Here is a 57,671-nt window from a genome sequence, read left to right as displayed (position 1 = left end):
ACGCCGACCCATTGATGGGCACCGACTCCGACTACCGCCTCTCCAACGGCAACGTCTACCCGGCCATCGCCCGCCCCTGGGGCATGAACTTCTGGACGCCGCAGACCGGCGAAATGGGCAATGGATGGGCCTACACCTACGACGCCAACCGGATCCGGGGCTTCAAGCAGACCCACCAGCCCTCCCCCTGGATGAACGACTACGGACAGTTCTCCCTCATGCCGGTGACCGGCGCCCTGCGCTTTCGGGAGGAGGACCGCCAGAGCTGGTTCTCCCACAAGGCCGAGACCGTCAAACCCCACTACTACTCGGTGTACCTGGCCGACCACGACGTGACCACCGAGCTCACCCCCACCGAACGGGCGGCCCTGTTCCGGTTCACCTTCCCGGAGACCGACAGCAGCTACGTGGTCATTGACGCCTTCGACCGCGGCTCCTACGTGAAGATCATCCCGGAAGAAAGGAAAGTCATTGGCTACACCACCCGCAACAGCGGCGGCGTGCCCGACAACTTCCGCAACTACTTCGTGGTGGTCTTCGACAAGGATTTTACCCAAACCCATACCTTCAGCGACACCACCCTGACCCCGGCCCTGGAGCAGACCGCTGACCACGCCGGCGCCGTCGTGGGCTTCCGGACCGCCAAGGGAGAAACGGTACACGCCCGGGTGGCCTCCTCCTTCATCAGTCACGAGCAGGCAGCGCGAAACCTGGAGGAACTGGGCAACGATGACTTCGAGACCGTACGCCAGGCCGGCCGCGAGCAGTGGAACGCCGAACTCGGCCGCATTCAAGTGGAGGGCGGCACCGTCGACCAGTTCCGCACCTTCTACAGCTGCCTGTACCGCTCGCTGCTGTTCCCCCGCAAGTTTTACGAGTACGACGCCGCCGGCAGGGTGGTGCACTACAGTCCCTACAACGGGGAGGTGCGGCCCGGATATATGTTTACCGACACCGGATTCTGGGACACCTTCCGCGCCCTCTTCCCCTTCCTGAACCTGATGTACCCCGAACTGAACGGCCACATCCAGGAGGGCCTCTCCAACGCCTACGACGAGAGCGGCTGGCTGCCGGAATGGGCCAGCCCCGGGCTGCGCAACGTGATGGTGGGCAATAACTCCGCCTCCGTAGTCGCCGAGGCCTACCTGAAGAGCGGGGATGCCTACGACTACGACATCGAGAACCTCTACGAGGCCCTCATCCACGGCGCAAACAATGCCGGCCCCCTCACTGCCGTAGGTCGGGCCGGCGCCGAGTACTACAATGAACTCGGTTACGTGCCCTACGACGTGGGCATCAACGAGAACGCCGCCCGCTCCCTGGAGTACGCCTACGACGACTTCGCCATCTACCGCCTGGCCCAGGCCCTCGGCAAACCCGCCGCGGAGGTGGAAAAGTACCGGCAGCGCAGCCTCAACTACCGCAAGCTTTACGACCCGGAAACCAGGTTGATGCGCGGCAAGAACAAGGACGGCAGCTTCATGCAGCCCTTCAATCCCTTCAAGTGGGGCGATGCCTTCACCGAGGGCAACAGCTGGCACTACAGCTGGTCGGTCTTTCACGACGTGCAGGGGCTGATCGATCTGATGGGGGGCGAGCAAGCCTTCGTGGACCAGCTCGACCGGGTATTCTCCCTGCCGCCGGTCTTCGACGACAGCTACTACGGACAGGTGATCCACGAAATCCGCGAGATGCAGATTGCCAACATGGGGCAATACGCCCACGGCAACCAGCCCATCCAGCACATGATCTACCTCTACAACTACGCCGGGCAGCCGTGGAAGGCCCAGTACTGGGTTCGGGAAACCCTGGACCGCATGTACAAGCCCACCCCCGACGGCTACATCGGCGATGAGGACAACGGGCAGACTTCAGCCTGGTACGTCTTTTCGGCCCTGGGCTTCTACCCCGTGGCACCGGCGGCCGGCGAATACGTGCTGGGTGCCCCCCTGTTCCGCAAGGCTACCCTCCACCTGGAAAACGGGAAGACCATCACCATCAATGCTCCCCAAAACGGTCCCGACCACCGCTACATCGATCGGCTTACCCTAAACGGTGAAGCCTACGACAAGAATTACCTGCCCCACGACACCCTGATGGAGGGAGCGACGCTCGACTTCAAGATGGGTGATACACCCAACAAACAGCGGGGCACGGGGGCGGCGTCCTATCCATACTCCCTGTCGAACGAGTAGGTCGCTTAGGTCGAGCCCCTGCGGGGCGAGCAAAGGTCGGGTGGAGCACCTCTAGGGCCAATTGTGAGTCGGGCCGGGAGGCCCTCTACCCGCTCAAACCACACAAGGTGACCCTGACGACCACGGAGGCACAGAGGTGTACGAATGTCCCCGCTTTGAACCTCTGCATCTCCGCGGTTTCAACCTGAATCGGGCTGGGAGGCATTCAGCCCCACGCGGCATAAAAAAGGCGCGGAGGATGCTAACTGCTTCCCCCGCGCCCTGGCGGTAATTCAAGGTATCGGCCTGGAGACCCTAACCTCCACTCGGCCTGAAAGGCCTCGGCCTTACTTTTTCAGTCCGATCTCCCGCAGCCGCTCGTCGAGGTATTCTCCGGCGGTGATGGGCTCGTAGGCCTGCGGGCGGTCGGCGGTGACCGTGCTGGGCAGTACGTCGAGCTTCATCTCGGGGCGGGGGTGGAGGAAGAAGGGGATCGACAGCCGGGGCTCGTGCCACTGCTCCCGGGGCGGGTTCACCACCCGGTGGGTGGTCGACTTCAGGTAGTTGTTCGTGTGGCGCTGGAGCATATCACCGACGTTGATCACGATCTCGTCGTTCTCGGGAACGATCTCCTGCCATTCGCCGGCCGTGTTCTGCAGTTGGAGGCCACCGGCGCTGGCGCCTACCAGCAGGGTGATCAGGTTGATGTCCTCGTGCTGCTCGGCGCGGATGGCGCTGGCGGGCTCCTGGGTGATGGGCGGGTAGTGAATGGCCCGCAGGATGCTCATGCCGTCGTTGATGTACTGGTCGAAGTACCCTTCCTCCAGTCCCAGGTAGAGGGCGATGGCCCGCAGCAGGCTGGCTCCGCTGGCCTCAAAGGCGCGGTAGAGCTGGGTACCGAGCTTCATGAACTCGGGCACTTCCGACACCTGGGGGTTGGCCTCGAAGGCGCTGTCGCTCTTGTCGGCAAGCTCCTGGCCGATCTGGAAGAACTCCTTCAGGTCGGCTACCTGCGACTGCTTGGCGTGCTCCTTGCCGAAGCTGGTGTAGCCCCGCTGACCGGCGGCGCCGGCTACTTCGTACTTACGCTTGACCTCAACGGGCAGGGCGAAGAACTGCTTGGCCGCGACGTAGAAGTCGTCGATCAGGTCCTTCGGGATGCCGTGGCCGGTAACGCCCACGAAGCCGATGTTGTGAAAAGCGCTGCCGAGCTGCTCGACGAAGGCCTTGCGTTGGGCCTCATCACCCTTGGTGAAGGTGGACAGGTCAACTAGGGGGATGGTGCGGGGGGCGGTGACGGCCATGGGTATGTCTTGTTTTAACTTGGTTACGGGTGGTAAACATCGCGAGTGTTACCGCGGTTTGTACCGGGCTCCACGGAGTATTTCCTGGCCGTCGGTCATTTCCATCAATTCCGTCAGGCTCACCTCCGGATGGGCGGCCATATAGGCGGCCACGATCTGGCGGCCGAGGTAGTTGACCGCCCCGCCGGGCGACTCCACCGGCATGCCCGGGGTGTAGGGCGCCGGGCGGGTGTACTTGTTGATGCGGTTGACGTCGGTGGAGTAGAGGATGTCCTCCCGCTGGAGGTAGGCGTAGATGGGCGTTTCGTTGTCCCTGAGCCAGTCCATCTGCTCCTCGGTCACTTCGTAGACCACGTGGTCGGGGGTGGCGGGCTGCAGCAGCTCGAGGAGGTAAAGCTTCTTGCCCTCGTAGATGAGGTAATCGATGAGGCGCCCCGAGCGGGGGGGCGGGAAGCGGTCCTCGACCAGTACCCGCAGCAGCTTACCGGTGAAGTGGGCTGGGGTGTAGCTCTGGGCCAGGTAATCGGAGAAGATGGGCTCCTCGGGATTGACCAGGGCGTAGTCGAAGTCGGGCCCCAGGAAAAACTCCAGTCCGACGGCAATCTGCCCCTCGCCGTAGAGGAAGGCGGCCAGTTCGAAGTGGGTGTTGAAGGTCACCAAGGTATCCGGCAGGGGAGCGTCGGGCAGGTAGTGGCGGAAGTACCGCAGGCCCTGGCGGAAATCTTCCACCATTTGCGGCACCTGCGCGCCGCCGCCCTCCGGAGAAAAATGCTCGGCCACGGTGGAATCCACCACCCGGGTGAGGGGGTACTCCAGGTAGGCCCGCAGGACGTTTTGGCCCTCTTCAGCACTGAAATCGCCCCGCCGCACCGGCACCAGATGGGTAAAGAAGGCGTCGGTGAAACTGCCGTAGGTATCGTCCAGACGTTCCAGTTCCGCCGGTAAGTCACTGGTATCCAGCTGCGTCAGGGCCTGGTCGAAGCGCAGCACCGTCAGGTCGACCTCGATGTCGCTGACGTCGGGCGGGGGCGGCTCCTCGGAACAGGAGGTGAAGGTCAGGAACAGGAGGGGGAGGAATAAGTAATTGCTAACTTTCATGGGGGAGGTAAACACCGCGGGAGGCCGGTCGTTTGACAACGACTATACCTCCCAATTATTACCAAATGAGCACCAAGCTACCCCTTTGCCTCGCCTTCCTGCTGACCTCCCTCACTGCCTTCGGTCAGTACAACCCCATCCAGTTTGGCCTCCAGCTCAGTCCGTCGTTCAGCTACCTGACCACCGACAACAACCTGATCGAGAGCGACGGCACCAACCTCGGCCTGAAACTGGGCCTGATCGCCGAATACTACTTCCAGGACAACTACAGCATCCATACCGGACTGAACGTCCACTTCGGTTCCGGCGGCGCACTGCGCTACGACGACCAGTTCACCTCGGTGGACATCTGGCGGGAATCGCTGGCCGAAACTCTCACCAACCCGCCCAGCCCTTCCCAGCTCAGCGGCAAGACCTTCGATTATAGCATCCAGTTCGTGGAGGTGCCCCTGGGCCTCACCCTGCGGACGCGGGAGTTCGGCTACATGCGCTACTTCGTACAGCCCGCCTTCACCCTGGGCATCGTCTCCGGCAGCCGGGGCAGCATCAAGAACGCCAGCTTCATCGACGCTGGTGAGAACTTCAAGATCAGCTCCGAGGTCAACGCCCTCAACCTCTCCTGGGGCCTCGGCGGTGGCATCGAGTACGCCATCTCCACCAGTTCTTCGCTCATCGCGGGACTGGCCTTTCAGTCGGGCCTCCTGGACCTGACCACCGACAAGGACACCCAGCTGATGCGCGACCAGCGCAGCCCCGCCGAGGACAACAGCAAGGGCAGGGTGAACTCCATCTCCATTCTTTTGGGCATAATGTTCTAACACCGACATATTCCGTTACCGCCCCGCTTACCTGGCGGGCGGGCGGCGCGCGGGTGCAATGAAACCCGACAAGCCGACGTTGGTAGGGAGTTCCTCCCGTCGGCCCCTCCCAGCGGCGGCCCTTCGTATGCTTATGAACTACACATTTATGCCTGACCGCCCCGGTATCCGTGCCCTTTTCCTCCTGCTTTTCGCAATCTTCGGGGTCACGGGCTTACGGGCGCAGCTGGCGCTGACGGTCACCAAGACCGACATCAGCTGCCTGGGCGAACGCGATGGCGTGATCACCGTATCGGCCCGCGGCGGCTCCCCGGACTACGACTTCAGCATCGTGCGTACCCGCCCGGCTACTCCGCCGGTAACGGGCTCCAACTCCACCAACAGCGATGGCGTGGCCATCAACTTCACCAACCTCAACAGCGGAGAATACACCGTAACGGTAACCGACGCCGCCGGCAACACCGCCACCGACCAGGTGGAGATCCTGGAGCCGAACATCACCACCGCCATTCAGGTGGTGCAGGAGATCCAGTGCTTCGACGACACCAACGGCATCCTGGAAGCGGTGGTCTTCGACGGCAGCAACCCTATTTCCGACTACAGCAATTACACCTTCCGCTGGAGCACCGGCGCCATCACCCGCCGGATCAGCGCGCTGGGCCCCGACCAGTACTCCGTCACGGTAACCAATACCACGACCGGCTGCGCCTCCAGCGACTCCGAGACCCTGCGCTCCCCCAGCCGCCTGGTGGCCAACAGCAGCCAGCTCCGCTCCGACGCGGCCACCTGTAGTGGGGTTAGCGACGGTACCGTCAACGTGCCCATCACCGGCGGCACCAAAAACACCAACGGCAATTACCGCATCAACTGGTCGGATGGTACCGAGACCCTCGACAACAAGATCGCCCGCAGCGACCTGGAACCGGGTAGTTATACGGTGACCGTGACCGATGCACGGAGTTGCGAGACTACCACCAGCTTCACGGTGGCCGCCGAAAAGACCCTGCTGCTCACCGCCGCCACTACCGACATCAGCTGCTTCGGCGACGCCAACGGCAGCATTTCCGTCACCGCCGGTTTCGAGGGCGCTACCCCCGACTACCCCTTCGAGACCCGCCTGCTGGCCGAGGACGGCACCGAGCTGGTGGGCTACCAGACCGTGGCCAACCAGGGCCGCACCCCGCGGGTATTCGATAACCTCGGCCCCGGCAACTACCTGGTGGTGCTGCGCGACCAGGACTCCGAGGGCTGTACCGTCACCGATACGGTCACGATTATTGAGCCGGCCCTGCTGGAAATCGACACCGTGGAGACCACCGACTTCGGCTGCCCGGATGAGTTCGGCACCGCCACCATCAACTTTACCGGCGGCACCGCCCCCTACACCTTCCGGTTCAAGAACGACAGCCTGCCGCACCCCACCGATACGACCATGCGGTTCGACACCATCGTGGCGGACACCAACTTCTTGGACCAGTTGCAGCCCGACACGAACTACGTGGCCTTCGTCACCGACGCCAATGGCTGTATCGACTCTCTCCGCTTCAAGATCTTCTCTCCACCCCGGGCCAGCATCCAGCCCATCGCCACCGACTCGGTGTCCTGCCCCTCCAGCAGCGACGGACAGCTCTTCACCATCGTGACGCCGCCCCAGGGCGAAACCGTCACCGAAACGGCCTGGTACCGCATCAATAACGACGGGACCATCGGCGAGCAGGTGGACATCGGTACCCGCACCACGGCCGACCTTAGCGTGGGCTTCTACCTGTTTGAGGCGACCCTCTCCAACGCCTGTGTATCCCAGGCTATCGGCGAGGTGGCCAGCCCGGGACTGGTGGAGCTGGACAGCTTCGATCTCCAGCCACCTGTCTGCCTGGGCGAGTCCAACGGCAGCATTTTCGTCTACCCCACCGGCGGTACGCCGCCATACCGCTACGACTGGTCGGTAGCCGGTGCCAGCACCAGCGCTAACTTCATCACCAACCTCAGCGCCGGCACCTACAGCGTGACCATCACCGACGCCAACAACTGCCAGCCCCCCTTCAGCACCACCTTCGTGCTCGAGGACCCCGTGGGCATCACCGGCACCTTCTCCGACCTCCAGGGGGTCAGCTGCCCGGATGAGAGCACCGCCGACGGTGCGGCCACCTTCGATGCCCTGTTCAGCGACGGCAGTACCGGCACCTTCGACTTCTACTGGTCTTCCGGCGATACCATCACCGGCCAGTCCAGCGCCACGGTGACTGGCCTGACCCGCGGCCCCATCAGCGTGACGGTGACCGACGGGCTCTGTCCCCAAGTCTTTACCGATACCATCAGCAGTCCGGAAGACTTCGAGATTGCCTTTGCCACGGAGGACGTCAACTGCTTCGGCCAATCCGACGGCAGCGTAACCGCCCAGGTGACCGGGGGAACCCCGGGGTACACCTACAACTGGATTGACCGGCCGGAAACCGGCCCCGCCATCACCGGCGTGCCGGCCGGCAGCTACCAACTGCTGATCACCGACGCCCGCGGCTGCCAGCCCGATACCGCCGCGGCGGTGGTGAACCAGCCCGATCCGCTGACCCTCTCGATCAACCCCACCCTGACCACCCCTACGGTGACCTGCGCGGGGGATTCCAACGGGGTGGTAGCGGTATTCGTCAGCAGCACCAACAACAACCCCCTGGCCAATAACCCCTACCGCTGGTCCGCCAACGTTGCCGACAACGACGACAACGTCGCCGGTAACCTGGCCCCGGGTACCTACGCGGTCACCGTGACCGACGTGGAGGGTTGCCAGGACAGCCTGCAGTACACCATCATCGAGCCCCAGCCGATCACCTTCGCGGTTCAGGACATCGAGCCCCCCCTGTGTTTCGGCGAGATGACCACGGTGCGCCTCGACACCGCTTTTGGTGGGCAATCGTCCGGTTTTGACGACTTCACCTTCACCCTGAACAACGATGGATTCCTGCTGCCCGCCGACCAGCCCGGCAGCACCTTCGCCGGAGAGGTGGTAGTGACCGTCTTCGATTCCGTGGGCTGCCGCTCCGACCTGACCTTCAACGTCGAGCAGCCGGAGGAGATCGTGATCGAGCTCCCCGAGCGACTGCTGGTTGACCTGGGAGATACCCTGGAGCAGCTCACCCCCGTAGTGACGCCCATGTCCAGCAATTACTCCTACCTGTGGACGCCTGCGGAGTTTCTCTCCGCCGACACGGTGGCCAACCCCTTCGTTACCCCCCTTCAGACCCGGATCTATACCCTTACGGTGACCGACCAGAATGGCTGCGAGGCCATCGAGGATATCCTGGTGGAGGTGGACGCCAACCGCAACGTATACCTCCCCAATGCCTTCAGCCCTAACCAGGACGGCCGCAATGAGGAGTTCCGCATCTACGCCTGCCAGGGGGTAGTAGGCGTGCCCCGGGTCAACATCTTCAACCGCTGGGGCGGCTTGGTCTATGAGGCCACCGATATTCCCGCGAACTGCCTCGATGGCACCCTGCTCTGGGACGGCCGGACTCCCAGCGGGCAGCTCGCCGACCTGGGCGTGTACGTCTATACCGTGGAGGTGGCCTTCATTGACGGGGTTACCCTGCTTTACCGGGGGGATATTGCGGTGATCCGCTAGCGGTAGCCGTTCATACCTCCTCCTGCAGTTGCTTCAGTTCCTCCCACCGCCCTTCGGCGGCAAGGGTGGCCTGCCGCGGCCACGATGCGGGATCGTGTACGGACATGTGGCCACCGGCCTGCTGCAGCATGGCTTCCAGTTCCTCCACCGGCGTTTCGGCCAGGGTGGGCAGGTTGCGTATTCCGGCGTCTTCCAGTACCGCTTCGATTTCCGGGGTGATGCCCATTACGGCCAGCAGGCCCTGGCGGGCAGGTACCGGCGGAGCCTGGGCCTCCGGATCCCGCTGGCGGGCGTCGGCGAGTTTCCGGGCCTGACCGATCCAGTCCTCCTCCCGCATCAGTTCGGCTACATAGCCGATGCGGGCGGCGTAGGCCGACAGGTCTTCCTCGCTCCAGTCGGCGATCTGGTCGTAGGTATAAATCCCCGCTTCGTAGAGCTTGGCCTGGTTGAAGGGGCCGACGGTCTGAATCCGGGTGAGGTCATCGCGGCGCTCGATCACTTCGCCCAGGGAGGGCCCGATGCGCACTTCGTGGGTGGGCTTGCCGAGGTCGACCACGGGTTCTGGCTGGTCGGGGCTCAGGCGAGCCACCCTTTCTTCCAGCGCGCGGAGGCGGCGTTCCACTTCCCCCATGGCGTCGCTGGGCGGCGGTGATTCCCGTTGCCCGGCACCTGCGTTCCCGCCCAGCAGCTGCTCGTTGCGGGTTTTCAGCCCGATAATCTGGTCGTTGAGGTCCTCGATGGTGGAGGCGTAGCTCTGGTTGGTGGCGTTGAGCTGCTCGTTGCTGGCCTGCAGCTTGCTCAGTTCCCGGCTGATGGCGTCGAGGTTCTTGCGGAACTCCCGCTGCTGCACCAAGATGTCGTCCTTTTCGGAGGTGATGCTGACGAGTTCACGGGCCAGGGATTTCTGGTCTTCGTCGGCGGCGGTAAGCCGTTGCTGGATCGCCTCCTTTTCCTTGCCGGCCTGCTGGAGTTGGCGGTGGAACTTACTGGTCTTGCGCCGCTGCACCAGCCACCCCAGCAGGAGGCCCAGGGTGAAGAGCAGCAGTCCGAGCAGGGCAAAGATGAGGAGGTACTGAGTCGTCAGCGTAGCCAGGTACTCGATGAAGTCGCGGATCAGCGGCATGGGCGGGAGGAATGGTGGTTGCGAAAGATACCATTCTCCGGATTCAGCTGCTAGAAGGGAATGTCGTCGTCCGTATTCATCTTGCTGGGCAGGGTACCGCCGCCGTAGGGCTGCTGCGGCTGCCCGCCGGTGATGGCGTTGGAGGGCAGGAGGTCGAAGTCCGGATCGTCCAGGTCGCTGAAGCGGGCAAAGTCGCTGTCGAACCGCAGGCGGATGTCGCGGGCCTCGCCGTGGCGGTTCTTGCCCACGATGACTTCCGCTACGCCGGTGAGGCTGTTGCCCTGCTCGTCCTCGGTGATCTTGTAGTATTCGGGGCGGTAAAGGAACATAACCATGTCCGCGTCCTGCTCAATGCTGTTGTGCACCACTACGTCATTGGCCACGAAGTTGTGGGGCCCAGGGACGGTCAGGTCAAAGACCTCTTCCGTTCCGGCCGGCTCGATCGAAGCGATCTGATCCCAGTAGATGTCGCTGCGTGACAGTTGAGCCAGGGAATAGCTGTTGGCCGCAGATGCTACGGCCAGAGCCCGATCCCGGCTCAAATTGGATTTGTATAGGGCAGTACCACAATACTGGGTACCCAACGACGACTGAAAGCGCCGCGTAGTGATACCGAAATGGTTCAGGTCACGTTTGACCGTCGTCTGCCAAACCGACTTCGGAATGACGTCGCGGTTGGTATTCTCGTCTCGTGCTTCAACATAAGCGCGGATTTCCTCCAGGCCTGCCATTTTGTGGGAGCCAACGGCACCAACCGTATCGCAGAAGGTGAGGATATCGGATTTCCCGGTAACGATTACGTGGTACTGATCGCGTCCTTTTCCTGGTTGGGGAACTACCTTTACTCTGGCAATTATACCCAGCGACAACAACAAGTGCTGGACGTCATAGGCCAATCGCGTACTGCTGGTAGCGTAGTAGATGGCGGGATAGGGACGTTTTCCCCTTACCATTTTCACACATCCGTCCGTAGCCCACAGGTGGCGCAGGAATACGCTTTGCCGCGGCTTATCGGCTTGGAACACGGCAGCGGGAACGAACTTTTCGAAGGAGCGAAGTCCCCAAATCCCCAACTCGTCCAGCCATTCCGATACTGCGCTCCGAACGCTGTGGGTGTGGCTCCGGGTTGAAGTAAGGTAAACTTGATACCATTGAGAGCCGGTAGCGGCCGATGATTCGTGGTTTACCCGGGGACGGACCTCATCTCCAAAAAGACGGGAGGCCAGGTCAGCCACGGTATCCGCCAGATCCCTTTCCCGCGTAGTGTACTGAATAGAATGGGTGGGCAACGTACAGCCGTCACCAATCAGATGGCCAAGCAACGCCAACTCCACATCCGACATCACCTTGCGGTGTCCTTCCACTTCCGGAACACAGCGTGGTGTAGCCAAATGTTCTCCCGTGGTGAGTTCATCCAGTCGCTTCCAGCCGTCGACGGTGAGGAATTTATGATTGGCCGTTGCCTTGATGGTCCGGCCCAGCCGGGTGGTGAGGCGGTAGGTCTGCTTCTTTCCGGTGCTGAAGGCGGCGCTGACCATGCTGGGAACCAGCTTGTAGTCGTTGTCGGTGGCCCAAACGAGGAAGCCGCCGCGGGGATACCGTTCGACCAGTTCCCGAATGGGTACGCGGCGACCGTCGCCGGCCAGGGTAACCAGGGAGTCCCCGGTGAGGCAGCCCGATTCCCGCAAGTCACTAAGCTGCGGCCGCTTGTCGCCGCCGCGGGTTTCCACCGCCCGGCTGAGCTGGGAGAGGGCGATGACGGGCACTTCCAGCTCCTTGGCGAGCCCCTTGAGCGACCGGCTGATGGCCGATACCTCCTGTTCGCGGTTGCCGCCCTTGTTGGCTTCCCCGCTGCCCGACATCAGCTGGAGGTAGTCGATGATGACCATGCTGATGCCCTTTTCGAGCTTCAGGCGCCGGCACTTGGCGCGCAATTCGAAGACGTTGATGCCCGGGGTATCGTCGATGTAGATGGGGGCCTCGCCGATGTGGTTCATGGCGTTGACCAGGCGGGTCCACTCGTCGTCGGTGAACTTGCCGTTCCGCATCTTCTGGCCGTTCACCTCGGCGTCCTGGCTGAAGATCCGGCCGGCGAGCTGGGCGGCGCTCATCTCCAGGCTGAATACAGCCACCCCGTGGCCGTACTCGGCTGCGGCGTTGCGGGCCATGGAGAGTACGAAACTGGTCTTACCCATGGCCGGGCGGGCGGCCACGATGATGAGGTCGGAGGGCTGGAGGCCGGAGGTGAGGCGATCCAGCTCGGTGAAGCCGGTGGGGATGCCCGTGAGCCCGTCTTCCTTCTCCCGCAGCATCGTCAGCTGGTCGAGCAGCTGGTTGGCCAGGGTGCCCATGTCGGCCACCTGCTTGCCCATGTTGCGTTCGGTGATCTCGAAGACGTAGTTGCCGGCCTTGTCGAGCAGGTCGAGCACGTCGGTGCTGTCCTCGTAGGCGTCGCGGATGATCTCCGTACTGGTGCGGATGAGTTCCCGCTGGATGAACTTCTCGGTAACGATGCGGGCGTGGTACTCGATGTTGGCCGAACTGGTCACCTTGCTGGTCAGCTGGGCCAGGTAGGCGGCGCCACCCACCACCTCGAGTTCCTCGTTCTTGCGCAGGTCTTCGACCACCATGAGGAGGTCGATGGGCTGGCTCCGCTCGAAGAGGCGGCGCATGCTGCGATAGATCGCCTGGTGGGCGGGTTTGTAGAACGACTCCGGGGAGATGATGTCCAATACCTTGGTCATCGCCTCCTTTTCGATCAGAATGGCCGAAAGGATGGCCTCCTCCAGGTCCGGCGCCTGGGGGGGCAGCTTGCTGTAGGCCGGCAGATTGGCTTCTTCCAGCCGGCTGCGGCTGCTGTAGGCTACGGTCGTGCTGCCATTCCCGCTGCTCCTGCGCTCAAATTTCTTGTCCTTCGCCATCTTAGTAAAGGTAATCCTTTTTTCTAACAATTTGTTGTTGAAAACCCTGTGGATAATTATTCTTTCCTGTGGAAAACTTCCGGCTGCTCCAGCGCTGCGGAGAGAAGAAACTTCCCGGGGAGGACATAACGACACGGGGCCCGGAACACACCCCCGAGGAGTGGGCGTTTCCGCTCGTTTAGTGCTGGACGTAAGCCGATTTCCTCACCTACTGCGGGGTGAGGTCGCGACTCAATAACAGATTGGGCATGAGGTTAGTCCCCTTCGCTGAGTGAGAAACTTCCACTGCCGTTGAAGGCGGTAAGCTCAAGCGTAACCGTCCATAACCCGGGAGTGCCCGCTCTAGTGACGCCCGAGAATGAATCTGGTTCAGTCCCCGCCGAAAGTCCACGGTCCAGCACGGTCTGGCCATCACTGTCCTTCACCACCATGGTGAACGTTCCCCCCTTCGAGGCAGTAATGTCGGCGTTGTAGTCCGCGGTAGACAGGTTGTTTCGCCAGGTAAAGATCCGGGTAGCGGATCCTCCGGAACCCACAAAATCTCCGTCAATGTCGCCATTGAAATCATCCCCCCCGTCAAAGAGGACGGTACCGTTGACGCGGACTTCGACGCTGGCATCTTCATCGTCCTTGCTGCAGCCGATAAGGGTGAGGGAAATGAGCAGGAGAAACAGGAAGGAAAGCTTTCCGGCAGTTTGCATAGTAAGTTATTAGGTGAAGGATCCACTACAGGCTGATCAACCTGCAGGTCCATGCCAATAGTATCAGGCGAACGATGTGAATTCCAGTTGGGCTTTAAACAATGAGAACGACTTGGGCCGGACCGTGAAGGTCAGGTGAAGCACTGAACTCGTAAGTGCCAATCCGTAGTACACGATGTACCGGCAGTTAGTTGTTAACGCGGGAGGCTCCCGTATTTCCCCATTTCCACCCCACTGACGTCCATCATTTCGAAGGGTTCCCAGCGGGCGTCCGGCGTCAGGGCCTTGCGGTAGGCCAGGTGGACGCGGTGGATTTCGGTGTTCATCTGCCGGCAGGTGTCCACCATCAGCTTGTTGTGACCGCGGATGGTAGCCATATCAACGTAGCGGTAGGTGCGGCTGGTGTGCCGGTCGCCGCTCTGGAACATGGCGTCGACCATGAGGGGGTAGACGCCCTGCCGCTGGTAATCCTGGGCGATGCCGAAGGCGATGCCCTTGCAGTTGCGGGGGTGTTTCTGGAACTTGAGGCGGTAGAGGAACTTCGGCAGCCCCACCCAGTTCAGCCGCCCCTTGGTGCCCTGCAGGAAGCAGTTGATGTCGGGGATGAGCCCCGCCAGTCCGATGGGCCGCCCCTCCCGGTTGTAGGCGATGCACGTCAGGTGGGGGTCCATGATGGGCTTCATCTGCTGGAAAGTGGGGTAGATATCGTCGCCCGTCAGCGGCTTGAAGTAGGGCCAGTGGTTGAAGGCGGCGTTGTAGGCCTCGGCGAAGTCGTCGGCCCCCTTGCGCAGGTTGTCGGGCTGGATCTGCTCGGTGTAGAGGCCGTAGCGCTCCCGCACCCGGGCGGCGAGCTTGCCGAGGCGTTCACCGGGGAATTCCGACACCACGCCCCGCATCGTCAGGCACTGCTCGTGGGGCTGGTAGTCGTTTTTCTCAAAGAAGTCCTGGTAGTAGGGCGGATTGTAGGTTTCCTGGTAGATGGGGCGGTACCACCCGCGCACCAGCAGTCCCCAGAATTTGTCGCGCTCCCCGAAATTAATGGGCCCGTCCACGGCCTGCATCCCGCGGGCGCGCAGCCAGTCCTCGGCCGTCCCGAGGAGGAGGCGGGCCACGGCCGCGTCGGCGATTGACTCAAAGAAACCGATGCCGCCCGCCGCCAGCTCCAGTTGTTTGTTGCGCTCGGTGTCCACGAAGGCGGCGATGCGACCCACCAGCCGGCTGCCGTTCTTCACCACCCACCGCTGGAGGTTATCGCCGTGGAAGGCGGCGTTTTTCTCCCCCAGGATCGACTCGATGTCGCTGCGCAGGGGGTATACGTACTGCGGATTTCCGGCGTAGACCGTATCGAGCACCCCGTGCCATTCCTTCCAGTTCGTATTCTCTTCGATTCGGTAATCCGCCATGGCCGCAAAGGTACCACGGCGGGCAGTTAATCCCTAGGCGCGCCGCGTTACCCCTTCCAGGAGGACGTCCTCCAGCTGGGTGCCGTCGTCGGCGTGCAGCACGGAGATATCGCCGGTGGTTTCCAGCACCACGGCCCTCACCTGATCCATGGTGATGACGTTGGCTTCCCGCAGCTTGGCGATGATCTCCGAGCGGCTAACGTTGGTTTTGCGCATGTTTTCTACCAGGAATTCCGGCCCGTCCATCAGGAGGGTAGGCTCGTTTTCGGCAATGTCCTGCATGCGGGGGAAGTGCTGCTTCAGGCTGGCGTAGGCCTGCTGGAAAAAGGCGATCGTACCGAAGGCGATCGCGCCCTTCAGGATGGACTGTCCCCCGTTCATGACCACCGAGGCGATCACCGTGCCCATGGCGATGGTCGACGCGAAGTCGAAGCTGCTCATCTTCGCGAAGGTGCGCAGCCCGGAAAAGCGAACCATCACGATCACGAGGGTGAAGAAGATGAAGACGCTCGCGACCGTCTCCAGGATGGTGGACAGGGGAGCGGTGAGCCAGTTTTCCATGCGGGGGTTTCCTTACCTAAGCAGCCCCCGACGCCAGATGTTTGCTTACCGGCCGGACCAGGCGGTGTAGCCGCCCTCGAGGTTGTACACCTTGTGGAAGCCGGCTTCCGCCATTTGCTCACAGGCCTGGCTGCTGCGGCCGCCTACTGCACAGTACACCAGGTAGGTGGGTTCACGGTCCAGGGCCTCGATTTTTTGGGCGAAATCCGGGTCGCGGAAGTCGATTTCCACCGCCCCCTCGATCTTGCCCCCCTGGATTTCCCCGGGGGTGCGCACGTCCAGTACGACCACGTTTTCCTCCTGCATCCGCTGGGCGAAGTCTTCCTGTGAGAGGTTTTCGTAGGTGGGCGCGGGCGCGGGTGCCGAAGCCGTGGGGGAGGCCGGGGCGGGGGGATTGTCCTGCCCGCAGGCGAGTTGGGCGGTGGCCAGGAAAATCAACAGGAGGTACTTCATTCGGAATAGGCATTGATGCCACCGTCGAGGTGGATGAGGTTTTTCAGGCCGGCGTTCTTCATCAGGGTACAGGCGCGCACACTGCGCCGCCCGCTGCGGCAGTACACCAGGTAGGTTTTTTCCGGGTCCAGCTCCTCCATCCGTTCGAGGAAGTCGGAGCCCAGGTAATTGATGTTGCGGGCCCCTTCCAGGTGGTAGTCGGCGAATTCCTGGGGGTTGCGTACGTCGATCACCGTGCCCGGCTCGGCGGCGGCGCGCAGTTGGTCGAATTCTTCCGGACCTACGTTGACGAGTTCCTGCTTGAGCAACTGCCAGCGGGGAATGGGGCAGGGCGGCGGGGCATCTGACATGGTGATCGTATTTTGGTGGAAAATGTAAAGATAACGGATGAGGATAGTGACCGGGTTGGTATGGGCGGGTATCTTTTGGTGGACGGCTTGCGGAACCCCGCGGGAGCCCGACCGACTTTCCGTTGCCGCCCCCGACGGCGAGGTGACCATCCAGGTCGACGGCCGGCCCGTGCTGAGCTACGCCACCGCCACCCGTCTGCCGGAGGGGGAGGAGGAGCACTACGCCCGTAGCGGCTTCCTCCACCCGGTGTATACGCCGGCCGGACAGGTGGTCACCGACGATTTCCCCCACGGCCATACCCACCAGCACGGCATCTTCACCGCCTGGACGAGCGCTACCTTTCGTGGCGACACGATAGACTTCTGGAACCAGCACAAGGAAAAGGGCACCGCCCGCCACACCGAGTTGCTGGAAACCTACGATTCGGCCGGGGTGGCCGGCTTCCGCGCCCGCCTGGAACAGGTAAGCCTCCGCCACGGCCCCATCCTGAAGGAAGACTGGCACGTGAGGGTGTACGACCACTCCGCCCCCTACGTCTGGGAGCTGCACAGCACCCAAACCAACGTTACCAACGATACCCTCTTCCTGAACAAATACCTCTACGGGGGCCTCGGGGTGCGCGGCAGCGCCGCCTGGAACGCCGACGATACGGTGGCTTTCCGGGGCCCGGCACGCTTCCTTACCAGTGAGGGCCTGGACCGTGACGCTGCCAACCACAGCCGGCCGGCGTGGGTCGCTATCTACGGGCCCCTTGCCGGCGGGGGCGCTGACGGGGGAATGGCCGTATTTCCCCACCCCGACAACTTCCGCGACCCGCAGTTCGTGCGCGTCCACCCCGAGATGCCCTACCTTTCGGTGACCCCCGTGGCGGAGGAGGGTTTCCCCCTGCCCCCCGGAGCAACTTACGTGGCCCGCTACCGCTTCGTCACTTTCGACGGCCCGGCGGAAGGGGCGGGGCTGGATGCCTTCGGCTGGTCCAGCTTCGGAGGCGAATAGTACCACCTGACCCGTTTCGCGGGTGGCGTTGTTAATCAGACATCATGCACGAGCGGATACTAAGGCGGGTCGTTGTGCTGGGCACCCTGGCCATTCTGGGCATCGTGGGGATGCAGACCTACTGGGTGGCCACCACCTGGAACCTGAACGACACCGAGTTCAGCCAGAAGGCCCAGCTGGCCCTCTACGGCGTAGCTCGGCAGCTGGCGGCGGAGAACTACGCCAGTCTGCCCAAGCGCGACATCGTGCGGCAGCGCAGCAGCAACTACTTCATCGTCAATACCGAGAGCGAGATCGACGCCCAGCGGCTGGAGTACCTCATGCAGCAGGAGCTGCAGCGGCTGAACCTCAACGTCGACTTCGAGTACGCCATCTTCGACTGCTCCACGAACGAGATGGCCTACGGCGGCTACTGCTACGCCGATCCGGACCGCCGGCCCATCGCAGCCACCGCCGGCAACCTGCCGCCCGACGAGAACCTGCTGTACTACTTCGGCGTCAAGTTCCCTACCCGTATCGGCTACATATGGCAGAAGATGCAGCTGGTGGTCTTCCTTTCGGTGATCCTCCTGCTCACCGTGGCCTTCTTCGCCTACTCGCTGCTCGTCATCCTGCGGCAGCGGCGGCTGGCCACCATGCAGAAGGAGTTCATCGACAACATGACCCACGAGTTCAAGACGCCGCTGTCGACCATCCGCATTGCCGCCGCCGTGCTGAGTCGCGACGAGCGGGTAGCCCGCGACGCCCGCCTGTCGCGCTACGCCCGCCTCATCCACGAGCAGTACGAGCGCCTCAACGGGCAGGTGGAGAAGGTGCTGCAGATCGCCAGCATCGAGAAGGGTGATTTCCGCATCCAGCGGGAGCGCATCGACCTCCAGGAGTTGCTCCCCCCCCTGCTCAGTTCCGCCCGCGCCCGCACCGAGGAGCGCGACGGCCACCTCACCTGGCAGCTGCCCGACCGCCCCCTGCCCCTCTACGCCGACCCCCTCCACCTGACCAACATCCTGTACAACCTGCTGGACAACGCCGTGAAGTACGGCGGCCCCGCCCCCCGCATCGCCGTAGTCGGCCGCGTGGCCCACGACCACCTCCACCTCGCCGTGAGCGACAACGGGCCGGGTATCGCCGAGGAGCACCAGGAAAGGCTGTTCGAGAAGTTCTACCGGGTGCCCACCGGCGACGTCCACGACGTCAAGGGCTTTGGCCTCGGGCTGTACTATGTCCACCAGATCTGCCGGGCGCACCGCTGGGACATCCGGGTGGAGAGCCGGCCCGGCCGGGGCACCACCCTGCACCTGCGCCTGCCGCTGTCTACCTCATCCGAAGCCGTCCCCGCGTGAGCAAGGCCCGACTGCTATACGTAGAGGACGATGAGAGCCTCGGCTTCGTGACCCGCGACAACCTCGAGCTGAACGGCTTCGAGGTGGTCCACCTGGCCGACGGCCAGCAGGCCGCCCGCCGCATCGCGGAGGAGAAGCTCGATTTCGACCTCTGCCTGCTCGATGTCATGCTGCCCGGCACCGACGGCTTCACCCTGGCCCGCATGATCCGGGAGCGCAACCGCGACGTGCCCATCCTCTTCCTCACCGCCAAGAGCCTGAAGGAGGACCGGCTGCAGGGACTGCGGCTGGGGGCCGACGACTACATCACCAAGCCGTTCAGCATCGAAGAATTGATCCTGAAGATTGAGGTGTTCCTGCGCCGCAACCGCATCCGGCCGGCCACCCCCTCCTTCGACCCCGACCGCATCGGCGCCTACCACTTCGACGCCGATCAACTGCAACTAACCCACCTGCCCACCGACGATAACCGGCGGCTGACCCCCCGGGAGGCCGAACTGCTGCAACTGCTCAGCGCCCAACGGGAAAAGGTGATGGAAAGGGGGGAGATACTGGAAAGAATCTGGGGGGAGAACGACTACTTCCTGGGCCGCAGCCTGGACGTCTTCGTGAGCCGGCTGCGCAAGTACCTGCGGCAGGACCCCCGCATCCGGATCGAGAACATCCACGGCGTGGGGTTCACCCTTACCGTTGACGAGGATCAGGAGCGGTAATACATCAGGATGCCACCGAACAGGGTGATGAGCACGAGCAGTACCGAGGCCATGCGGATGCTGCGGCGCAGGTAGTTCCCGAAGTCGCGAATGGCCGTGGCGTGGACGGGGTAGGCCGTCACGACTTCCTCCTCCATGCGCCGCTGGCTCAGGATCTGGGCGGCGGTAAAATCCACGTTGGTCTGTACCAATTCCCGGTAGGCCCGCAGTACCTTGGCACGGAAATAAAGATTCACGAACAGCATCGCCACGAACAGGGCAATGACGATGGAAATGAGGACGATGAACATGGCTTTAAACACAATTGAAAGGGTCGGGAGGTTGGCCTAACGGCAACGTTATGAGTGTCGTAACGCACAATTTTTTACCTTCCCCTATAGTTTCTCACTAACCGTCGTGGCGGACAAATATAATTGATCGGTGCCCGAACCAATGCATTTCATTGGGCACTATATAGTGAATGCACCTGTCTCCCAGTTTGTCTTTGACCTTTAGATAAGAGCCTAAATGGGTTTACGATTTCTTCTGCTGGCAATGCTTTGCCTGGCGGCCGCGGGACTCTTGTCCCAGTCGGCCCCGCCCCGGATCGAGGTGGACCCCACCTACGATGCCGAGCGGCTCGTGCGGGAGGTTTTCGCCAACGATCGGTGCCAGACGATCTTCAACATCAAGCAGATCGGCAGCAACCCCGACGGCATCGGCTACTTCTCCGGATCGGAGGAGGTGGTCGGCTTCGAGCGGGGCATCATCCTGTCTACCGGCAAGGTGAAGGACGCCGCGGGCCCCAACAAGGCCACCAATACGGGCTCCAAGCTGAGCGGCCCCACTCCCGATCCCGACCTGGACCTGGTGGCCAGCCAGGGCATCTTCGATCGCAGCGGACTGGAGTTCGACTTCGTGCCCCTGGAATCTGAAGTGACCTTCCGTTATGTCTTCGCCAGCGAGGAGTACTGCGAGTTTGTCGGCGCGGCCTTCAACGACGTTTTCGGCTTTTTCATTAGCGGTCCGGGCTTTGACGGCCCCTACTTCAACGGCGCCGAGAACGTGGCCCTGATTCCCGGCACCAAACGGTCGGTCTCCATCAACAACGTCAACTACAGGGTCAACAAACAGTACTACCTCGACAACGAGTCAGTTGAAACCCGCCAACAGGCCAACTGTGGGGGCGGCACCACCAACGGGCCCCGCTTCCAGAGCATCGAATACGACGGGCAGACGGTCATCCTTACCGCCACCCTGAAACTGGAGCCCTGCGCCACCTACCACATCCGGTTGCTGGTGGCCGACGTGAACGATTCCGACCTGGACTCGGCCGTATTCCTGGAGGCTGGCAGCTTCGATTTGGGCGCCAGTGCCAGCCTCGAAAGCGAGGAAGGGGGCAACCGGGCGCCCATCGTGGCCCTGGAGGGCTGCACGCCGGCTACCATGCGGGTGGTGCGTGGCCCGGACAGCGACATTGAGCGCGACCAGAACGTCACCTACCGGGTAGCCCGGGGGGGAACCGCCACCGACAGCGTCGACTTCTCGGCCGGCAGCGGATCGGTGACCATACCGGCGGGGGAGACCTTCGCCGAGGTGGCCATCCAGGCCTACGCCGATAGCCTGGTGGAAGGCGACGAGGTCGCCTGGCTGCTGCTCGACGTGCCCTGCGCCTGCTATACCGACAGCGTAAAACTCATCATCCGGGAACCCGATTCCCTCCAATTGGGGCTGGGCGACCCCTTCCAGTACTGCCCTACGGTGGGCAAGCGACTTACGGCCGACGTAAGCGGAGGGCTGCCGCCCTACTCCTACGAATGGAGCTTCGGTAGCACGGAAGCCGAGCCCGAATACTCCGGCTCTCTGTCCGACACCATCAGCCTGCGCGTCACCGACGCCTGTGGCCTGACCCAGTACCAGGAGGTAGCCACCCAGGCCAGCGACCCGCCCACTCTGACGCTGCCCGAAGACGAACTTATCGCCTGCTGGGGTGAAGTAGAAGAGATACCGGTGCAGCTCACCGGGTCCGGCCCCTTCACCGTCACCTACCGCCTGGACGGCCGCCCCGCTCAGAAAACGGTGCTGCCCGACGCCACCACCGCCGTCTGGCCCGTCACCGAGGGGGGAACCTACCAGGTGATCCGGGTTGACGACCAGGCCTGCGGCACCGACGTGAACGAAATAACCGAGGTCCACCTCTACAACCCCGTAATCGATGTAGACTATAGCGACCCGACCTGCTTCGGGCTGGCCAACGGTACGGTGACCATCAACCACCTGACCACCGTAGCCCCCTACCGCTACCGCATCAACGACCGGGTAGTAAGCGGCCCCTCCGTCACCGACCTCACGGCCGGCACCTATCGACTGGAAGTCACCGATTCGGCGGGATGCCAGGACACCCTGGCCCTGGAGCTGGTGGAACCCGACTCCCTGCAGCTGATCGACTTCACCTGCCGCGACCTGCGGCTGCCCCCCCTGCGGCTGCGGGCCGATGGCGGTCAGCCCCCCTACAGCTACAGCGTGGACGGCGGGGAATTTTCCGCCGACCTCTGGAACTCCCTCCAGGGTGGAGAAACCTACGACCTGACGATCCGCGACGCTAACGGCTGTGAGCTCGAGCGCCCCGACTACTTCTATCCCCAGGCCAGCCGGCAGGCGGCCCGCTTGCCCAGTTTCTACAACCAGGACGTGGGCGGCAGCGTACAGATCACCCCCAATTACCTGGTTCCCGCCCACCAGATCGCCTCCTACCGCTGGGAACCGGCCGCGCTGTTCGACTGCCCCAGCTGCCCCAGCCCCACCGTCACCACCCCCTTCACCCAGGACATTGACCTGACCGTCGTCGACATCTTCGGCTGCGTGGACAGCCTCGGCACCTACGTGGCGGTTGACGACAGCTCGCCGCTGTACGTACCCAACGCCTTTACCCCCGATGGCGATGGCAATAACGATTACATGGCGGTGTTCGCCAGCGCCGACCTGGTCACCGAGATCCTCTCGTTTACCATCTACACCCGCTGGGGCGAACTGGTATTCTCCGACGGCAACTTCCCCCCCAACAGTGCGCGGCGGGGGTGGGACGGGCAGTTCATGAACCGTGAGGCCACCAGTGGCACTTACGTATGGACGGCCGAATACCGATTATACAATGGGGAGGTCCGAAGCACCGCGGGGTCGACTATTCTGCTGGGTCGCTGAGGTATTCCAGTTCCACGCAATTCTCGGGCCGCAGGTAGCGCCGCGCCACCTCGTTCAGCTCTTCGACGGTGAGCGCCAGGTAGCTCTCCATTTCCGTATTGATCAGGTCGGGTTGCCCCAGTAGGGCGAAGAGGATCAGCTCGTTGGCCCGGCTGCTGATGTTGGCCTCCCGGTAGTGGTTGCGCTGCTCGAGGCGGTTGACCACCTTGTCCAGCTCCTCCTGGCTGATGCCATGCTCCACCATCTCGGCGATGGCGGCGTGGAGGGCGATGCGGGCCTCGTCGTAGTCCACATCCTCACTCGGCCGGGCCTCCACGATGATGCCGCCGGCTTCCAGGTTGTCGTTGATCCCCGCACTGACCTCGGCGAACAGCTCGGTGTCGCGGACCAGCCGCCGGTAGAGCAGGGAAGAGCGGCCGCCGCCCAGCAGGAAACTCAGGATATCGGTGGCCGGGAAGTCGGGGTGCAGCCGGTCCACCGTCCGGAAGTGGAGGTAGATGACCGGGCTGGGCACGTCGCCGCTGACCCTCAGGTGGCGATATTCCTCCTGGGGGGGCTCGGGGGCAATCTCCGGCCGGGGCAGGCTGGCGTCCGAGGGTGGGATGCTGGCGAACCAGTATTCGATCCGCTCCCGGATGGTGGCGGGGTCGAAGTTGCCGGCGATGCAGAGGATGGCGTTGTCGGGGCGGTAGTAGCGGTAGTAGAAGTCCTTGACCTCCCCGAGCCGCGCCCCGCGGATGTGGCTGATGTCCTGGCCGATCACGGGCCAGCGGTAGGGGTGCTCCTTGTAGATCAGGCCGTTGAGGTGGTGGTAGAGGTCGCCGTAGGGCTGTTCCAGGCAGGTTTCCCGGAACTCCTCGATCACGACCCGCTTTTCGTTCGCCAAGGAGGCTTCGCTGAACCGCAGCTTCCGCATCCGGTCGCTTTCCAGCCAGAGGGCGGTTTCCAGGTTTTCGGCGGGCAGGGTATCGTAGTAGAGGGTATAGTCGCTGCTGGTCAGGGCGTTGTTCTCGCCACCCGCCAGCTGCAGGGCGTCGTCGAAGTTGGGCACGTTCTCCGAGCCAGCGAACATCAGGTGCTCGAACAGGTGGGCGAAGCCCGTGCGGTGGGGGGGATCGTTGCGGCTACCCACCTTATAGAGTACGTTGACGGTGGCCACCGTACGCTGCTCATCGTGGTGGAGCAGCACGGTGAGCCCGTTGTCCAGGGTATAGCTTTCAAAATCAATCATAGGCCCCAAAGAAACCACCCGGCATCCGGATAGTTGCCCCTAGTTCAGCCGCCAGAAGTAGGGCGTGAACAGCACCAGCACGGTGAAGACTTCCAGGCGGCCCACGATCATAACAAAGCTGAGGAAGATTTTCACCGGCGCGCTGAGCCAAGCGAAGTTGTCCATCGGTCCCACGTTGCCGATGCCCGGCCCCACGTTGCCCAGGCTGGTGGCCATGGCGCCTATGGCCGTCAGGAAATCGAGCCCCAGTACGCTCAGCACTATCGAGCCGAAAACAAACAGGATCAGGTAGAGCAACAGGAAGTTGAAGATGTGGGTGATGATGCGCCCGGAAACGATCTGCCCGTTGAGCCGCAGGGGGATAATGGCCTGGGGGTGGACGATCCGGCGGAACTCCAGGTAGCTGTTCTTGAGGAAGACGAGGTTGCGGATGATCTTGATGCCGCCGGAGGTGGAACCCGCGCACGCGCCCACGAACAGCAGCACGAAACAGATCATCGTGAGGCTGGGGGCCCAGCCCGTGTAGTCGGCCGTGACGAAGCCGGTGGTGGTGATGAGACTGACGGTCTGGAAAATGCTGTCGCGGAAGCTCTCCTCCAGCGGCAACCCCGTGATGTACCACACCCGGGCGGTGAGGAAGAGGGCCACCACGACGATCAGGCTGACGTAGGCCTTGAGCTCATCGCTCTGCCACACCTGCGACCACCGTCGCTTGAAGCTCAGGTAAAGCACCGTGTAGTTTACTCCGGCCAGGAACATGAAGAGCACCAGCAGGTACTGGATGGCGGGGGAGAAGGCGGCCGCGCTGGCGTTGCGGGTACTGAAGCCGCCGGTCGCCATGGTCGTCAGGGCGTGGTTGATGGCCTCGTAGGGGCTCATGCCGAACACCACCAGCAGGATGCCCAGCAGCACCGTCAGCCCCACGTAGATGAACCACAATCGCTTGGCCGTCTCGCTGATACGGGGGTGGAGCTTGTCGGAAGTAGGCCCCGGGGCTTCGGCCGCGAAGAGCTCGATACCGCCGATGCCCAGCAGGGGAAAGATGGCCACCGTGAGCACGATGATGCCCATGCCACCGATCCATTGGGTGAGGCTGCGCCAGTACAGCAGCCCCCGGGGGTGGATCTCGATGTCGGTCAGGGTGGAGGCCCCCGTGGTGGTCATGCCCGACACGGTCTCGAAGAGGGCGTCGGGTACCTTGGGCAGCATGCCGCTGTAGAGGTAGGGCAGCATGCCGAAGAGCACCATGGCCGTCCAGCTCAGGGCCACGATCAGGTACCCCTCCCGCTTGCGGATGGTCAGGTCGGCAGGGCGGGGCAGGGAATCCCGGGGCGCGCGGGGGATCATCCAGAGCAGGGCGGCGGCAACCACCGTCGACAGGCCGGCGTAGAGCAGGGGCAGGGGGGTCTCGCCGTAGTACAGGCTGAAGGGGATGCCCGTCCACATGAGTACCCCGATGATGAGGAGCAGTACGCTGACGACCCGGGCAATGGGCCGGAAGTTGATGAGTCCACCAGCCATAGATCAGCGGAATAACTCTTCCAGCCGCCGGATGGCCTGCGGCTTGGCGAAGACGATCACCCGGTCGTCGAGTTCCAGCTGGGAAGATCCGTTGGGGATGATGGTCTCCTCCCCCCGGATGATGCCGCCGATGAGGGCGGTGTCGGGGAAGTGGAGGTCCCTCAGGGGCTTGCGGGTAAGCTGGTTGTTCTTGCGGATCACGAACTCGATCACCTCGGCGTCGACGCCCTGCAGGCTGGTGATGGCCTCCACGTTGCCCTTGCGCACGTAGCGGAAGATGTCGTTGGCGGCCAGCAGCTTCTTGTTGATGAGGGTGTCCACGCCGATGTTCTGGCTGATGTGGACGTACTCCTTGTTCTCCACCTGGGCGATGGTCTTGTACACCCCGTGGTTGTGGGCGGTCAGGCAGGCGATGATGTTGGTCTCGCTGTTCTCGGTCAGGGCCATGAAGGCGTCCATCCGCGAGAGGCCCTCCTCCTCCAGCAGGTCGAAGTTGGTGTAGTCGCCCTTGATCACCAGCACGTTGTCGAGCATCTCGTTGATGTACTTGCAGCGGGCCTTGTCGTTTTCCACGATGGTCACCTGGTAATGGCGCTGCAGGCGGCGGGCGGTGGCGATGGCCAGGTCGGTGCCCCCCATGATCATGGCGTTGGTCACCTTCACGGGCTGCTTGCCCACGAAGCGCTCCACCTTCTTGGTGTGCTCCGGGCGGGTGATGAAGTAGATGTGGTCGTTGCGCCGCAGTTCGGTCTGCCCCCGCGGGATCAGGGTCTGGTGGCCCCGCAGGATGGCAATGAGCTGCAGCTGGTCGCGCTGGTTGAGGCCCTCGATTTCCTGCAGCTTGGCGCCCACCAGGGGGGAGTTGCTGTCGAGGGTGATGCCCACCAGGGAGAGCTTCCCGTCCTCGAATTCGTAGATGTCGGTGAAGGAGCACTTCTTCACCAGCCGCTCGATCTCCAGGGCGGCCAGCTGCCGGGGGCTGATGAGCTGGTCGATGCCCAGGGAGCAGACCGTGGCCTGGTTCTCGGGTTCGAGGTACTCCTCGTTGTCGACGCGGGCGATCACCCGTTGGGCCCCGAGCTTCTTGGCCAGGATGGCCGACATCATGTTCGTCTGTTCGCTGGTGGTGACGGCCAGGTGGAGGTCGGCGTTCTGCACCCGCGCCTTTTCCAGGGTCGCCAGGCTGGTGGCATCGCCGCGCACCGTCAGCACGTCCAGGTGGGAGCCCGCGTAGTCCAGTACGTCCTGATCGTTATCGATCAGGGTGATGTTCTGGTTCTCGGTCACCAGCAGTTCGGCGAGGTGAAAACCAACGTCTCCGGCACCGGCAATAACTATATTCATCGTTTGCTAAGGCATTCAGCGCCCGCAAAGTTCGTCATTCCCGGCCACAATCCGGCGGCGCGGTCGCGGGTGCCGGGGAGAAGTAGCGGCCGCCCCGCCGCGGTCCGAACAAAATCCGTTACCAGGCCTTCACCACTTACCACCATGGAGAAAAAGACCAAGATCCTCAACGACCCGGTATACGGCTTCGTCAGCATCCCCTACGGCATCCTCTTCGATCTGGTCGAACACCCCTACTTCCAGCGGCTGCGCAACATCAAGCAGGTCAGCCTCACCCACTACGTCTATCCCGGGGCCCTGCACACCCGCTTCCACCACGCGCTGGGGGCGCTTCACCTCATGCAGCAAGCGGTGAGCTCGCTGCGCGCCAAAGGGGTGGCCATCAGTGAGGAGGAGGCCGAGGCGGTGATGATCGCCATTCTGCTGCACGACATTGGCCACGGCCCCTTCAGTCACACCCTGGAGCATACCCTCATCAGCGTCAACCACGAGGCCCTCAGCCTGCTGTTCATGGAGCGGCTGAACGAAGCCTTCCGCGGCCGCCTGAGCCTGGCCATCGAGGTCTTCACCGGCCGCTACCCCAAGCCCTACCTCCACCAGCTGGTGAGCGGGCAGCTCGACATGGACCGCCTGGACTACCTGAACCGCGACAGCTACTTCACGGGGGTGGCCGAGGGCGTCATCGGCTACGACCGCATTATCAAGATGCTGAACGTGGTCGACGGCCGCCTCGTCGTCGAGCAGAAGGGCATCTACAGCGTGGAGCGCTTCCTCACCAGCCGCCGCATCATGTACTGGCAGGTCTACCTCCACAAGACCGTGGTGGCCGCCGAGCAGATGCTGCGCCTTACCCTCCGCCGCGCCCGGGAGCTGGCCATGCGGGGGCAGACGCCCTGGGCTCCGCCGGCGCTGGAGTATTTCCTCAACCACTCGGTGGGCGCCACCGAGTTCCACGAGCGCCGCAACGAGCTGCTGGACTGCTTCGCCGCCCTCGACGATACCGACGTCAGCGCGGCGGTCAAGACCTGGCAGCGCCACCCGGACGCCCTGCTTTCCTACCTGAGTTACGGGCTGATCAACCGGCGGCTGTTCCGCCTGGAGTTCAGCAACGACCCCTTCGATCCGGACTACGTCGCCGGTATCCGCCAGGCGATCCACGACAGCAGCAAGCTGCCCGCCCACGCCGGGGACCACCTCATCATCCAGGGGCAGGAGACCAACAGCGCCTACACCCTCACCAAGGAAGAGATCATGGTATGCACCAAGGAAGGCAGCGTGGTGCCCATGTCGAGCATCAGCGACTTCGGGATCGCGCCCCGGTCGTTCACCAAGTATTTTCTGTGTTACCCCAAGGAGGTGGCTAGCTAGCCTTGACCCGGTCCAGCAGGTTGTACCCCTCCCCGAGGCGGGCCAGGGTTTCCTCCTGCCCTACGGCCTCCAGGATGGCGAAGGCGTCGGGGCCGCTCGTGGAGCCGCTGACGGCCAGCCGCAGGACGGGCAGTACCTGTCCGAAGCCCAGCCCGTTCGTTTCCATGAAGGCCACCGTCCGGTCCTTGATCGTCAGGGCCGTCCAGGTATCCAGTTCGCCCAGGGCGGCGCGGAGTTGCTCGAAGCGGGGGCGGAGTTCCGGCTTCCACTTCTTGCGGGCCGTCTTTTCGTCGGTGATGCCCACCCGCTCCACGAAGTAAAGGCCCTGTTCGTAAAATTCCTCCAGGGTATGCACCCGCTCCTTGAGCAGGCCGGCAATGGTGATGGCCAGTTCCTCGCTGACGGGGTGGCCGTGAGCGGCGAAGACCGCTTCCACCCGGGGGCCGAGCTGCTCGTCGGGGGTGGCGATGAGGTACTGCTGGTTGTACCAGCGGGCCTTCTCGAAGTCGTACTGGGCGCCCGACTTGTTGATGCGGTCCAGGTCGAAGGCCTCCACCAGGGCCTCCAGGCTGAAGATCTCCTGTTCGGTGCCAGGGTTCCAACCCAGGAAGGCCAGGAAGTTGACCACGGCCGGCGCCAGGAAGCCGGATTCACGGAAGCCGCTGAGGTGTTCCTCCCCGCTGCCCCAGTCGAGGGGGAAGACGGGGAAGCCCAGCTGCTGTCCGTCGCGCTTGCTGAGCTTGCCCTTGCCGTTGGGTTTCAGCAGCAGGGGCAGGTGGGCGAAGGCGGGCATCGACTTTTCCCAGCCGAAGGCCCGGTACAGGAGCACGTGCAGGGCGGTGCTGGGCAGCCACTCCTCGCCGCGGATCACGTGGGTAATTTTCATCAGGTGGTCGTCCACCACGTTGGCCAGGTGGTAGGTGGGCAGGCCGTCGGCCTTCATCAGCACCTTGTCGTCCACCTCCTCACTTTGGAAGGCAACGTCACCGCGGACCGTATCACTGATGTGGACCATTTGACCCGGCTCTACCCGCAGCCGCACCACGTAGGGGGTGTCGGCGGCCAGCAGGGCCTCGGTCTGTTCCTTGCCCAGGCTCAGGCTGTTGCGCATCCCGCCGCGGGTGGCGGCGTCGTAGCGGAAGTTGTGGTTGCCGGCGGCTTTCTCGCTCTCCCGCCGCTGGTCGAGCTCCTCCTCGGTGTCGAAGGCGTAGTAGGCCTGTCCGGAGTCGAGCAGGTGCTGGGTGTACTTGGCGTAGATGGCCTTCCGCTCGCTCTGGCGGTAGGGGCCGTAATCGCCGCCGATGCCCGGCCCCTCGTCCGGCCGGATGCCGGCCCATTCCAGGGAGTTGACGATGTATTCCTCGGCGCCGGGGACGTAGCGTTTCTGATCCGTATCCTCGACCCGCAGGATGAAGGCGCCCCCGTGTTTGCGGGCGAAGAGGTAGTTGTACAGGGCGGTCCGCAACCCGCCAATGTGGAGGGCTCCGGTAGGGGATGGGGCGAATCGGACACGGACATCAACCATACTATAGTAATTTCTCGGACTTGCCGCGGTAAAATTTTATTAGGTAAGCAGCCAATTCCACAATTAATACGTTAAGGAAGAGACTGCCCCAGAATATGGATCCAAACGCCGCCAAAGGTAGCTAAAGCTGCCCCCACCGCAAGTGATCCATTGGATTTATCCGCCTTCCAGGTACCACCTACAAGCCGGTTTTGTTTTTCCGCCTCTCCACTGTACCCTATTCATCCTCCCAAGACCTCCAAAGACAATGTATCTCATCAAAACCCCGCGGGTAATCCAGAAGCTCTTTCCCAACTTCCACTGGAAGGTAAGACAGCGCACGGAGCAGCCTACGATCTACCTGACGTTCGACGACGGGCCGATCCCCCATCTGACGCCCTGGGTTCTGGAGCAACTGGAGCAGTTCAACGCCAAGGCTACCTTCTTCTGTGTCGGCAACAACGTGCGGCGCTACCCCGAGGTGCTGCAGCAAACCCTGGATGCGGGCCACGTGGTGGGCAACCACACCACCCACCACCTCGACGGGTGGAAGACCGACAACGTGCCCTACTTCCACGACGTCCGCCACTGCGCCGTCCAACTCAAGACCACCCTCTTTCGCCCCCCCTACGGACGGCTCAAGCCCAGCCAGGCCCAGTTCCTGCAGCGCCACTACCAGATCGTGATGTGGGACGTCCTCAGCGGCGATTTTGATCCGGAGCTTACCGCCGATGACTGCTACGATAACGTGGTGAACAACGCCGGACCGGGAAGCATCGTCGTCCTTCACGACAGCCTCAAGGCCGAAGAGAAGGTGCGCGATATCTTGCCTCGCATCCTTCGCCACTACACCGACCTGGGCTACACCTTCGCCAGCCTTACCCCGGAGTTGCTCACCAGCGGCGCTAGTCTGGCCAGCACCCGCCTGAAGACGGCCTAGCGTTTCTTCAGGCTTCCGCCTACACGGTCCAGTCCGGCCTTGGCCATCATGTGCAGTCCTATACGGTACTCCGCGGGGTTGATGGACAGACAGGTGCGGAAATAGCGGGCCGCCACTGCTTCGTTGCCCCTCTTTTCTTCCAGCAGTCCGGCCTGCAGGGCCGCGTTACAGGCGTAGTAGGCCGGATGGTCGCGGCCTAGATCGATGGTGCGTTCGTAGAAAGACAGCGCCCCGGCGGCGTCGCCCAGTCCGTCCAGTACCCGACCGGTCCGGTACCGGTGTTCCAGTTTTTCCTCCGCCGTCAAAGTGTTCGTGTTCACCGCGTCCAGTTCGGCGCGCGCCCGCGTGAAGTAGCCGCCGTCGAAGAGCAACCGGGCCCGCAGCAGGTGGAGGTTTGGGGCGCGGTCGTGGGCGGCCTCCCGGATGGCGTTCTCGTCGCCGCCGTCTCGGCTGCCCCCTTCGATTTCCCGCATCGTACGGTGGTAGGTCACTTCGTCGCCCTGTAGCAGGTACGACCAGGCGATCTTCTGCAGGGCCTCCTCCCGGAAGTGCCGGCCGGGGTAGCGGAGCAGGAAGGATTTGAAGTGGATTCGGGCCTGGGGATTCAGGTTACGCAGCTTGGCCTGGCCCAGCAGGAAATCTAGGTAGGGGAAGTCCGCCACCGTCCCCCCCCGTTGCTGCTTCTCGAGCAGGGCGATGGCCTCGGCGTTCCGGTCGGTACGCATGGCCAGGGTGGCCAGGATGAAGCAGTGCAGGTTGTTTTCGGCCGGTCGCAGGCCCAGGGGTTTGACGGCCTTGTACGCCAGTTCCGGGCGGTCGGCCAGGTGCAGTTCCATGAAGGCGTAGAGCACCTGGGTTTCCAGGTGAAAGGGGCTGGCGGTATCGGTCAGCGCCCGCTTCAGCTCGCGCCTGCCCTGGTTGACGGTGCCGCTCAGGGAGGAAAGGAGCTCCACTCCCCATTTGTATTGTGGCGGAATAGAGCCTACGGCCGCGTGCAGCAGCCCCAGGTCCTTGTAGGTAAGCAGGAAATCCGGGAAGCGGTCCACGTTGTCGCGCAGGTGCTTGTAGGCCCGGTTCAGTTGCCGGAAAGCCGCCAGGTGACGCTCGAAGCGCAGCTCGATGAGACTCCGGTGCAGCCGCACCTCGGCCAGGGCGTAGTGGTAGTAGGGGGAGTTGCTGTCGCCCTGCTCCAGTTTAGCGACCCGCTGGTCGAAACGCTGGGCCAGTGCGGCGTCCAGCCCCTCGTCGCCGCTCAGGTACAGCCGGAAGAAGTCGATGTAGCTCTCCAGGTGGTAAGCGGCCAGGTTACGGGGTTCCGTTTTTTTCAGGTGGCGGACGCCGGCTTCGGCCAGGTCCAGTTCCAGGCGCATAACGTCCTGGTACACGGCTTTTGCCTCCCGGCCAAAGTGGTAGTGGTACTCCGCAGCCGACGACGGCAGCGCAACCAGCAGGAGGCAGCAGCACAAAAGGGTGTTACGCATAGCGCGCAAAGATACCGTCTATCCGCTCGGCCAGTTTGCGGTCGCGGTCGGTCACGGTATTGCCGGCGTCGTGGGTGTTGAGCTTGATGCTCACCCGGTTGTATACGTTGGACCAGTCGGGATGGTGGTCCATTTTCTCGGCGGCGAAGGCCACCTCGGTCATGAAGGCGAAGGCCTGCCGGAAGTCGGCAAAGGAGAATTCACGGTGGAGGGCGTTGTCTTTTTCTGTCCAGGGCATGGGTAGGGGGAGTAGAGGGGTGAAGGAGTGAATGGGTGAATGGTGTTGCAATTGCCCCTCGCTTCGCTCGGGTAGGGGCGTTGGTTTTTGCCCCTCGCTTTGCTCGGGTGGGGGGATCAAGGTAGTCAATGCCTGTCTTCTACTAACACCACCCTAAAGCACTAACAGACTAAAAGACTAAAGATCACCCCTCCCGCAGCGCCTTGATCAGTTCCTCCTTGCTCATGTTGGAGCGGCCTTCGATACCTACTTTTTTGGCTTCGTCGTAGAGTTCCTTTTTGGTGCGGTCCTCGTACTTGCTGGCGTGGCCTCCTTTCTCGCTGGCGTCTGGGGTGTTGGCGATCCGGGCGGCCTTTTGTTTGCTCATTCCCTCGTCGCGGAGGGCTTCGTAGCGCTCATCATCCTTGATGCTGTTGCCGTGATTTTTTGCCATGGCTTTTTCCTGCTGCAACGCCGTAAAAATGGGGCGTGTTCGGGCAGCTGGGTGCGGGTGGATGAACACGGTAATCGCTGGGCCGTGAGGCGGATCTTCCTTTACCTATCCGTACATATTCCCGGGATCCAGCCGGGCGAGCTCCACGAAGAGGTCGGCGAATTTCTCGGTGACGTCGCGGAAGTAGCGCTCTCCCTTTTCGGCGGTCGCCTTCCGGGGGTCGCCGATGCCGGTGTCGGCCGTGACCTGCGACCAGCGACGTTCGTGGGCTACCCAACCTTCGGCGAAGGCGCGGATCTTGTGTTTCCTTTCGGCCCCGGGGCCGGCCTCTTCGAGGGGCAGCACCAATTCGGGGCGCAGGTGCATGACCAGGCTGGTTTCCATTTCGTCGGCGTGGTCGCCGGCCTCCTCGAAGTACTGTGTCTTGTCCAGTGCTCGGAACCAGTCGGAGGTGCAGAAGAACATCTCGGGGTACTCCAGCCCCAGTTCCTTCAGCAGCAGCTTGAAGCTGTTGCCCCCGTGGCTGTTGAAGACCAGCAGTTTCTTTACCCCCTGTCGGTTCAGGGTAGCGGCGATGTCGCGCAGGATGGCCAGCTGGGTAGTGGGGTTGAGGTTCATGTCCAGGAAGATGTCCGTCTGCCCGGTATTGATGCCGTAGGGGATGGTGGGCAGCACCATGATTTTGGCGCCCCGCTCCCAGGCCAGGCGGGCGGCTTCCTCGGCCAGTCCCTCGGCTTCGATGTTGTCCGTGCCGTAGGGCAGGTGGTAATTATGGGCCTCGGTGGCCCCCCAGGGCAGGATGGCCAGGTCGACGGTGGCGTCGCGGAGGTGCTTCCAGTTGGTTTCGGTGAGGATGTAGGGTCGGATCATGGCGGTAACTTTTGGCGGGTGCCGAAGATAACCGCGCGGGCCGGTTTACGCTCAGCGGGTCCGCTCCCGCAGGTCGGCCGGGTCGAAGTGCACCGCGAGGGCCGGGGTTCCTTCGGCAGCCGTACCCGGCATGTGGTGTTGTTCGCGGCGGCCCATGCGGCCGCCAAGCTTGCGGTACACGGCCGCGGCGGCGGTGTTCTGTTGCAGCACCCAGAGGTACAGCTTACCCGCCGGATCGTGGGCCATGGTCGTTTTGGCGGCCCAGTGCATGAGCTGTTTGCCGACCCCCCGCCCCCGGTAGTCGATGTGTACGTGGAGGTTGTCCAGCAGGGTGCCGTCTTTAGAATCGTGGTCCAGGAACAGACAGCAAAACCCGACCAGGTTCACCCCTGATTCCGCCAGGAATACCTGCATGTTTGGATTCTCTTCGGAGAAGCGCTGGGTCCAGACCCCCAGCCGCTCATCCGCGGCTTGCCCGTCGAGGTAGTCGTCGGTCATGGCCCCCCGGTAATTTTCCCGCCAGCTGCGGGTGTGGAGGGCCGCGATGCGGGGCGCGTCGAAGGGGGTGGCGGGGCGGTAGCGGAGCAGGGGCTGCAGCATGACACTAGCGGGGGTTAGGTGGTAAAGCTAGGATTTTTCACTCCCGCCCGCCGGGAATTTTCCCCGGCACCCGCGCGCCGCCGCCTACTGTTTCACGAAGCGCTTGGTAGCCAGGGTGGATCCGTCGCGCAGCTGCAGGAAGTAGTTGCCCGGGCGCAGTCCGGCCACGTCCAGGGAAATGGCCCGGCTACCGGCCACGCGGCGCTGTAACAGCCGGCGGCCTACGGCGTCGAACACCGTCAATTCAACGGGGCCATCGGTATCGTCGGCAAATCGCTCGATCCGCAAACTGCCGTTGATGACGATGGTGGGCACGATGGCGAAGGCTTCCTCCGGGGCCGCCCCGAAACTGACCGCTTCGATGGAGCTATAGCGGTAGGTGCCGTCCAGGTCCTCCTGCCGCAGCCGGTAGTAGTGGGTACCGGCCGGGGGGAAGCGGTGGACGAAGTCGTACTCCGTGGTCTTGGTGGAAGTGCCCACCCCGAAGATGCGGCTCAGGGGCGTGAAGCTCACCCCGTCGGTGCTGTGCTCCAGGTCGAAGTGGCTGTTGTTGGACTCGGTGGCGGTGGCCCACCGCAGGTAAACGTCGTGGGCGCCGGCCTCGGCCGTGAAGTAGTTGAAGGTGACGGGCAGGGCCACGAAGGCCGTGTTGAGGCAGCCAATCTGGCAGTCGAACAGGTCGCAGCCCGACTGACCGGCACAGCCGCACGCCGGTTGCCCCTTGTCCAGCCCCCCCAGGTCAGTGACGTTGCCTCCACCAAGGACGCTGGTGCCGTTGCCCGAACTGGCCGTGGCCGCCGAGATGAAGAAGTCCAGTGGATCAATATTGGAGGGCACCCCGAGGTAGGACAGTAACAGGGGGAAGGTAACAAAGTGGGGTGTAGGAGAACTAGCGCACCCCCCGGCAGAGGCCGCCCGCGCCTGCTGCACATCGGAGACACTAGTACACTGACTGCAAACTATATTGTTTACGTTGGTTACCCCATCAACGTTGTAGACGCTTACTCCTTTTTTACCACCGGCGTTGGCGTACTGAATTTCCCGTTCGAAGCCGGGATTTCCGCAGATTGAGTTGGGGTCTACCCCCGCTCCATATTTCGCATCCGTATCTACCAGAAAATTGTATCCGAAGTTACCGTTTGGCGACTGCGCCAGTCGCAACCGGAACAGGATATACTCATCCCCGTTAGTGGGCGTAGCCGGTGTGGGGTCAATGATATTATAGTAGGCGAAGTCGCCCCCGTCGTCGTCGGTGATCAAGTCGGAGTTGCCGCAAGTGGGGGTAATGTCCGAATGGATCTCATTGATGTCCATCACCTCTTGCCAGCCGGTCACGCTATTGATAAGCACCTCAAACTCGGCCGCCTCAGTAGTGCCGGAAGTAAAGGTTGTGTCTGATTCAGTAATCCATCCATTTCCGTCTGGGTCAAGCATCGCATCAAAGATGCTGCTGACGTGGGTAGTAGTGACCTTGCCTGGAAAATCCTGACCAGAAATGGTGAGCGGCCCCAATAGCAAGAGGAACAAGAGGAATGAAAATGGTGTATTTTTCATGTTTCTGGGACAATAGGCCCACCCGCCCCCGTACTTGCCGCGATCCGGGAAGAATTACGGCGTACATCAGTCAATTTTCACCTGGAAAAGGCCAGCTGCCGGCAAGGCTACCAGCGGAAACGGGATTCACCGATCAATCGGCGAAATCCCGGACCAATATTTGCCGGGCCGCAAGTGGTTCCCGGCAACGATTTGGAGGGGTGTAAAGGTTGGGAATAAGGTAGTTAATAGGGTATGAGAACGGTTCCGGGCGGCGTCTTCAACCAAAAAGGCACGGTCACTACCCGATGGGGCCCTCGATTATGCTCAGATAATTTCGGAACCCGCCCATACAACGCCACCTCCTTAGGCGATAGTGTGCACAACCTGGGCTGGTGTGACAACAACCATCTAATATCCAGCATGAAGCACCTCCTTACACCACCGTGAATTTGTCGTCCCCCGTCTTGTTCAGGTGGAGGTTCAGGGCAATTTCGGCGCGGGCGCGGCCGTGGGCCAGGCGGTAGTCGATCAGCGGCCGGCTGGCGGTGAGGGTGTCGCCCAGGATGTTGGCTTCGGGCTGGATGATCAGGGCGTTGAAGAACTTCAGGGCGTTGCCCCGGCCGCCGGTGGCCACGTCGTAGTCGTAGATGGGCTCGTTCGGCAGGTGGCGGCGTATCTGTTCGAGGATGTAGTTCTTGTCCAGGAACTCCCGGATGTCGTTGTTAAATATTTCGGTGATGGCAATATCCACCAGGGCGCGGAGGGCGATCTGTACGATGTTCTTATCGCGGAAGGTCTCCTCCGTCACCTTCCCCGAGCTGCAGTTGATGATCACGATGGTGTAGTCCTGGGGGCTGTCGTCCTTCGCGATTTCGTCGATGACGTCGCCCAGGGGCGATACGTCGCGTATGCCCCCGTCTACCAGGCTATCGGGGATGCCCTGCCGGGTGGCCACTTCCTTTACTGGCTCCCAGACGATCGGCATGGCGGTGGAGGCGAGTACCCCGTTCGCGAAGTCGAGGTCGGTCTTGAAGTCGTTTTGGTTCAGCGAGTAGTACTTCCCGTCGTTCAGCGACACGAAGCCGCATTTGAAGATGGTATCCCGGATCGCGTCGCGCCGGGCCAGGCGGATCAGCTTGTGCTTCAGGGGGGTATTGTCGGCAATGGACCGGAGCCGCTGGAATTCCTCGCGGAAGGTCCGCAGGATGGAATTGCGGTTGAAGATGGCCTTCAGCAGGATGTTGCGGGTGGTCCGGGGGAACTGGGCGCGCAGGGTATCCCATTCCAGGCGGAACTTCAGCTCGGGGTTGGGGTCGTCCGGGTCGGTGTCGGTATCGATGAAGTCGGAGGTATAGATCTCCTTCACCCCGCGGTCGGCGACGTCCTCCCAGAGTTGCTCCAGCTCGTCGAACTGGTCCAGGGCCACCATCATTCCGTTGAGGCTGCCCACCGAAACCCCCGCCACGATGTCGAAGGAGAGGGGCGGGCGGTGGGGGGCGATGCGGTCCCAGTTCTCGCGCAGGTACTGGAGAGCCCCTACCTGGAAGGCCCCCTTGAAGCCGCCTCCGCTCAGGACCAATGCTAGTTTTTTCATGTCGGGTGTTTAGGTTCGGCAACGGTAACCACGTCGCACCACGGAAAGTACGCACTGTCGGCCGATTGGGGCGGCGGTGCGCGGGTGCCGGGAAGGCGGGGAAAGCCTACCTTTATCCGCTTCCCCTCCGAACCCGATCTTTTCCGTGGCTATGCGCGCTTCCGTCCTGTCGTTTTTCCTTCTGTTGCTGGGGTTCAGTCTGCCTGCCCAACAGTGCAGCGGCAACCTGGGGGAGAACATCTTCACCGACGGCGATTTCGGCAGCGGCCGCGCCAACGTGCTTACCCCCGATCCGGGCATTGCCCCCGGCTTCCGCTACCAGTCCTCCCCGCCGCCCAACGACGGGTTCTACACCATCACCAACGACATGGGGCAGTGGGCCAACATCTTCAGCACCTGGCGGCCCATCCGCGACAACAGCCCCGACCCCTTCGGCTACATGATGATCGTCAACGCCAGCTACGAACCCGGGCTGTTCTACCAGCAGGTCGTCGACGGGCTCTGTGAGAACACCCTCTACCAATTCACGGCCGACATCACCAACGTGCTGCGCCGCGGCAGCAACAACCTGCTGCCCAACGTCTCCTTCCTCATCGACGACCAGGAGTACTTCACCACCGGGCCCATCCCCGAAGACGAGCAGTGGAAGACCTACGGCTTTACCTTCAAGACCGTGCCCGGACAGACCTCCGTCACCCTGGCACTGCGCAATAACGCCCCCGGGGGTATCGGCAACGACCTGGCCCTCGACAACATCAGCTTCCGCGCCTGCGGACCGGAAGCCCTCATTCTTCCCCTCGAAGTGGCCAACATCTGCGAAGATGGCGACCCCATTACCCTGGAGGCGACCATCAACGGCGACCAGTTCCCCACCCCCGCCCTGCAGTGGCAGCGCAGCTACGACGGCGGCGACAGCTGGGTAGACATCCCCGGAGCCAAGGATCCCACTTTCGTCCACGACCGCCTCATCAGCGGGGCCTACCTCTACCGCTACCTGCTGGCCAACAGCAACGCCAACCTCGGCAGCAGCAAATGCCGCATCGTGTCCAATACCAAAATCGTGAACGTGGTCCCGAAGCGGTACTTCATCACCGATACCATCTGTTCCGGCAATACGCGGGAAGTAGGCACCTCCTCCTACGACCGCAGCGGCATCTACGTGGATACCCTGATTTCTTCCCTGGGCTGCGACAGCATCGTCCGCCTCGACCTCACGGTGGTGGCAGACCCCATCCTCTCCGGCAAGTTCACCGTACGCGACCCCAGCTGCACCTACCTGCAGGATGGCCGTGTGGTGCTCGACAGCATCAACCGCGGCCGGTCACCCTACTCCTTCACCTTCGCCGGTAACCCCCAGCCCCTGGGCGTACCCGTGGATTCCCTGGGGGAAGGCGCTTACCCCTACACCCTCCGGGACCGCTACGGCTGTACCACCGACGATACCCTCCGGCTGCAGAGCCCCTTCCCCTTCGTGATCGATATCGGGGAGGATCGGGAGATCGTCCTCGGGGAAACCCTGGAGGTTTCCGTCCGCAATTCCCAGCCCATCACCAGCTACCGCTGGACGCCGGAGGGCAGCGTGACCTGCGACTCGTCCTGCTCCACCCTCGAACTCCTGCCGACTGAATCCTTCACCCTCGGGCTGACGGCCACTTCCGCGGAGGGCTGTGCGGCCAGTGATTCCGTGCGGGTACGGGTCGTCGCCGAACGGCTGGTGTACATCCCCAATGCTTTCTCACCCGACGGCGACGGCAACAACGAACGATTTACGGTCTACGGCAAGGCCCCCAACGTCCAGTTCGTCCCCAGCCTGCGCATCTACAACCGCTGGGGCGGGGAGGTCTTCGCCGCTACCGACCTGCCGGTTAACGACCCCTCCGCCGGCTGGGACGGCACCCGCGGCGGGCAGCCCGCGCCACCGGGCACCTACGTCTACGTAGCTGAAGTCGCCTTCCTCGACGGGGTCATCCTGCAGTATACGGGTAGCCTGATCCTGGTCGAGTAGCGACGGCCTCAGCCGTCATGCTGCCAACCAGAAACCAGCCAACCAGCAACCAGCAACCAGCCAACCAGCCTACCCCCCAACCATCACCCGCCGCACGGTGCTCGCTCCCGTCCGGGTATCGGAAACCTTCAGCAGGTACACTCCGGCGGGGTAGTCGGCCGTAGCCAGGCGGAGGGCTCCGGTGAAAGTGACCTTTTCCAGTTCGCGCCCGGTGGCGTCAACGAGCCGGGCCTGGAGGGGCAGGGGGTCGGAGTATTCCAGGTGCAGCCAGTCGCCCGCGGGGTTGGGGTACACCTTCAGGCTGCCGCCGAGGGCATCCGCGACCGCCGTGGTGGCGGAGATGGCTTGTACACCATCGCAGTTTTCATCGAAGCCGCTGTCCATCTGTTCTACTCCGTCCGGTGAGATGGCGTAGTTCGTATCGTCGCAGTCCTCGTAGAAATTGAAGCCGTCCTGGTCCCAGTCCAGGGCCTCCACCATGGTGGAGCGGACGGTGTTGGTAATCACCGGCTTGTTGAAGTCGAAGTAGATGGCGGCGGTGTTCTCGATGACGGTGAAGTCGGGCAGGTCCTGGCGGGCCTTGATCTCAAAACTGACGAAGCCTTCGCTGCCTACCAGGTTCACGTTGCTGTCGGGCAGGAAGATATTGTCGAAGCGGAAGATCACGTTTCCGCCTTCCAGCATGCGCACCGTGTAAGGGTGGCTGGCGGCCAGGGGGCGGAAGGTGTTCAGGTCGAGGTGGTGCGAAAGCTGATCTTCGAGGCGGACGTCGAAGGCCGTATCGTTGCCCGTATTCTGGAAGCGCAGGGTATAGGTGATCGCTTCGTCCAGCTGGGTGTAGTTGCTCTGGCTGGGCTCTTCGCGGCTGGGGCTTACCAGTTTGTCGTTCGGGTCGATGGCGCAGCGCAGGGGCATGGTGTAGGTATCGGTTACCGTGGCCTGGATTCCGGTGGCGGTCGTGGCACCCGCGGCAGCGCCCACCTCGATGTCGGCTCCGGCGAAGGTTTCGTCGGGCATCTTCAGCTTCAGGATGGTGTAGAAGCTCTGTCCGGGCTGGAGGGTATCGAAGGTGAAGGTGAGCTCGCGGCCATTCTGGGTAGCCGGGGCGGGTTCCGCTTCCAGGTAAGTCACGTTCTCGGGCAGAGTGATGGTGGCCGTACCGGCGGCGGGCAGGCAGCCGTCGTTGTAGACCGTAAGCCAGTAGGGTACCTCCGTATTGCAGCGCACCCGCCCGGAGTTGAGCTTCAGGTAAAGGCTGGCGGCACCTTCCTCCGGCTGAAAGGCAAACTGGATGGCGGGGGGTGCCGCCACGCTGTAGGTGAAGGCATAGGTTTCCTGGCTGCTGGTGTTGTGGTAGCAGTCCTGGGCGTCGGTGGTGACGGAGTAGTCATCGCCGTGGCGCGCCAGCAGGGTGAAGCGCCCCGTCGAATCCGTGTACACCCGGGCCTCCTCACCCCCGTCCACGAGGATGGGGATATTGGCCAGACCGGGTTCTCCGGATTCCTGGGTGCCGTTGCCGTTGTCGTCGCGGAAAGCGGTTCCGCTGAATTGGGTCTGCTGCGGGATGGTGAGGTAGTGGATTTCCCGCCCGTAGTCCGGGTGGTCGGCAGCGAAGTACAGCCGGTCACCAATGGTACCCAGGCCGGGGTCGGCCACGGAGCGCGAACAGTCGGCGGCGACCTCCTGCAGCACCTCACTGCCCAGATCGAAGAGGTAAAGGGGGTGGTTGGCGGAGAGGAAAGCCACGAATTCACCCAGCATGGCGAACTCCTGGGGGCCGGTGGTGGCAACCGACGGGATGGTCACCACGTCGCGGGTACCGCCGGGGGTACCGTCGGTGCGTCCGAGTACCCACTCGCCGGTCGGGATGGGGCGGGCGTAGAGCACTTCCGTCGGGCTCACCTGGAACACCCGGAGGGGGTGGGCACCGCTGCCGGCCACCAGCAGGGTAGTGTTGCCGGAGGTGTAGTCGGCGGCGTAGAGCTTGCCGTCCGTTCCCGTGGCCACGAGTGCCGATTCAAGGGCGACAGCCGTCGAGGCCTGCAGGGCGGTAGCGTGTTCGGCTTCGCTGCCGAAGGCGGTGACCAGGCGGCTTACCGGGCGGTCCATGGCATCGGTGTAGCTTAGCAGCATGCGGTTACCCGCGCGGTGGAACGCCAGCGGGCTGCCGCCGGTAACCACACCGAGATCGGTCACGGTACCGCTCGCGACGGCGTAGGTGGCCGGTCCGGAGCTTTCGCCCTGGAAGTGGGTGAAGTAGAGGTGGCCGTCCAGTTCGGCGAGGCGACCGTTGTCCGGCTCGGCCACGTAGTCAAGGGTATCGGCGTAGGCGATGGTGGCCCCTTCGGTGGCGGGGTTGAGCTCGAGGATCTGCCGTACGTGGCGGGCGGGGGAGCTCTGCCGCTGGTCGCGGATCACGTAAATTTTACCGCCACTCATGACCGGGTTGGTGTAGGTGTATCCGTCCTTGTTCAGCAGGGGGAAGCGCAGGGGGCGGGGAGCCGGCAGGCGGCCGTCGACCTCGGCGTAGTAGCCCTTGCCCTGGTGGGCGTAGTAGAAGTAGTAGAGGTCGCCGGCGTTGCCCAGGTTCTCCAGGCCGCTGCGGAACCCGATGCCGCCGGGGAAACTGGTGGTGGTGGCCAGGGTGCCACTGGAGAGGTAATTCACGTCGCCGGTCACCGACCAGAACACTTTCCCGCCGAGGGCGCCGACTTCCAGGATTTCCTTGTCGGCCCCGTCGGGCTGGATGTCGAGTACGTTGATCTGGTGAGGTATGGTTTGACCGGCCAGCAGCAGGGGCAGCAGGGCCAGGAATGGCAGCAGTAAGGACTTCATCGAAGGTACTATCGTAAGGTTGTGGCAAAAGCCAGTCGCCGCGCAGTAGACAAAAAGCGGATCAGTGCCGGACAACCGGACCGAGCCCCCTGCCACGCGGAGGATTTTTCATGAGAACTACTGGTAAACGGCGGGGGCGATTCCTTTATTTCAGCGCCATCGGCTTTAGGATCAGCGCCTTACTTCAGTGGCAGCTGGACGACAAAGTCCAGCCGGCACCCGCGCCACCGGCTTTTCCATAATTCGGGGTCACCCCCAACAATACTTCCACAAAACGTATCTTTGCCCCCCGAAAAGCGCAAGCATGAAAGACCTCTTCGATAAATTCCGCGAATTCAAAGGCCCACTGGGCCAGTACCAGGATGTTGCCCACGGCTACTTCTCCTTTCCCAAGCTGGAAGGAGAGCTCGGGCCACGGATGAAATTCCGCGGCAAGGAGTGCATCATCTGGAGCATCAACTCCTACCTGGGCATCACCAACCACCCGGAGGTACGCAAGGCCGACGCCGACGCCGCCGCCGAGTACGGCATGGCCTACCCCATGGGTGCCCGCATCATGAGTGGTGAAACCGACGCCCACGAGCAACTCGAGCGCGAGCTCGCGGAATTCACCCAGAAGGAGGCGGCCCTGCTGCTCAACTTCGGCTACCAGGGCATCATGTCGATCGTCGACGCCTGCCTTACCCGCCACGACGTGGTGGTGTACGACCGCGACGATCACGCCTGTATCATGGACGGCATCCGCATGCACCAGGGCCCCAAGTACGCCTTTACCCACAACGACATCGACCACTTCCTGGTCCGCATGGAGCAGGCCAAGAAAGAAGCCGAGAAGCGCGGCTCCGGCATCCTGGTCATCACCGAAGGTGTGTTCGGCATGCGCGGTGAGCAGGGCATCCTGAAGGAGATCTGCCAGTACAAGGAGAAGTACGGCTTCCGCCTGCTGGTCGACGATGCCCACGGCTTCGGAACCATGGGCGCCACCGGCGCGGGTGCCGGCGAAGAGCAGGGCGTCCAGGACCAGATCGACATCTACTTCTCCACCTTCGCCAAGGCCATGTCGGGCTTCGGAGCTTTCGTGAGCGCCGACAAGGAGATCATCGAGTTCTTCCGCTACAACCTGCGCAGCCAGGTCTTCGCCAAGAGCCTCTGTATGCCGATGGTGAAGGGTGGCCTGGCCCGCCTGAAGCTCCTCCGCGAACAGCCCGAGCTCCGCGAAAAGCTCTGGAAGAACGTCCACCACCTCCAGAACGGACTCCGCGAAGCCGGTTTCGACATCGGCAACACCGGTGCCTGCGTTACCCCCGTCTTCATGAAAGGCACCACCTACGAGGCCGGTGCCCTCATCTACGACATGCGCGAGAACTACAACATCTTCTGCTCGGTGGTACTGCCGCCGGTCATCCCCAAAGGACAGCTGATCCTGCGCCTGATCCCCACCGCCGAGCACAGCGAGGAGGACATCCAGACCACCATCGACGCCTTCAAGGCCGTACGCGGCAAACTCGAGGACGGTACCTACCACCAGATGGGTGAGATGTTCCGCGCCGGCGAGATCAACGTGGTGTAGGTTTTTCTACCGCAGAAAGTCGCGGATATCGTTTCGCGAATGCAAGAGGGCTTTACAGAGATGCCAACCAGATTGGTGCTTTGTGAAGCCCTCTTCGTTTTCTTACTCACCCGGCAATCTGCAGGGTGTTACAGGCTACTTTTCAGAAAGGCAAGCCGGCCCTGGGCGTGACGACTGCATTTTCTCGGAAGTCTGCCCCTCCAGATGACCCCCCACTGCGAATTGCCCCCCCGCCATCGGCAGTGACCTAATACCGCCAGGAATCAAGCTCCGCGCCCTGGGGCGCTAGCTCCCCAACTTTGTCGGTCCACTTGGGTATGAACATCCGGTGGTAGCGCAGGCGGCTGATCGCGTTGGGCTGGGTGGGGTCACCATTCCAGCAGTGCTCGGCGCGGTCGCCGTAGGTGATTTCCCCCCCGAAGTCTACCGACCGCAGGAACTTTTCCGTGCGGTAGACGGCATTGTTCAGGTAGTAGTTGTCCATGTCTCCGACGTAGATATTTAGCTTACCCTTCAACTTGGGGCCGAGTTCCGACCAGTCGCGCTGCAGGATATGCGTCAGGTCGTAGTGCTCGCGCCAGTACGCCGCCACTTCCGGGTTGATCTTGCCCGAGCGCTTGTCCCAGATGCGCCGGGGGTAGCCATCCGGTCCTACTGGGCTGTATACGGCTTCCCAGATGTCCCACTGCTGCCCGCTGCGGCTGTTGTCGCCAAGGGCCAGTTCGCGCTGGTTCATTTCGCGCAGGGTGCTGGAGAGGTGGCCGAGACTGTCGCGGTGCCCCGGCCGCTCGGTGCGTTTGTACTTGCTGTCCAAGTAGTAGGCGTTGGCGTCTTCGTACAGGTTCACTACGGTGAAGTCGCGAAAGTCGATGGGGTCCGGACAGGCAGCATAGCAAGTACCGTATTCGTCCGGGTATTTTACCTGTACGGCCAGTGCTTCCCAGCCTCCCGTACTGCCCCCGTACACGAAGCGGGCCCAGCCCTCTCCGATGCCCCGGAAGCGCCGCTCAATCTCGGGGATCAGTTCGTAGGTAATGGCGTCACCGTAGGGCCCCAGGTTTTCTGAATTGACGGCGTAGCTGTCGTCGTAGTAGGGGTTAGCGTGCTGTATCTCGATGGCGATGACGCGTGGGAAGTCGGGGCCCGTCCACATTTGGTAAAAGTCATAGGCTTCCTGCTCCACCGTACGGTTATAACAGTCCAGGCCGAAGCGGGCACTGTAAGCACACGGCTGGGTGGTGTCGGGCGGGGTGGTCCGCCAGCCGCCGAAGTCGTCCGGAAAATGGCCGTGCATGATGGCCAGGGGATATTCCACCTCGGGATGCTCAGCCCAGCCTTCGGGGAGGAGTACGTGAGCCCCGAGGTACATATCACGTCCCCAAAATTCACTGAGCCGTTCGGAGCGGATCTTGATGTGCTTGACGTATTCGGTATCCTCGGGCTCGGCGATGGGCGGTATGGCATCGTCGAACGCCAGTTCGATCGGTGCCGATCGGTCGGCGGTGACCGTTATTTCTACCGGGGTACTGAGCAGGTTGCCGGGGGCGAGGTTCCACTGCTGTCCTTCGCCGCGGTCCATCGGCAGTTGCACCGTATGCCCGTCGCCGCGGTGGAAGGTCTCGTACTTGTGCAACAGCACCTGGGCGCGGTAGGTGCCGCGAGGCAATTCGGCCAGGGATTCAAGGGGGTAACCGTAGGTGGTTGCGTCCACCATCACGCGGGTGCCCGGCTTCCACTTGGTTACGTTCCGCCCGAAGAGCAGCTGGGTTTCCGGCCCGTCCGAGATCTGGAAGCGGGGCTCGGCGCTGTCGTCGGTGGAGAGCATAAGCAACAGGCGGCCGTCGAGCGCACTATCGGCCAGACTTTCCGGCAAAAGGATGGAGAAAACGGCCTGGGCGCGGACGCAGGCGCAGGTGAATAGTAGAATACAACCGAAGATTAGGGTACGCATAGGACGGTCGAGCAGTAGTGTGTCGACAATCTACTGAGAATGCATGGTCTTTTACTGCCCGGTCGAAAGCCGCCTTATCCGGTCACAAAATCACCTCCCGAAACAGTATGGGCTCCTTATACTCCTTCCGCAGGGTATACCGGATCACGTCAAAGGCGGTGACCACCCCCTTCAGCGTACCGTTCAGGTTCACTACGGGGATCGTCTTGAAGCGGCGGTCCATGAAGAGTTCGGCGGCGGTACCGACCTTGTCCTTGGGGGCCAGCTTGAGTACACGGGTATTCATCACTTCGCCCACCAGCCGCTTCTCGCTGTCGGGATTAATGCGGCAGTCGCGCCACATATCGTAGGAGGTGATGATGCCCACCAGCCGGCCGTCGTGATCGATCACGGGCAGTTGCTGCAGTTGGCCGCTGAGCATGAGCTCGGCGATTTCTCCGACGGTTTGTTCAGGGTAGGCGGTTACGACCTCCGTCGTCATGATCGTCCGCACGGCTTCATTCATCATAGGGCAAGGGGTTGGCGGTTCCGTGGGGTTATCCTCCCTAAGATACGGATTTTCCGCCGGTCGCTGCCCCCCCCGCGGCAACATTTCCCGCTATCTTGGCGTACCATTGTCGCACCCCCTGACCCGCATGGACCCCGTACGCGCTATTTACCTCGCCGCCCTTTGTCTCATCCTGCTGGGGGCCGTCCTCACCTGGCAGACCGGGGAGGTGCAGTCCGAGCTCCTCCTGCTGCCCGCCCTGGCGGCGGCCGGCGCCTATACCCTGGCCCCACAGCTGCGCTGGTGGTTCTGGAAGCGCCATCCGCCGGATTTGCCTACCGACCTTGCCCCGCTGCTGGACCGCTTCCCCCTTTACCGCTCCCTCGACCTGGCGGGCAAGCGCGACTTCCGCCGCCGCACCTTCCTGCTGCGGGAAGCCACCGATTTCCAGGGCATGGCCATCGAAACCGTCCCGGCCGACGTGCGCCTGATGGTTGCCGCCTCGGCCGCCACCATCACCTTTTACCGGGAGGAGTTTCTGCTGCCGGGCTTCGAGAACGTCATTTTCTATCCCCACCAATTCCCCACGCCGGAACACGACGTCCTCCACGCCTCCGAAATGTACCCCGGCGACGGAGTCATCATCTGGACGCTGAAGTACTTCCTGCGCTCCGCAATTGAGCCCCACAAATACCTGCAGCTAGGCTTCTACGAATACGCCCGGGCCCTTTTCCACATCGACGCGGGCGTACGGTCCGCCGTGGCAGCCCAGTCGCTGACGTGGGAGGAAATCCACCGCCTGACCGACTTCTCGGAATCCGCCCTTAAGGGTTTCATCGGCCTGGAGGACATCGACCGCAATGCCGTTACCCTGGCGGTATTCCACAGCCACCCCGAGGGCTTCGCCCACCGCTACCCCGAGCGCTTTGCCGCCCTGCACGATTTCTTTCAACTCCCCGCCACCCGCTAGCCGCGCCTTATGGACGAACCCAGCACCCGCGGCCCCGCCGACGAATCCACCCGCCCCGACCGCGACGCCCTCCAGGCCCTCCACGCCGCCGCCGAGCGCATCCGCGGGGAGGTAGGCAAGCTGATCGTGGGGCAACGCGACCTGGTCGACCTGCTCATCGTCTCCCTGCTGGCCGGGGGACACGTACTGGTGGAAGGGGTGCCGGGCATCGCCAAGACGCTCACCGCCCGCCTGCTGGCCCGTACGGTCGACGCCACCTACCGCCGCATCCAGTTCACACCGGACCTGATGCCCAGCGACGTGACCGGCAGCACCGTACTGAACGGCAGCGATCGGCGCTTCGAATTCCACCCCGGCCCCATCTTCGGCAACCTGATCCTGATCGACGAGATCAACCGCGCCCCCGCCAAGACCCAGGCCGCCCTCTTCGAGGTGATGGCCGAGCAGCAGGTGACGGTTGACGGCTCCACTCACTCCCTGCCCGACCCCTTCTTCGTGATCGCCACCCAGAACCCCATCGACCAGGAGGGCACCTACCGGCTGCCGGAGGCCCAGCTCGACCGCTTCCTGCTCCGCATCGTGGTGGACTACCCGGAACAGCAGGAGGAGCGGGATATCCTGTACCGCTTCCGCAGCGACTTCCGTCACCGGCAGCTTGAGGAAGTAAAACGGGTGCTCTCGCCGGCCGAGGTGGCCCGCTTCCGCGAGGTGGTGGAGCAGGTGTACATCCGCGACGAACTGCTGGACTACATCGCCGACCTGGTACACCGCACCCGTACCCATCCCGACCTTTACCTGGGGGCCAGTCCGCGCGCTTCCCTGGCCATCCTACGCCTCTCGAAAGCCGTGGCAGCCCTGGCGGGCCGCGATTTCGTAACCCCGGACGACATCCGCGCCGTGGCCGATCCGGCCCTCAACCACCGCATTATCCTGGTGCCGGAACGGGAGATGGAAGGCTACTCCGCCAGCGACGTCATCGCCGAGATCCTGCGCGGACTGGACGTACCCCGCTAGTTTAGGGTTCCACGGATCGGTAGGCCTTAACCACCTTCTTCATGCGGCGGCTGTTGACGCCCAGGTCGCTGTGGCCCACCCGGCTGGCGCTGCGGTAGTGGATCACCCCCTCTTCGGGCGAGATCAGGAATTCCACGTCGTCGAGGTAAGGGATGGGCCAGGTCTGGAAGGTGTAGTGAAGGTAGTTGCCGTCTTCCTCGATCAAGGTAGTGCGGGGCATATTGTCGATCACCCGCTTGAGCTTTTCGCGGGCCGCGTCGACGCTTCCGGTGAAGGGAATGGGCTCCCGTTGCTTGCGGGGCTGCAGGGTCTGGGTGCTGACGCAGTTGGGCGTTTCGGGGCAGGGGGGGAGCTGGCGCGCCATGGGTTCTTTAGGGTAGACAAGCGGCATCAGTTCCGCTTTGTTCGTGTTTCCGGCCGGCAGGGTCAGGGTAGCCAGTACGGCATTGTCCTCGATGGCCCGAATTTCGGCGAGCAGTTGCAGTCCCCCGGGGGTATCGACGAAGTGCAGCAATCCGAAGTTGCGCACGGCGATCAGGGGGCTGATCCGCTTGTTGTTCGCCTCGTTGGCCGCGGCGTAGACGTGGGTGAGACCGCTGGAGGTGATCTCGTGGATGGGAAAGCCGTTCACGGTATCCACCATGATTTCCGCCAGATGACGGTCGCCGCTCAGCAGCAGGGGCAGGGCGGGGCGCACTTCTTCGAGGAGCGACAGCAGGCGGGCGCGGGCGGCGGGGAAGAGGTCCCACTTCTCGAAACCGTGGTCGGTGGGCAGTACCTGGATGCTGCTGGCGATCACGTGGGCCGCCGCATCGCTGTTGGTCAGTTCCTCCCGCAGCCAGGCCCACTGGGCCTCTCCCAGCACGTCGCCGGTGGGGTTTTGCCCGTAGCGGTCGCCGGATCGCACCGGTGGGTAGAGGGCATCGCGGAAGTAGCGGGTATCGAGCAGGATGACCTTCACCTTGCCGATGCGGTAGGATTGGTAGACGCCCGGCCGCTGCCGCACCTCGGCGTCGGCGGGTACGTCCAGGAAGTCGAGCAGTAATTCCTCGGCCATGTCCTTGCCGCTCCATTCCCGGCCGGCGTCGTTGCTGCCGTAGTCGTGGTCGTCCCAGGTGCCGTAAATGAGCGGGGTATTCTCCACGAAGGCGGCGTAGGCCGGGGCGTTGCGCTGGGTGGCGTAGTCGGCGGCCATCGCTTCCCGGTTGCCGGTGTCGGCGTAGACGTTGTCGCCCAGCCACAGCCAGGCGTCGGGGTGGTGGGCAGCGATGGTTTCCCAGTACGCCTGGGGCCGATCCTCGCGGTTACAGCTGCCGAAGGCGATGGTGAGCACGCTGGGGGCGGGCGGGGCGGCGTGGTGACCGACCGATGGATCCGCCGACCAGGAGGCCACGGCCTGGCTGATCAGATACACGAGAAAGACGGTTGCCAGCAGTCCCACCACCGTAAGTGCCTTTTTAAGCATACCGCCGGCGTACCAGGTCGATAAATTCACGGGCGGTCTCCTGCCGGTCTTCGTGGGTCCACTGGTGCTGCCGCGCCAGGTCGGCCAGCAGGGGCTTGGCGTTGGCGAAGCTGCCGCGGAGGTTCAGGTCCTTGAGGGCCGCGTTGAGGTCTTCGTTGCCGTCGAACAGCTTGTTGGAGAACAGCACCCGGTTGTTGATGCTCAGCGAGCGCGTGAGGTCGGTGACCCGTTGCCGCATCAGCCGGTTGGTGAGTCCATTTTCCTCGTCTTCCCGGAAGAGGGCCTCTACATCGGGGCTGGCCTTCCGTTCCGCTACCGCCGGTTCCGGGGACGGGCGCTGGAATTCGGGATCGATGCGGGCGGTGTGGGTAGCTACCGGCGGGGCGGGGGGCGGTGGCATGGGCACGTCGGGAACTTCGGGCGGTACCGCGGGTGCCGGGGTTTCGGGGCGGGGGGCCGGGATCTCGGGCTCCGGCGTCCGCACCGGGGGCGGGGGGGCGGGCTGGGGCTTCGGTTCCGGGGTGGGGGTGGCCGGGGTTTCGGGTTTCGGCGGCATCTCCTTCGGGCCGGTGGACTGGGGCTGGCCCAGGTCCAGGTAGACGGCGTAGAGGTCGCGGAGGTACCCCAGCATGAGGTCGCGCTCCAGGGCGGACGGGGCGTCGTCTTCGTCGTTCAACTGCAAACTGCGGTGGAGGGCCGTGATGCGGTTGAGGAGTTTATCGGCTTTGGATTGGAGCATGACTGCTGAAATTTTTGATACCTTCGGCCGCCAAAATACGGCGGACCCTATGTTTTTAGAACCTCACTTCAGCGGTCAACGCAGTGGCTGGCTCGAAGTTATCTGCGGCTCGATGTTTTCGGGCAAGACCGAGGAGCTGATCCGCCGCCTCAAGCGGGCCCGCATCGCCGGCCAGGAAGTGGCCGTCTTCAAGCCCGCCGTCGATACCCGCTACGCCGACCAGAGCGTGGTGTCCCACGACAGCAACTCCTTCCAGGCCACCCCCATCACCCGCTCCGCCCAGCTGCTCGACCTGCCGGATCAGGTGTCGGTTATCGGCCTCGACGAGGCCCAGTTCTTCGACGCCGACATCGTCAAACATACCCAGGACCTGGCGCACCGCGGCAAGCGCATCATCATCGCCGGCCTCGACATGGACTTCCGCGGCAAGCCCTTCGGCCCCATGGCCGACCTGCTGGCCGTAGCCGAATACATCACCAAGGTACACGCCATCTGCTCCCACTGCGGCAACCTGGCCACCCACTCCTACCGCCTCACCCCCAACCAGGACACTGTTGTGCTGGGCGAAAAAGACCTCTACGAAGCCCGCTGCCGCAAGTGCTTCCGGATGGGGAATATGCTGGATTTGCGGTAGGGCCGGGAACGGATTTACCATTTACCATCTACGAAGTACGATGTAGAATTTGCGCAGCAGCTCACTACGCTCGTCTAGGCCGGCATGTCATCGGATGTTGAGCGACGCAGGAGGGAATCATCTGATGTCTCAGCCGGGCGGTAAGAATTTACCATTTACCAAGTACAAAGTACCATGTCCCATTTGCCCGGCAGCTCACTACGCGCGTATGCCCCGGGCGGAGGGGCTCCAGGCCCGACTGTTTTCTGACCACGGAGGCGCAGAGGTACACGGAGGAATCTACCAGTTGCCATTTGCGCGGCAGCTCACTACGCTCGTCCAGGCCGGCATGTCATCGGATGTTGAGCGACGCAGGAGGGAATCATCTGATGTCTTCGCCGGGCGGTAAGAATTTACCATTTACCAAGTACAAAGTACCATGTCCCATTTGCAGGGCAGCTCGCTACGCGCGTATGCCCCGGGCGAAGGGGCTCCAGGCCCGATTGTTTTCTGACCACGGAGGCGCAGAGGTGCACTGAGAAACTTACCATGTGCTATTTCCAAGGCAGCTCGCTGTGCGCGTCCAGGCCGGCATGTCATCAGATGTTGAGCGACGCAGGAGGGAATCATCTGATGTCTCAGCCGGCGGGGGAGAAGCACTCGGCCTGGAAGGCCTCGACCTGAGCTTAGTAGAAGTACGTCTTGTAGTACGCCCACCACTCCCGCCAGTTCTTGATCAGGAGGAGGAGGAAAAAGACCACGCCTCCGATCAGCAGGATGCGGACGATACGGCTGACGGCCTGGTTCTTCTCCCGGCGGGTACGGTAGCGATGGCGGGTGGATTGCTTTCCCATCCGGCAAAGGTAAGCTCAGGGAGGGCAGCGCCCTAGAAGTCCAGTTCGATGGTATCTCCCGGCTTGATCTCCTCCTTGCCGCCCTTGCCGTTCGAGGAGCCATTCTTGCCCTTGGCGGGGGCAGGGTCCTTTTCCACGGGCAGGTAGGGCGGGTTGAGTTCCTTGATGCTGATGAGCTTTCCATCGTGCAGGCGGTTGCCGAGCGACTTCCAGCCCTTCACGTCGATGAATTCGGCCAGCTTCACGGTCTTCTCCCGCTTCTCCCGCTTCTCGCGCCAGCCGTAGCTCACTTCCGGTGCCGGGTGGACGGTGGCGAGGTAGAGCTTGGATTGCTTGTGGTCGGTGATGTAGCTGAAGGCCTGCCCCGGAGAGCTGGTTTCGATCTGGAATCGCTTCACCAGGGTTACCCCGCGTTCGCCTTCGTAGTAGACGGCACTTACGACCATGTCCTCCTCGTACTTGCCGATGAAGTAGAGGTTGTCCGGCTCGTAGCGGCGGGTGAGGTCCAGCTCTTCCCGTTCGTAGCTGCCGTCCTTGTAGAGGGCCAGGATGAGGTCGCCGGTGTCGAATCCACCGAGGAATTGTCCGCGCTCGTCGAGGTTGAGGCGGCCGCTCACTTCGTCCATCCACACCTTCATGGCGCCCAGGGTACTCTTACCCACTTCCTTGAGGGTGACCTTGCGGACGGGGTAGCGGGTCATGATATTGCCCGCCGCGCCCCGGCTCTTGATGGCCAGTTCGGAGAAGTCGAAGTCGAAGGTCTTCTGACGGGCCTTGGACGACTGGCTCAGTTGGGCGGTGATGATCTCCGCCTCCCCGTTCGGGTTGGCGCTGAAGTAGAGCAGTTTGGAGCCCTTGTTGCCCTTGGTGAGGTCGTACTCCCGGTCGCGGGTGATGGCCGTCACGTTGAAGCGTTTGGCCATGGCGCGGCCGGTCTTGCCGTCGAGGTAGACCAGGTTGTAGGTGGTGCGCTCGTCGCCTTTCTTCCAGACATTGACGTGGATGATGTCCTTGCCTACAAAGGTCTTGTCGTCGATGCGGGTGACCGTCATCACGCCATCGCGGCGGAAGACGATGATATCGTCCACGTCGGAGCAGTCGCAGACGAACTCTTCCTTCTTCAGTCCCTGTCCCACAAATCCTTCCTTGCGGTCGACGTAAAGCTTGGTATTGTTAGCGGCTACGGCGGCCACTTCCACTTTCTCGAAGGTGGAGATCTGGGTCTTGCGTTCGCGGCCCTTGCCGTACTTGTCGAGCAGCCCCTGGTACCAGCTGATGGCGTATTCGGTGAGGTGCTCCAGGTGGTGGCGCACTTCCTGCAGTTCCTCTTCCAGCTTGGCCATGAGCTCGTCGGCCTTGAAGCTGTTGTACTTCGAGATGCGCTTGATCCGGATCTCGGTCAGGCGGGTGATGTCGTCGTCGCTGACGGCCCGGTAAAGCAGCAGGCGGTCGTCGTTCTTCTTCGCCTTCTCCTGCGGCTCACGGACGTACTTCTGCAGGCCCTTGCGGATGATCTCCAGCACCTGCTCGAAGCTCTCGGCTTCCTCGATGTCGCGGTAGATCCTCCGCTCGATGAAGATCTTCTCGAGGCTGGCGAAGTGGATCTTCTCTTCCAGTTCCCCCTGGCGGATGAGCAGTTCCTGTCGCAGCAGGTCCTTGGTCTGCTGGGTATTGTACTGCAGGATGTCCTCCACGGTGACGAAGTGGGGCTTGTCCCCCTCGATGATCACGCAGGCGTTGGGGGATACCGACAGTTCGCAGTTGGTGAAGGCGTAGAGGGCGTCGATGGTCACGTCCGGACTGATGCCGGGTGCCAGTTCGATCAGCAGCTCGACCTCGGCGGCGGTGTTGTCGGTGACCTTCTTGATCTTGATCTTGCCCTTGTCGTTGGCCTTGATGATGCTGTCGATCAGGGTCTGGGTCGTCATGCCGTAGGGGATCTCCCGGATGGCGATGAACTTGTTGTCGATCTTCTCGATGGTAGCCCGGATCTTAACCCGGCCGCCCCGCTTGCCGCTCTGGTAGTCGCTGACGTCGATGGTGCCGCCGGTGGGGAAGTCGGGGTAGATCTTCACCTTCTTGCCCTCCAGGATCTTGATGCTGGCCTTGCAGAGCTCGATGAAGTTGTGGGGCAGGATCTTCGTGCTCAGTCCCACGGCGATTCCCTCGGCGCCCTGGGCGAGCAGCATGGGGAACTTCATGGGCAGGTTGACGGGCTCCTTCTTCCGGCCGTCGTAGCTCAGCTGCCACTCGGTGGTCTGGGGGTTGAACACCACGTCCAGGGCGAACTTGGTGAGCCGCGCCTCGATGTAGCGGCTGGCCGCGGCCGAGTCGCCGGTAAGGGTATTTCCCCAGTTCCCCTGGGGATCGATCATCAGCTCCTTCTGGCCCAGGTTCACGAGGGCATCACCGATGGCAGCGTCGCCGTGGGGGTGGTACTGCATCGTTTGCCCGATCACGTTGGCCACCTTGTGGTAGCGGCCGTCGTCCATTTCCTTGAGGGCGTGGAGGATGCGGCGTTGTACCGGCTTGAGGCCGTCTTCGATGGCGGGAACGGCCCGCTCCAGGATTACGTAACTGGCGTAGTCGAGGAAGTAATCCTCGTACATGCCCTTTAGTCCGGCTACCTCACCGTCCGTCTCGATACCGTGTTGATTTTCCATCTGCTGTAGTTCTAAAACGCGCCGTGGCTTTTCCCACGGCCCTTGCACCCGCGGCCCCGCCCACCGGGGCTTTTCGGACCGCGCACGAAGGTACGCAATTTCACTTCACTAACAAAATGTTTGAAACCTGGATTTGCTCTGGAAACCCGACTCTCGGAGGAGACCATCAGGACCCCGGAGCGTCTGCAAGACCTCCGGGCGTCCGGGTATAGAAGGCAAAACCCGACTCTCGGAGGTCGTACTCCGCAAGAAAACTTCAGGACCCCGGAGTGTCTGAAAGACCTCCGGGTGTCCGGACATAAGCTACCCTCCAATCGGCGAGCCGTCCGGCAGATCGGGTACTTCGACGGGGGCGTAGTTGTCGGGATTGGCCAGGAAGCTGCGCACCAGCTGATCCAGGTAGAGCTCGTGCTCGCTGGGGGTGGAGGCGGCATTGTCGGGGCGGCGGTACTTCAACACCTGGGCCAGGGCGGAGGCTACCACGGCCTCGCTGATGTCCTTGTCGGCGACCAGGCCGATCAGTTGGTGGAGGAAGCGGCGCTCGGCCATCTCGGCGATGGCGCGGGCGTAGGCGTCCCGACCGGCGCTGCGGAGCTGGGCGGCCAGGGCATTGCGGCTCTCATCCAGGTATTGCTGCAGGGTGGGGTAGTCGCTGCCGAACAGGGCCCGCTGCTCGACCACGCGGGCCAGCCGAGCAGGGTGCAGCAGGAAGGAGAGGGAGTTGTCGGCCGCCGCCTGCGCCATGCCCAGCGGATCCAGGCCACCTCCGTTCTGGGTATTGAACAGCTCGCGGTTGCGGCCGTAGCCCATGGCGGGCGGGGGGATGAGGGTATGCAGGCTGGCGGGGAGGTCGAGTACCTGGGGCGACAGGGTTTGTAGCAGCGCCTGCCGGGCTTTCTGTTGGTCGGCGGCGGGTACGGGGCGGTAATCGGGCTTCACCCCCGGCTGCCGCACGCCGTAGTCGTAGGCGTAGCCACCAATGACCTTCGCGACCGCCTCCACCTGGTAGCGGTGCATGAGGTAGACCGGCACCAGTACGCTCTCGAGTTCGGAGAGGGGCATGCCTACCGGAATATTCTGCTCGCTGAAGCGCTCCAGGGCTACTTCCCGCAGCTTGAGCAGCCGGTCCATTTCCGCTACCGGTTCGCTGCCGTTGTCCCAGAGGTGGCCTTCGGGCTGGCTGCTGCCCGAGGGGCGGGCGTCGGCGTCGCTGATGAAGCGTAGTCCGAGGCGCTCGTTCTCGGCCAGGATTTCGTTCAGGGCGGCCCGCTCGTCGGTGCCGGCGGGGAAGTCGCTGTAGCCGTACTTGATGGCCTGCTTGTCCCACTCACCGATACCGGTGGCGTAGGCTTCGCTGAAGTCCATCTCGTTGTTGGCGTCCAGGGTGACGTAGGGGTGGGGGTAGTCCATCACCGAGGCCCGGTCGTTGGTGGAGGCGGCGAAGTTGTGGGTCAGGCCCAGGGTATGGCCTACCTCGTGGGCGCTGAGCTGCCGCAGGCGGGCCAGGGCCAGTTCCTCCAGCCGGGGGTCGGGGGTGGTGCCGTCCTTTCCGTAGGCGGCTACCAGTCCCTGGGCAATCAGGAAATCCTGCCGCACCCGCAGGCTGCCCAGCAGCACGTGGCCCTTGATGATCTCACCCGTCCGGGGGTCGGTGACCGAGGAGCCGTAGCTCCAGCCGCGGGTGGATCGGTGTACCCAGTTGATGACGTTGTAGCGGACGTCGAGGGGGTCGGCGTCTTCCGGCAGCACCTCCACCCGGAAGGCATTGCGGTAGCCGGCCGCCTCGTAGGCCTGGTTCCACCAGCGGGCGCCTTCCAGCAGGGCGCTGCGGATGGGCTCCGGGGCCCCGCGGTCGAGGTAGTACACGATGGGTTCCACGGGATCGCTCAGGGCCGCGGAGGGGTCTTTCTTCTCCAGCCGGTGGCGGGTGATGAAGCGTTTTTGCAGGGGCTGGTCGATGGGGGTGGCGTAGTCGGCGTAGCCGCGGGCGTAGTAGCCCGAACGGGGGTCGAATACCCGGGGCTCATAGTCGTCGTCGGGCAGCTCCACGAAGCTGTGGTGCATGCGCAGGGTGAAGCTTTCCGGGGTAGGGGTCACGCTGCGCACGTTGCGGCCGGTGGGCTCACCGGTGAAGGTGATGGTGGCTTCGAACTCGGTGTTTTTCGGGAAGTTCTTCGTGTTCTCGGGGTAGAGGGCGCTGCGGTCGTCGGCTACCTTGTAGGTACCTTCCTTCGCCGATTTGAGGCGGGCGGCCACGCCGTGGGCGTCGCTCATCAGCAGGGGGGTGAGGTCGATGAGCACCCGGTCGCCGTCGCGGGCCACCACCTTGAAGCCTTCGAGTACCGACTGGGCGAAGGCCTCGGAGACGCTCTTCGCCTCGTCGGGGTTGTCCGATATGGCCCGGTAGTCGAGGTTCCGCTGCTGCAGGAGCACCTTCGGCCCGACGCGCCGGAAGAACACCACGCGGGTGTCGCCGAGCTGGTTGCGGTCCAGGCCGATGTCGTTGCTGCCCAGTCCCGCGGCCAGGCTGTTGACGTAAAGAAAGTCATCGTTCCAACGGTCGATTTCCAGGTACACCTTGCCCTCCTCGGCGCTCCAGTAGTAGTTGAAAAACCCTTCCTGCTTTTCCATCCCCTCCGTCTTCTTGGCGATGGTGGGGGTTTCTTTCTTATCGGTGTCCTGTGCCTGGAGCATTCCGGTGGTCAGAAAAAGACAGAGTACGAGTAGTCGCATAGAGGCCATATTTTGGGCAAAAGGGGATGGTCGAAGATAACATGTATAGTTCCTTACGGAACCTAATCGTGCCTGGAGCCGCTCACCCCGGTTACCACTCACGGGCTGAGGGCTTTCTAGCCCGATAAAAATCGCGCCTGGAGTCGCTCACCCCGCTTACCACTCACGGGCTGAGGGCTTTCTAGCCTAATAAAAATCGCGCCTGGAGCCGCTCATCCCGCTTACCACTCACGGGCTGAGGGCTTTCTAGCCCGATAGAAATCGCGCCGGGAGTCGCTCATCCCGCTTACCACCCACGGGCTGAGGGATTTCTAGCCCGATCCAAAATCGCGCCTGGAGTCGCTCATCCCGCTTACC

43 protein-coding genes (1 of these 43 running past the window's edge) are annotated in these 57,671 nt (G+C 62.8%); 14 read left to right on the top strand and 29 right to left on the bottom strand.

Annotation, left to right across the window (positions count from 1 at the left end; all coding sequences use genetic code 11):
• Positions 1–2,195, top strand: partial view of a GH92 family glycosyl hydrolase gene (locus CGL56_RS16170; protein WP_099107624.1) — the 3' portion only. The gene continues 100 nt to the left of window position 1, outside the view; the window shows 2,195 of its 2,295 coding nt (coding positions 101–2,295); its start codon lies beyond the left edge, outside the window; it ends in the stop codon at positions 2,193–2,195.
• Between the two features lie 326 nt (positions 2,196–2,521).
• On the opposite strand, the gene CGL56_RS16165 is transcribed toward CGL56_RS16170, so the two are convergent.
• Together CGL56_RS16165 and CGL56_RS16160 are read right to left on the bottom strand one after the other, a co-directional pair.
• Complete coding sequence (locus CGL56_RS16165) at positions 2,522–3,478, bottom strand: isopenicillin N synthase family dioxygenase (RefSeq protein WP_099107623.1); 957 nt, start codon at positions 3,476–3,478, stop codon at positions 2,522–2,524.
• A gap of 48 nt (positions 3,479–3,526) precedes the next feature.
• Positions 3,527–4,576 carry a gliding motility protein GldB-related protein gene (locus CGL56_RS16160; RefSeq protein ID WP_099107622.1) on the bottom strand — a complete coding sequence of 350 codons (1,050 nt, stop codon included), beginning with the start codon at positions 4,574–4,576 and terminating at the stop codon, positions 3,527–3,529.
• A 65-nt stretch (positions 4,577–4,641) separates the two neighbouring features.
• Between CGL56_RS16160 and CGL56_RS16155 the strand changes: the two genes are divergently transcribed.
• Both CGL56_RS16155 and CGL56_RS18590 read left to right on the top strand, forming a co-directional pair.
• On the top strand, positions 4,642–5,394 hold the full coding sequence (locus tag CGL56_RS16155) for a porin family protein (protein ID WP_099107621.1): 753 nt from the start codon (positions 4,642–4,644) through the stop codon (positions 5,392–5,394).
• A 148-nt stretch (positions 5,395–5,542) separates the two neighbouring features.
• Positions 5,543–9,013: a T9SS type B sorting domain-containing protein gene (locus CGL56_RS18590; RefSeq protein WP_167641659.1), complete on the top strand. Its 3,471-nt coding sequence runs from the start codon at positions 5,543–5,545 to the stop codon at positions 9,011–9,013.
• Positions 9,014–9,023: 10 nt separating this feature from the next.
• Here the strand turns inward: CGL56_RS18590 and CGL56_RS16145 are convergent, their stop codons facing one another.
• The 7 genes from CGL56_RS16145 to CGL56_RS16115 all read right to left on the bottom strand — a co-directional run bounded on the left by CGL56_RS16145 (position 9,024) and on the right by CGL56_RS16115 (position 16,525).
• On the bottom strand, positions 9,024–10,136 hold the full coding sequence (locus tag CGL56_RS16145; protein ID WP_099107619.1) for a helix-hairpin-helix domain-containing protein: 1,113 nt from the start codon (positions 10,134–10,136) through the stop codon (positions 9,024–9,026).
• 50 nt (positions 10,137–10,186) lie between these two features.
• Positions 10,187–13,057 carry a replicative DNA helicase gene (locus CGL56_RS16140; RefSeq protein ID WP_099107618.1) on the bottom strand — a complete coding sequence of 957 codons (2,871 nt, stop codon included), beginning with the start codon at positions 13,055–13,057 and terminating at the stop codon, positions 10,187–10,189.
• 254 nt (positions 13,058–13,311) lie between these two features.
• On the bottom strand, positions 13,312–13,758 hold the full coding sequence (locus tag CGL56_RS16135; RefSeq protein WP_099107617.1) for a hypothetical protein: 447 nt from the start codon (positions 13,756–13,758) through the stop codon (positions 13,312–13,314).
• Between the two features lie 194 nt (positions 13,759–13,952).
• Entirely contained in the window at positions 13,953–15,161 is a 1,209-nt protein-coding gene (locus CGL56_RS16130) for a hypothetical protein (RefSeq protein ID WP_099107616.1), read from the bottom strand.
• Between the two features lie 33 nt (positions 15,162–15,194).
• Positions 15,195–15,722 (bottom strand): DUF421 domain-containing protein, encoded by a 528-nt coding sequence (locus tag CGL56_RS16125; RefSeq protein ID WP_099107615.1) that lies wholly within the window; start codon positions 15,720–15,722, stop codon positions 15,195–15,197.
• 45 nt (positions 15,723–15,767) lie between these two features.
• Entirely contained in the window at positions 15,768–16,175 is a 408-nt protein-coding gene (locus CGL56_RS16120; RefSeq protein WP_099107614.1) for a rhodanese-like domain-containing protein, read from the bottom strand.
• Positions 16,172–16,525 carry a rhodanese-like domain-containing protein gene (locus CGL56_RS16115; RefSeq protein WP_099107613.1) on the bottom strand — a complete coding sequence of 118 codons (354 nt, stop codon included), beginning with the start codon at positions 16,523–16,525 and terminating at the stop codon, positions 16,172–16,174. Before CGL56_RS16115 ends, CGL56_RS16120 begins: the two co-directional genes overlap by 4 nt.
• 37 nt (positions 16,526–16,562) lie before the next feature.
• Between CGL56_RS16115 and CGL56_RS16110 the strand changes: the two genes are divergently transcribed.
• From CGL56_RS16110 to CGL56_RS16100, 3 genes are read left to right on the top strand one after another with little or no spacing between them, the layout of a single operon-like run.
• Positions 16,563–17,522, top strand: a complete 960-nt coding sequence (locus CGL56_RS16110) for a DUF6807 domain-containing protein (protein ID WP_099107612.1) — start codon at positions 16,563–16,565, stop codon at positions 17,520–17,522.
• Between the two features lie 44 nt (positions 17,523–17,566).
• The gene (locus CGL56_RS16105; RefSeq protein WP_099107611.1) at positions 17,567–18,862 is read left to right on the top strand and encodes a sensor histidine kinase; all 1,296 of its coding nucleotides are present in this window, start codon (positions 17,567–17,569) and stop codon (positions 18,860–18,862) included.
• Positions 18,859–19,575: a response regulator transcription factor gene (locus CGL56_RS16100; RefSeq protein ID WP_099107610.1), complete on the top strand. Its 717-nt coding sequence runs from the start codon at positions 18,859–18,861 to the stop codon at positions 19,573–19,575. The genes CGL56_RS16105 and CGL56_RS16100 overlap by 4 nt, the downstream gene beginning before the upstream one ends.
• Here CGL56_RS16100 and CGL56_RS16095 read toward each other — a convergent pair.
• The gene (locus CGL56_RS16095) at positions 19,563–19,877 is read right to left on the bottom strand and encodes a hypothetical protein (RefSeq protein WP_245851993.1); all 315 of its coding nucleotides are present in this window, start codon (positions 19,875–19,877) and stop codon (positions 19,563–19,565) included. The genes CGL56_RS16100 and CGL56_RS16095 overlap by 13 nt on opposite strands.
• Positions 19,878–20,082: 205 nt before the next feature.
• On the opposite strand from CGL56_RS16095, the gene CGL56_RS16090 reads away from it, so the two are divergent.
• Positions 20,083–22,755 carry a choice-of-anchor L domain-containing protein gene (locus CGL56_RS16090; protein ID WP_099107608.1) on the top strand — a complete coding sequence of 891 codons (2,673 nt, stop codon included), beginning with the start codon at positions 20,083–20,085 and terminating at the stop codon, positions 22,753–22,755.
• On the opposite strand, the gene CGL56_RS16085 is transcribed toward CGL56_RS16090, so the two are convergent.
• Genes CGL56_RS16085 through trkA form a run of 3 tightly spaced genes read right to left on the bottom strand, consistent with a single transcriptional unit; the run spans position 22,736 to position 26,851 of the window.
• Complete coding sequence (locus tag CGL56_RS16085) at positions 22,736–23,986, bottom strand: M16 family metallopeptidase (protein ID WP_099107607.1); 1,251 nt, start codon at positions 23,984–23,986, stop codon at positions 22,736–22,738. The genes CGL56_RS16090 and CGL56_RS16085 overlap by 20 nt on opposite strands.
• Positions 23,987–24,025: 39 nt before the next feature.
• Positions 24,026–25,507 carry a TrkH family potassium uptake protein gene (locus tag CGL56_RS16080; RefSeq protein WP_099107606.1) on the bottom strand — a complete coding sequence of 494 codons (1,482 nt, stop codon included), beginning with the start codon at positions 25,505–25,507 and terminating at the stop codon, positions 24,026–24,028.
• Between the two features lie 3 nt (positions 25,508–25,510).
• Positions 25,511–26,851: a Trk system potassium transporter TrkA gene (gene trkA / locus CGL56_RS16075; RefSeq protein WP_099107605.1), complete on the bottom strand. Its 1,341-nt coding sequence runs from the start codon at positions 26,849–26,851 to the stop codon at positions 25,511–25,513.
• Between the two features lie 144 nt (positions 26,852–26,995).
• On the opposite strand from trkA, the gene CGL56_RS16070 reads away from it, so the two are divergent.
• Positions 26,996–28,219, top strand: a complete 1,224-nt coding sequence (locus CGL56_RS16070; RefSeq protein ID WP_099107604.1) for an HD domain-containing protein — start codon at positions 26,996–26,998, stop codon at positions 28,217–28,219.
• Here CGL56_RS16070 and gltX read toward each other — a convergent pair.
• Positions 28,212–29,744, bottom strand: a complete 1,533-nt coding sequence (gltX, locus tag CGL56_RS16065; RefSeq protein ID WP_099107603.1) for a glutamate--tRNA ligase — start codon at positions 29,742–29,744, stop codon at positions 28,212–28,214. The two genes, CGL56_RS16070 and gltX, sit on opposite strands and share 8 nt — an antisense overlap.
• A 247-nt stretch (positions 29,745–29,991) precedes the next feature.
• Here gltX and CGL56_RS16060 point away from each other — a divergent pair, with 247 nt between their 5' ends.
• Positions 29,992–30,663, top strand: a complete 672-nt coding sequence (locus tag CGL56_RS16060; protein ID WP_099107602.1) for a polysaccharide deacetylase family protein — start codon at positions 29,992–29,994, stop codon at positions 30,661–30,663.
• Here the strand turns inward: CGL56_RS16060 and CGL56_RS16055 are convergent.
• The 7 genes from CGL56_RS16055 to CGL56_RS16025 all read right to left on the bottom strand — a co-directional run bounded on the left by CGL56_RS16055 (position 30,660) and on the right by CGL56_RS16025 (position 37,415).
• Positions 30,660–32,144: a hypothetical protein gene (locus CGL56_RS16055; RefSeq protein ID WP_099107601.1), complete on the bottom strand. Its 1,485-nt coding sequence runs from the start codon at positions 32,142–32,144 to the stop codon at positions 30,660–30,662. The two genes, CGL56_RS16060 and CGL56_RS16055, sit on opposite strands and share 4 nt — an antisense overlap.
• Entirely contained in the window at positions 32,137–32,382 is a 246-nt protein-coding gene (locus tag CGL56_RS16050; protein WP_099107600.1) for a 4a-hydroxytetrahydrobiopterin dehydratase, read from the bottom strand. The genes CGL56_RS16055 and CGL56_RS16050 overlap by 8 nt, the downstream gene beginning before the upstream one ends.
• A 184-nt stretch (positions 32,383–32,566) precedes the next feature.
• Positions 32,567–32,815 carry a DUF7218 family protein gene (locus tag CGL56_RS16045; RefSeq protein WP_099107712.1) on the bottom strand — a complete coding sequence of 83 codons (249 nt, stop codon included), beginning with the start codon at positions 32,813–32,815 and terminating at the stop codon, positions 32,567–32,569.
• Positions 32,816–32,920: 105 nt separating this feature from the next.
• Positions 32,921–33,682, bottom strand: a complete 762-nt coding sequence (locus CGL56_RS16040) for a creatininase family protein (RefSeq protein WP_099107711.1) — start codon at positions 33,680–33,682, stop codon at positions 32,921–32,923.
• A gap of 54 nt (positions 33,683–33,736) precedes the next feature.
• Positions 33,737–34,285 (bottom strand): GNAT family N-acetyltransferase, encoded by a 549-nt coding sequence (locus CGL56_RS16035; protein WP_099107599.1) that lies wholly within the window; start codon positions 34,283–34,285, stop codon positions 33,737–33,739.
• 84 nt (positions 34,286–34,369) lie between these two features.
• Positions 34,370–35,620 carry a T9SS type A sorting domain-containing protein gene (locus CGL56_RS16030; protein WP_167641660.1) on the bottom strand — a complete coding sequence of 417 codons (1,251 nt, stop codon included), beginning with the start codon at positions 35,618–35,620 and terminating at the stop codon, positions 34,370–34,372.
• Positions 35,621–36,254: 634 nt separating this feature from the next.
• Entirely contained in the window at positions 36,255–37,415 is a 1,161-nt protein-coding gene (locus CGL56_RS16025; RefSeq protein WP_099107597.1) for a patatin-like phospholipase family protein, read from the bottom strand.
• A gap of 151 nt (positions 37,416–37,566) precedes the next feature.
• On the opposite strand from CGL56_RS16025, the gene CGL56_RS16020 reads away from it, so the two are divergent.
• A complete protein-coding gene (locus tag CGL56_RS16020; protein ID WP_099107596.1) occupies positions 37,567–39,420 on the top strand; it encodes a gliding motility-associated C-terminal domain-containing protein in 1,854 nt (617 codons plus the stop codon).
• Positions 39,421–39,489: 69 nt separating this feature from the next.
• On the opposite strand, the gene CGL56_RS16015 is transcribed toward CGL56_RS16020, so the two are convergent.
• Positions 39,490–42,255 carry a T9SS type A sorting domain-containing protein gene (locus CGL56_RS16015; protein WP_099107595.1) on the bottom strand — a complete coding sequence of 922 codons (2,766 nt, stop codon included), beginning with the start codon at positions 42,253–42,255 and terminating at the stop codon, positions 39,490–39,492.
• Positions 42,256–42,559: 304 nt separating this feature from the next.
• Here CGL56_RS16015 and CGL56_RS16010 point away from each other — a divergent pair, with 304 nt between their 5' ends.
• Positions 42,560–43,825: an aminotransferase class I/II-fold pyridoxal phosphate-dependent enzyme gene (locus CGL56_RS16010; protein ID WP_099107594.1), complete on the top strand. Its 1,266-nt coding sequence runs from the start codon at positions 42,560–42,562 to the stop codon at positions 43,823–43,825.
• 247 nt (positions 43,826–44,072) lie between these two features.
• On the opposite strand, the gene CGL56_RS16005 is transcribed toward CGL56_RS16010, so the two are convergent.
• Both CGL56_RS16005 and CGL56_RS16000 read right to left on the bottom strand, forming a co-directional pair.
• Positions 44,073–45,776 carry an alpha/beta hydrolase-fold protein gene (locus CGL56_RS16005; RefSeq protein ID WP_099107593.1) on the bottom strand — a complete coding sequence of 568 codons (1,704 nt, stop codon included), beginning with the start codon at positions 45,774–45,776 and terminating at the stop codon, positions 44,073–44,075.
• An 82-nt stretch (positions 45,777–45,858) separates the two neighbouring features.
• Complete coding sequence (locus CGL56_RS16000; RefSeq protein WP_167641661.1) at positions 45,859–46,284, bottom strand: CBS domain-containing protein; 426 nt, start codon at positions 46,282–46,284, stop codon at positions 45,859–45,861.
• 106 nt (positions 46,285–46,390) lie between these two features.
• Here CGL56_RS16000 and CGL56_RS15995 point away from each other — a divergent pair, with 106 nt between their 5' ends.
• Entirely contained in the window at positions 46,391–47,233 is an 843-nt protein-coding gene (locus CGL56_RS15995; RefSeq protein WP_099107591.1) for a zinc-dependent peptidase, read from the top strand.
• 9 nt (positions 47,234–47,242) lie between these two features.
• Positions 47,243–48,247 (top strand): AAA family ATPase, encoded by a 1,005-nt coding sequence (locus CGL56_RS15990; protein ID WP_099107590.1) that lies wholly within the window; start codon positions 47,243–47,245, stop codon positions 48,245–48,247.
• Position 48,248: 1 nt separating this feature from the next.
• On the opposite strand, the gene CGL56_RS15985 is transcribed toward CGL56_RS15990, so the two are convergent.
• Complete coding sequence (locus CGL56_RS15985; protein WP_099107589.1) at positions 48,249–49,712, bottom strand: DUF1499 domain-containing protein; 1,464 nt, start codon at positions 49,710–49,712, stop codon at positions 48,249–48,251.
• Positions 49,705–50,451 carry a hypothetical protein gene (locus CGL56_RS18290; protein ID WP_167641662.1) on the bottom strand — a complete coding sequence of 249 codons (747 nt, stop codon included), beginning with the start codon at positions 50,449–50,451 and terminating at the stop codon, positions 49,705–49,707. The genes CGL56_RS15985 and CGL56_RS18290 overlap by 8 nt, the downstream gene beginning before the upstream one ends.
• Positions 50,452–50,500: 49 nt before the next feature.
• Here CGL56_RS18290 and CGL56_RS15970 point away from each other — a divergent pair, with 49 nt between their 5' ends.
• Positions 50,501–51,085 (top strand): thymidine kinase, encoded by a 585-nt coding sequence (locus CGL56_RS15970; protein WP_099107586.1) that lies wholly within the window; start codon positions 50,501–50,503, stop codon positions 51,083–51,085.
• A 665-nt stretch (positions 51,086–51,750) separates the two neighbouring features.
• On the opposite strand, the gene CGL56_RS18285 is transcribed toward CGL56_RS15970, so the two are convergent.
• The 3 genes from CGL56_RS18285 to CGL56_RS15955 all read right to left on the bottom strand — a co-directional run bounded on the left by CGL56_RS18285 (position 51,751) and on the right by CGL56_RS15955 (position 57,314).
• The gene (locus CGL56_RS18285; protein ID WP_167641663.1) at positions 51,751–51,918 is read right to left on the bottom strand and encodes a hypothetical protein; all 168 of its coding nucleotides are present in this window, start codon (positions 51,916–51,918) and stop codon (positions 51,751–51,753) included.
• 32 nt (positions 51,919–51,950) lie between these two features.
• Positions 51,951–54,581, bottom strand: coding sequence for a DNA gyrase/topoisomerase IV subunit A (locus CGL56_RS15960; protein ID WP_099107584.1), 2,631 nt, complete (start codon positions 54,579–54,581; stop codon positions 51,951–51,953).
• 303 nt (positions 54,582–54,884) lie between these two features.
• Positions 54,885–57,314, bottom strand: coding sequence for a zinc-dependent metalloprotease (locus tag CGL56_RS15955; protein ID WP_099107583.1), 2,430 nt, complete (start codon positions 57,312–57,314; stop codon positions 54,885–54,887).
• Positions 57,315–57,671 lie beyond the last annotated feature (357 nt).

The organism is Neolewinella marina (assembly GCF_002631205.1).
In the GTDB taxonomy this organism is placed as follows: Bacteria; Bacteroidota; Bacteroidia; order Chitinophagales; family Saprospiraceae; genus Neolewinella; species Neolewinella marina.
Note: the sequence above shows the minus strand (reverse complement) of the source record. Positions and strands in the feature narration are given on the sequence as shown.

Excerpts from the sequence above, each read along its gene's own strand:
- CGL56_RS16085 (WP_099107607.1), bottom strand. The coding sequence starts at position 23,986 with ATGATTGATTTTGAAAGCTATACCCTGGACAACGGGCTCACCGTGCTG.
- CGL56_RS16020 (WP_099107596.1), top strand. The coding sequence starts at position 37,567 with ATGCGCGCTTCCGTCCTGTCGTTTTTCCTTCTGTTGCTGGGGTTCAGT.
- CGL56_RS16135 (WP_099107617.1), bottom strand. The coding sequence starts at position 13,758 with ATGCAAACTGCCGGAAAGCTTTCCTTCCTGTTTCTCCTGCTCATTTCC.
- CGL56_RS16045 (WP_099107712.1), bottom strand. The coding sequence starts at position 32,815 with ATGGCAAAAAATCACGGCAACAGCATCAAGGATGATGAGCGCTACGAA.
- CGL56_RS16125 (WP_099107615.1), bottom strand. The coding sequence starts at position 15,722 with ATGGAAAACTGGCTCACCGCTCCCCTGTCCACCATCCTGGAGACGGTC.
- CGL56_RS16120 (WP_099107614.1), bottom strand. The coding sequence starts at position 16,175 with ATGAAGTACCTCCTGTTGATTTTCCTGGCCACCGCCCAACTCGCCTGC.
- CGL56_RS16090 (WP_099107608.1), top strand. The coding sequence starts at position 20,083 with ATGGGTTTACGATTTCTTCTGCTGGCAATGCTTTGCCTGGCGGCCGCG.
- CGL56_RS16110 (WP_099107612.1), top strand. The coding sequence starts at position 16,563 with ATGAGGATAGTGACCGGGTTGGTATGGGCGGGTATCTTTTGGTGGACG.
- CGL56_RS15990 (WP_099107590.1), top strand. The coding sequence starts at position 47,243 with ATGGACGAACCCAGCACCCGCGGCCCCGCCGACGAATCCACCCGCCCC.
- CGL56_RS16070 (WP_099107604.1), top strand. The coding sequence starts at position 26,996 with ATGGAGAAAAAGACCAAGATCCTCAACGACCCGGTATACGGCTTCGTC.
- CGL56_RS18590 (WP_167641659.1), top strand. The coding sequence starts at position 5,543 with ATGCCTGACCGCCCCGGTATCCGTGCCCTTTTCCTCCTGCTTTTCGCA.
- CGL56_RS16015 (WP_099107595.1), bottom strand. The coding sequence starts at position 42,255 with ATGAAGTCCTTACTGCTGCCATTCCTGGCCCTGCTGCCCCTGCTGCTG.
- CGL56_RS16160 (WP_099107622.1), bottom strand. The coding sequence starts at position 4,576 with ATGAAAGTTAGCAATTACTTATTCCTCCCCCTCCTGTTCCTGACCTTC.
- CGL56_RS16165 (WP_099107623.1), bottom strand. The coding sequence starts at position 3,478 with ATGGCCGTCACCGCCCCCCGCACCATCCCCCTAGTTGACCTGTCCACC.
- gltX (WP_099107603.1), bottom strand. The coding sequence starts at position 29,744 with ATGGTTGATGTCCGTGTCCGATTCGCCCCATCCCCTACCGGAGCCCTC.
- CGL56_RS16025 (WP_099107597.1), bottom strand. The coding sequence starts at position 37,415 with ATGAAAAAACTAGCATTGGTCCTGAGCGGAGGCGGCTTCAAGGGGGCC.
- trkA (WP_099107605.1), bottom strand. The coding sequence starts at position 26,851 with ATGAATATAGTTATTGCCGGTGCCGGAGACGTTGGTTTTCACCTCGCC.
- CGL56_RS18285 (WP_167641663.1), bottom strand. The coding sequence starts at position 51,918 with ATGGGAAAGCAATCCACCCGCCATCGCTACCGTACCCGCCGGGAGAAG.
- CGL56_RS15960 (WP_099107584.1), bottom strand. The coding sequence starts at position 54,581 with ATGGAAAATCAACACGGTATCGAGACGGACGGTGAGGTAGCCGGACTA.
- CGL56_RS18290 (WP_167641662.1), bottom strand. The coding sequence starts at position 50,451 with ATGCTCCAATCCAAAGCCGATAAACTCCTCAACCGCATCACGGCCCTC.
- CGL56_RS16000 (WP_167641661.1), bottom strand. The coding sequence starts at position 46,284 with ATGATGAATGAAGCCGTGCGGACGATCATGACGACGGAGGTCGTAACC.
- CGL56_RS16130 (WP_099107616.1), bottom strand. The coding sequence starts at position 15,161 with ATGGCGGATTACCGAATCGAAGAGAATACGAACTGGAAGGAATGGCAC.
- CGL56_RS15985 (WP_099107589.1), bottom strand. The coding sequence starts at position 49,712 with ATGCTTAAAAAGGCACTTACGGTGGTGGGACTGCTGGCAACCGTCTTT.
- CGL56_RS16050 (WP_099107600.1), bottom strand. The coding sequence starts at position 32,382 with ATGCCCTGGACAGAAAAAGACAACGCCCTCCACCGTGAATTCTCCTTT.
- CGL56_RS15955 (WP_099107583.1), bottom strand. The coding sequence starts at position 57,314 with ATGCGACTACTCGTACTCTGTCTTTTTCTGACCACCGGAATGCTCCAG.
- CGL56_RS16115 (WP_099107613.1), bottom strand. The coding sequence starts at position 16,525 with ATGTCAGATGCCCCGCCGCCCTGCCCCATTCCCCGCTGGCAGTTGCTC.
- CGL56_RS16055 (WP_099107601.1), bottom strand. The coding sequence starts at position 32,144 with ATGCGTAACACCCTTTTGTGCTGCTGCCTCCTGCTGGTTGCGCTGCCG.
- CGL56_RS16010 (WP_099107594.1), top strand. The coding sequence starts at position 42,560 with ATGAAAGACCTCTTCGATAAATTCCGCGAATTCAAAGGCCCACTGGGC.
- CGL56_RS16035 (WP_099107599.1), bottom strand. The coding sequence starts at position 34,285 with ATGCTGCAGCCCCTGCTCCGCTACCGCCCCGCCACCCCCTTCGACGCG.
- CGL56_RS16060 (WP_099107602.1), top strand. The coding sequence starts at position 29,992 with ATGTATCTCATCAAAACCCCGCGGGTAATCCAGAAGCTCTTTCCCAAC.
- CGL56_RS16155 (WP_099107621.1), top strand. The coding sequence starts at position 4,642 with ATGAGCACCAAGCTACCCCTTTGCCTCGCCTTCCTGCTGACCTCCCTC.
- CGL56_RS16005 (WP_099107593.1), bottom strand. The coding sequence starts at position 45,776 with ATGCGTACCCTAATCTTCGGTTGTATTCTACTATTCACCTGCGCCTGC.
- CGL56_RS16145 (WP_099107619.1), bottom strand. The coding sequence starts at position 10,136 with ATGCCGCTGATCCGCGACTTCATCGAGTACCTGGCTACGCTGACGACT.
- CGL56_RS16080 (WP_099107606.1), bottom strand. The coding sequence starts at position 25,507 with ATGGCTGGTGGACTCATCAACTTCCGGCCCATTGCCCGGGTCGTCAGC.
- CGL56_RS16105 (WP_099107611.1), top strand. The coding sequence starts at position 17,567 with ATGCACGAGCGGATACTAAGGCGGGTCGTTGTGCTGGGCACCCTGGCC.
- CGL56_RS15970 (WP_099107586.1), top strand. The coding sequence starts at position 50,501 with ATGTTTTTAGAACCTCACTTCAGCGGTCAACGCAGTGGCTGGCTCGAA.
- CGL56_RS16140 (WP_099107618.1), bottom strand. The coding sequence starts at position 13,057 with ATGGCGAAGGACAAGAAATTTGAGCGCAGGAGCAGCGGGAATGGCAGC.